Here is a 57671-nt window from a genome sequence, read left to right on the forward strand (position 1 = left end):
TACAAGCATCTAAACATGTCCCAAAATCCCTTATATCACCTTTAATAAACTCATAGTTTTCGCTATTAGTAAAGTCATCTATATTTTTTTGTGATCCTGTAGATAAATTATCAAGACCTCTTACCTTATAATCATTCTCTAAAAGATATTCAACTAAATTAGTCCCTATAAATCCTGCGGAACCAGTCACTAAAAATACTGCATTTTTTTTAATTTCCATTTTTTCTAATAACATTGATTTTCTCCCTTAACTTAAAATCTTTTATCATGATAAATATTATAATTAATAGGTAGAAAACCTTATGCCTATGCCTTAAAGCAGTTCCTGCGTTCTGAACGCCTATGCTAAATATAAAGACAGTTGTTAATAAACCTACTAATAAAATTATAATTAAAGTTTGATTTTTTTTAGGTATTTTCTTAAAATTAATAAAAATGTATACAGATGCACTTAAATAAAGAATTCCATCAAGCATAAAAGAAATAATATCGTTAAAGCCCCTCCAATCAATAGGTAAAGGAGATGAAATAAAATAAAATATATAAATCGGTCCATAAAGTATCATTTGGAAAATATTATTTATCGATAATTCAGTTAAGTAAGCAGAGGATCCTCTTACTGTAGAAATTTCATCATAAACATCTTGAATATCTTTTATTTGAAGTTTTCTGAATATTGGTAAACTACTCCAATCATAGACTCCAAAAAACCAAACTAAGAAAATAGACATTATAACAAATAATAAAACCGATCTTAATTGAAATACTAACTTTGAATTTTTATAGAATATCATTATAAAAGCATGCATAGCCAATAATCCAATGGTACCAGAATGAAATAGTGCACTTGCTAAAACCATAAGAATAGATAATAAAAAAGCATTTTTTGACTGAGTATGAAACCAATATACTATGTAGAAAATTGAACAAACTACGAAGAAAGCTGATACCATCTCTCTAAGAAATATACCTGAAAAGAAAATCGCATGTGGAAATATTAGTAAAATTAAAATGCCGATAATTTTGTTTTCCCATCTTATTTCAATCATTTTTAAGATAATATAAACAATATAAACAGTAGTGAATCCTAATAGTACATTAGAATATTGTATTATTATCCTTTCACTTTCAGTAATTGTGAAAATAAATGCTGCTAGTTTAATAAAAATCTCATAGTTCGAATCTAGTATTTTAGAACCATGGCCTGAAATATTAATAGCGTTTTGATAAAATCTTTCTGTGTCTTCTCCACTATGAGGAATAATAATTATCCCCCTCATATATATATCAATTAACATTACTGAAAATCTTGAAACGAAACCAATAAAAAATAAATTACGTAAAGTTGAATTAAACTTTCCTATAAAAAACAACACTAAAATAGCATTTGATGAAACCAAAAGTAGTAATGCCAAATCATGTTGGTTAATAAATGGTTTAATTAATGAATAGCCAAGTATTTGTAAAATAAAAAAGAACCATATAAATTTCAAAGATAATTCATCTCTTTCATTTAATTTTAGGCATCAATACTTCCTTTAAAGAATTATTTAGTCAGCTTTACAACCTCCAGTATCTATAACCCATTTCCTCTGCTTCTTTTCTATCAAACAATCCCTTAATATCAATTAAGACATAATTTTTTCTATTTACAAATACGTCAAATTCAGATGTTGCAGCAACCTCTTCCAATGTCTCCAAATTAATTAATTCTCTAGCTCCATACATCATTGTTAAGTCGCTTAAATTAATACCCTTGAACTCTTCATGTGAAACTGCAAAAATTACTGCATCAATATGCTTAATTTCTTCGGTTTTAAATAGATTAATTCCATATTCCTTCCACAAGTCTTCTTTGTCTGCTACTGGGTCTACAACTTTCACTTCAATTCCATACTCTTCAAGTTCTTTAATAATATCCACTACTTTTGTATTCCTAACATCAGGACAGTTTTCTTTAAATGTAATCCCAAAAATCGCCACTTTTGCTCCATTAATTTGTTTGTTTGCTTTAATCATTTGTTTGACAGTATTCTCTGCGACATATTTGCCCATATCATCGTTTATTTTTCGTCCAGAAAGTATAAATTGTGAATAGTAACCCATTTGTTCAGCTTTATAAGTTAAGTAATATGGATCAACCCCTATACAATGTCCTCCTACTAGGCCTGGAGAAAATTTAAGGAAATTCCATTTAGTTCCTGCAGCTTCTAAAACCGCTTTTGTATCAATATCCATCGTGTTAAAAATAATAGAAAGTTCATTCATGAAAGCGATATTTATATCACGTTGGGCATTCTCAATAACTTTAGCAGCCTCTGCTACTTTTATACTCTCTGCTTTATATACTCCTACATCTACAACTAATTCATAAACCTTTGCAACCATATCTAATGTTTCGCTATCCATTCCTGAAACCACTTTTGTAATTGTTTCTAATCTATGTTCTTTATCACCTGGATTTATTCTTTCTGGAGAATATCCTACTTTAAAATCTATTCCACACTTTAAGCCAGATTCTTTTTCTAAAATTGGTACACAAATTTCTTCTGTTACGCCTGGATAAACGGTAGATTCAAAGACCACAATTGAGCCCTTAGTTAAGTTTCTCCCTAATGTTCGACTTGCTGATTTTACCGGAGTCAAATCTGGAGTACGGTCTTCTTTTACAGGTGTCGGAACTGCTACGATATGAAATTTTGATTCTTTAAGTCTTGTTTCGTCAGAAGTAAAATCTACAGTTGTATTCTTAATTACATCATTTCCTACTTCTTTAGTTGGATCTATACCTTTTTTATAGAGCTCAATTTTTTCATCATGAATATCAAATCCAATAACATCTATCTTTTTAGCAAACGCTACAGCAATTGGCATACCAACGTAACCGAGCCCAATTAAGGATATTTTCTCTACTCTATTAACAATCTTTTCATATAAGTTCATTTTAAATCTCCCTTAATTAATCTTATTTATTTCTTCAACATATGCTTTAATGACTATATTTCTATCATATTCTTTTTCCATTTTTCTTCGGCCATTAATTCCCATATGTACTTTTTTCTCATATGGAAGATTAATGAAATTAATTATTTCACAAACTAAACTATCTACGTTTCTCACTTCAAATCCTAAACCACTAATCTGATTATCAAATGTTTCAATGCAACCCGGTACTTTTGATGCTAGTACGGGACGTCCTGACGCTGCAGTTTCGAGTAGTACGTTAGCAGTTCCTTCATGATAAGAAGGTAGTATAGTTGCATGTGAATTTTTTATAAATTCGTGTACATTTTCTTGCAACCCATGGTACTTAATAATACCCCTATCTTCATATTCGTTTAATACCTTAATGTAATTTTCTTCTATAGCTCCTACTAAATCAAAATGCACTTCTGGGTACTTCTCTTTTGTTATTTCAGCAGCATTTAGTAACTCATTTATTCCCTTCGCCATCATAATCCGGCCAATAAAAAGAAATTTTATACTTTTATATTTCTCGGGATAAACTTCAAGTTTATGCTCTTCTAAATTCACACCCGAACCAGGAATTAGTTTTGTTTCCCCTTTAACAATTTTGTTTTTAATGAAAAATTCCCTATTTGACTGGTTTTGAAAAAATGTACAAGATGCCTTTTTTAAAGCAATTTTATATAACATTAATATAATTTTTTGCATAGTACCTTTTTTTTCTAATGCTGTTCCAAGCCCCGTAATATTAGCGATACATGGGACATTTAATATTCTCGATGCAACCCCACCATAAATATTAGGTTTAATTGTATAAGTCAAAACAACTTCGGGATCTACTTCTTTTATAATTTTTTTATAATTAAATAATAGCTTTAAATCTGTTATTGGGTTAGTACCTCTTCTATTAATCTCTGTTTCAATAACTTTACATCCTATTGTACTTAACTTAGAATTATAATTTCCTTTTGGCAAACTAACATAAACTTCATTTTCCTTAATTAATTTCTCAATTAATTCTTTTCTAAATTTATATAAACCTATATCATTATTTGCAAATATTAAAATTTTCTTCATTACTTACTCTCCTCGTGAACACAAAGAATCACGTATATGCTTTATTTAATTACATTATGAAACTTAATAGGTTTGGCTGGTGACCCTACAGCTGTGCAATCTTCTGGTAAATCTTTTACCACTATTGCTCCTGCCCCAACAATCGTGTTTTTTCCAATTGAAACACCTTGTATAATTGCTGAACCTGTCCCAACACTTACACATTCTTTTGTAACAACATGCCCTGATACATTTACACTAGGTAATATTGTTGTATAATCACCTAAAGTCGCATCATGTCCTATAGTACAATCTAGGTTAATAATTACATGGTTTCCTACCTTGATATCTGTAGTTAATATACTTGAAGCACATATAACCGAGCCTGCTCCAAACAATACTCTATCAGAGTAAATAACACTTGGATGAATTAAAACAGGATAAGTATTTTTGCTATCAATTATTCTCTCAATAGTTTTCTTTTTAATGATAGGGTCTCCTATTGCACAAACAACATAAATTGCTTGCATCTTTAACCATTCAATATTTCCAACTACTTTATATCCGTTAATTTCAGTACCTTGGATATTCTCATTATCATCGACAAATCCGACAATATTCCATTCCTTATTCACTCTATTTATTTCTTCAATTAACCAGGTAACTTCTCTTCCAAATCCACCTGCTCCTATAATAGCTATATCCTTCATAATTTAATCGTCCCCCAATCTTTTACTTCCTCTAAATGGTTCCATTGTTGCTGCAGCTTCGGAGTTGATCCCTTCCCTAACAAATACCTTTTTTAACGTAAGAAAAATTAACTTCCAATCTCCTAAGAAACTAACGTTTTCTACATAATGCACGTCAAGTGTAAACTTATTTTCCCAACTGATTGCATTCCTTCCATTAACTTGAGCTAAGCCTGATAGACCCGGTCTGACTTCATGTCGTCTTTTTTGATTATTATCATATAATGAGAGATATTGAATTAATAAAGGCCTTGGCCCAATTATTGACATGTCACCTTTTAATATATTGATAAGCTCCGGAAGTTCATCTAGTGAAGTTGAACGTAAAAACATTCCAAAATTCGTTAACCTCACACTATCTGGTAATAACTCTCCATTCTCATCTCGTTCATCTGTCATTGTTCGAAACTTGTACATGTTAAAGACCTTCTCATTTAAACCAGGTCTTGCTTGTTTAAAAATTATAGGACTACCTAATTTAAGTTTTACTAGGATCGCTACAACTGGAATTACAGGTATTATAGTAAGTATAATAATCGCAAATAAAGAAAGTAGTATGTCCATGGGTCTTTTAAAGTATCTTCTATATATGCTTTCTTTAGGCTTTTTCATCTTCCAACCACAGTCCTTTAATAATCCTAGTAACTCTTCTTAAATCTTCATCAGTTATTTTCGTATCTGACGGTAAGCATACCCCATCTTCAAATAACTTTTCAGATACATCGGTACCAATAAAACTATACTCCTCAAAGAATGGTTGCATATGCATTGGTTTCCAAACAGGTCTTGATTCAATATTCTCTTTTTCCAAAGCTACAAATATATCAACTGGTCTTACTTTACCTGTTAACCTAATAGAGCTTAACCAATAGTTCGGTGCATCCCATTCATTACTAGGCATGAACTCAATACCTGCAAGCTCACTAAGTTCTCTTTTATAAAACTGATAGATATACCTCTTCTTTTCTACTCGTTGTTCTAAAACTTTTAACTGTCCTCTCCCAATTCCAGCAACTACATTACTCATACGATAATTAAATCCTAATTCGCTATGTTGGTAGTGTCTTGCCTGATCTCTAGATTGTGTTGCCCAGAATCTAGTTTTGGCAATTTTATCTTGATTGTTTGATACAAGCATTCCGCCACCTGAAGTAGTGATGATTTTATTTCCATTAAAAGAGAAAATGCCATAATCACCAAATGTTCCAGTATGCTTACCTTTATAGTAGGTTCCTAAAGATTCAGCAGCGTCTTCTATTAGTGCAACCTTATGCTTCTTGCAAAGTTCTACGATTCTATCCATATCAGCAGATAAACCATAAAGGTGGACTACAATGACTGCTTTTACTTCGGGGTACTTTTGAAAAGCTTCTTCTAGAGCGTCCGGGCACATATTCCATGTTTCATAATTACTATCTATAAATACCGGAATAGCATTTTGATAGATAATTGGATTTGCTGTTGCAGAGAATGTAAGTGTTGGACAAAACACAATATCTCCCTCTACAACTCCAGCAGCCCTTAAAGCTAAGTGAATTGCTGCTGTACCAGAAGAAAGTGCGGCAGCAGCTTTTGAACCAACCTTTTCTGCTAGTTCTCTTTCAAATCCATTGACGTTTTCTCCAAGAGGAGCGATCCAGTTCGTTTCAAATGCTTCCTTTACATATTCCATTTCATAACCCTCATCACTCATATGAGGTGATGAAAGGAAAATCCTCTCGTTAACTTTTGTTGTGGTCATTTATTCTTCTTCCTTCCCCCTATAGGTTTTTTCTTTAGTAAATAAGGACTTATTTAGAAGTCGATTTCTCTTCCAACTAACTACTAATCTACCAAAACATAAAAAACAGGGCATTTAACCCCACCTCACACCACACCATCGATAACTCCTCGTATCTAAGGTGGAGACCTCTCCCCACCCACAGTGCAACCGAGTGCCTCCATTGATAAAGGTAAGGAGACATCACCTTGTAATTACTTCTTTTAATTAAACATTGGTTTTTGCATTTTCTACTAATTGTTCCATATATTCAACAATTTGATCTCTCAAGTCTTCTCTTTCTAAAGCAAAATCTAATTGAGCTTTGATAAAATCAAATTTATCTCCAACATCATGGCGTACTCCACTGAATTCATAAGCAACCACCATTTGTTTCTCGTTTAGTTCTTTAATTGCATCTGTTAACTGGATTTCTCCGCCAGCTCCAGGTGCTTGTGTTTCTAGAATGTCGAATATTTCCGGACGAAGGATGTACCTGCCCATAATTGCATGGTTGGAAGGCGCCTCTTCCATTTTTGGTTTTTCCACCAAACTATCGATATGGTAGCAGTGCTCATCTATTTCTCCATTCTTCATAGAGATTACACCGTACTTTGAAACATCTTCTTTTGGTACTTGCTGAACGCCTAAGACCGAAGAATCAAAACGCTCGTACACTTCAATCAGTTGCTTCGTACAAGGTTTGTCAGGAGAATAGACAATGTCATCACCAAGCAACACTGCAAACGGCTCATCCCCTATAAAGCGCTTCGCACACCCAATCGCATGGCCAAGGCCAAGAGGCTCTTTTTGACGAATATAATGGATATTCGCAAGCTTCGATATCTCTGAATCTCTTCCAACTGCTCATACTTCCCCTTCTTCGCCAACGTCTCTTCCAACTCATAAGACTTATCAAAGTGATCCTCAATCGCACGCTTGCCACGACCGCTGACAATAATAATATCTTCAATCCCAGAAGCAACCGCCTCTTCAATAATGAACTGGATTGTCGGCTTATCCACAATCGGCAGCATCTCTTTCGGTTGCGCTTTCGTTGCCGGAAGGAATCGAGTCCCTAATCCTGCCGCTGGAATAATCGCTTTTCTCACCTTTTGCATGACGTCATCCCCCTCTTAAACTGAAACTTTTGTTCTATATAAGTGCTTCAACTCTTCTTCTTTATTATTCGCAACGGCTAAAAGATATGCTCTTAATTCCGCTTCACTCATCGTCTCAAAATTCCTCAAGAAGTAACCCAATACCTCTTCATCCTTCAACGGCGCCTTCCCAATATGAATCTTCGGAAACACATCTGCCTTATGAATCTCATTTTCATTCAACAACTCTTCATACATCTTCTCCCCAGGTCGAATCCCAGAATACCTAATCCCAATTTCATCAATTGAATAACCCGACAAGGTGATTAGGTTTTTCGCCAGGTCAACAATTCTAACCGGCTCTCCCATATCCAACACAAATACCTCTCCACCACGTGCCAGGGTACCTGCTTGTATCACAAGCCTAGAAGCTTCCGGTATCGTCATAAAGTACCGCGTCATATCCGGATGCGTCACTGTAACAGGTCCACCAGCCTGAATCTGCTTCTTAAATAGAGGAATAACACTCCCCCTGCTTCCAAGCACATTTCCAAATCGCACAGCAACAAACTTGGTCTTACTTTCCTGCGCAAGCTGCTGGACCACCATTTCCGCAAAACGTTTTGTAGAGCCCATAATGTTCGTAGGATTAACTGCCTTATCCGAAGATACAAGAACAAACGTATTAACCCCGAAAGTATCCGCCGCTTCTGCTACATTCTTCGACCCAAAGATATTATTCTTTACCGCTTCTTCGGGATTTCGCTCCATCAACGGTACATGTTTATGTGCCGCTGCATGGTAGACAACATCTGGCTTGTACTTTTCCATAATGGAGAAGATCTTACTTCTATCTTGTATGTCTGCAATTTCTGTAAAGATGTTAATCGTTGTATCGTATTTTGCACGCAACTCCAATTCAATGGAGTAAATACTGTTTTCCCCGTGACCAAGCAATATCAGGTTTTCAGGAGTAAAGTTAGATATCTGACGACAGATTTCGGACCCAATGGAGCCTCCAGCACCCGTTACAAGTACTGTTTTACCTGTAATAGATTCCGAGATACTTGCCATATCTAGTTTTACTGGATCTCTACCAAGCAGATCTTCCACCTCTACATCACGAAACTCATTGACAGATACTTTTCCTGACATGAGGTCTTCAAGCATCGGAATAATCTTTGTTTTTGCATCAGTTTTGACACATTCTTGATAAATCGTGTTGATCTCTTTTTTTCCAAGTGAAGGGATGGCGATAATGATATTGTCAATTTCCATCTTCATTACAACAGATTCAATATCACTAACTCCACCGTTTACCGGTACACCTAAAATTTGAAGTTTTTGTTTTTTCGGATCGTCGTCGACAAAAGCTACCGGGACTAAATCTGCGTCTCTGTTTTGTAACAGTTGTCGTGCCACCATTGTTCCGCCTGCACCTGCTCCCACAATAAGAGTGCGCTTCTTATGTATGTTCTTTTTATAATAGAAGTCTCTGTATACACGCCAAGAAAAGCGGGATCCACCAATTAGAATCATATGTAACATCCATGTGACGATTAACACACGCAGATATACATGACCATTAACAAGCAGCTGCACAAATCCGGCCACCGTAACAGAATAGGTCACAGCCTTTGTAATTCCCATTAGTTCCCCAATACTCGCATACTCCCAGGCCTTATGGTATAGCTTGTATGTATAAGCAAATAAATGATGCCAGATGATCAACGTTAAGGAGCTAAGAAATAGTGTACCTGAGCTAAGTATATTCGCATCAGGCATAAGCAGCCAAAAGCCCACATAAATAGAAGACAGGACAATTAAAGAATCAACAATGATTAAGAATGATAGTCTCTTTTTGTAAGTCATAGGTGGAATCCCTCCTTTTCTTTGAATTAATTGTAATTATTATAGTAATATAGTCATGGTACAATGCCGAAAAATAGGAGGATGATTCATCCTCTTATTTTCCACCATAATAGTAGTAATACGAACTTTCATTTTGCTTTTTCATGTTTAATACTACACCGAGTAGTTTAGCCTTGGCTGAATTTAGTAGGTCTTTTGCTTTGATAGCACTGTCTTTGTCCGTGGAACCGCTAGCTACCACCAGAATTGTACCGTCACATTGATTTGCAAGAATCTGGGCATCTGTTACCGCAAGTACAGGTGGTGTATCAAAAACCACTAAATCATAGATTCTATATGCTTCTGCAAGTAATTCTTCCATTGCACGAGAGCTTAATAGCTCTGCAGGATTCGGTGGAATTGGACCGCTTGTTAATATATCAAGATATTCAATACGTGTTGGTTGAATCGTATCCAGTAATGCAGACTGCCTGGTAAGCACCGTCGTCAAGCCACGGAAATTCTCCTGCTGGAACGTATAATGCGCTGTTGGTTTGCGAAGGTCAGAATCTACAAACAATACCTTCTTCCCTTGTTGTGCATTAACCACCGCAAGGTTACTTGCTGTCGTTGACTTTCCTTCTGATGGTCCTGAAGAAGTAATCATAATGGAACGTAGTTGTTGATCAACAGACGAGAACTGAATATTTGTACGAATGGTACGATATTGTTCTGAGATTGGAGATTTTGGTAATTTATCAGAAATTAAATGTCTGCTCGCCGTTGCTTTAGCTGTTGACTTTTGCTTTTTTCTAAGACCCAACTGTCTCACCTCTCGTTCTTGCTTTTACTTGGTGTCTTTGCATCGCTTCTCGAATGTCTTTATCTTCAATTATGGTAATGGAACCCAATACAGGCAATTCTAATAGTTTTTCCACATCTTGCTCGTTCTTTACTGTGTTATCAAGGAATTCTAACAAGAATGCTAAGCCCACTCCTGCCATAAGACCTATAACGAATGCAATGGCCATATTAAGTACAGGCTGTGGCTTGATTGGGGATGGATTTTCTCCCACCTGCGCTCCAGAAAGAATGCTAACATTATCGACATTCATGATGTCAATAACTTCTGCTTGGAAGGTTTGTGCCGTCACATTCGCAATAGTAGCAGCCAATACAGGATCAGCATGTTGGACAGTTATATCTAAAACCTGAGAGTTATTCGCACTTCCAACTGTAATCATGCCGTTCAACTGCCCCGCATTAACTTCCCCATCCAAATTCTCACTCACTTTATCCAATATTGCCGGGCTTTTAATAATTACATTATACGTATTAATTAATTGCAGGTTGGTTTGTATATCCGCAGAAGTAAATTGAGCTTGTTCAGATTTCGCCTGATTTACTAGTAGTTGTGTAGAAGATTGATAGATTGGTGTTAACAAGAAAAAGCTCACTACCCCACTGACTGTTGTTGCAAGAACGGTTAAGAGTACGATGAGCCATAGACGTTTTTTTATGGTTTGAAATAGTTCTTTTAGACTAATAGTTTCTTCCATGTCGACCTCCGATAGTTATTGGTAAAGTTTATTTTTCTTACATATTTCTTCATATTATGTCACATAGAAACTATTATAGGTGAGATTTCCTTACTTATCTATATAATAAATGTAATTTCTTTGTAATAAAAGAGAAATTTCAATGAAAACGCTGTAGCGTTCAGAGTAATTTTTGACAAATAAATCGTATTTTGTCGAATAGATAAAGAAGTTTGTCGAACTGCTAATAATTTTTCTCGTGTTGCATATATTTGGTTATAGTTTAAGGACAACATAGGGGAGATTACGATGCGGAAAAATAGAGGAAAACGTGCAATGGTTTTTGTTGTAGGGATAGGAGTGTTTTTAATATTAATTTATATAGTGTCCTCTTTATTCATGGGGGAGGAAAGAAAGGCAAAGCGCGTGGTTGTGGATTATTATAAATATGAAAGTGCACAGGACTATAGCAGATCATGGGAATTACTCCACACTGAAATGAAAGCTAAATTTGGCAGAGGCGCGTTTGCTTCTGACAGAGTACATGTTTTTAATGGGCATTTTGGGGCTGATACTTTTTCTTATGAAGTAAGTAAAGCCAAAGAAATAAAGAATTGGAAGATGGAGAAGGAGGGAGAATCTTTTGGCACTGCTTATGAATTTGAAGTCAGGCAGGATTATCGAGGGAAGTATGGGCATTTCGCGTTTGTACAATTTGTGTATGTGGTGCGTGAGGACGGGGAGTGGCGGATATTGTGGGATTATAAGGAGAGAAATTAAATATGGATTTAAAAAGGGACAGCATGCACTGTCCCCCGCTTTATGAAAGAGATTACTGCTGGTCTTCTTCCTCTTCCATTTCCATATCTTCTTCCATGTTCTCTTCGTCTTGCTCCATATCTTCTTCCATGTTGTTCTCTTCTTCCATTTCAGGATCTGCAGGTTCTTCCATTGGTGGCTCTTCTTCTGGCGGAGGAACATCCTGATTGTTTGCTGCACATCCTGTAATTAGCATCGCTGCTAAAGCAGTACCAGTTAATTTCAATAACCATTTGCTGTTCATATAAACCTTCTCCTTTCGTAAATGGAATTTCAAGACCCTTTTAGCTCATGTTGCTTGGTCCCTTTTTATATTCCCCATTTTTTGAGAAAGCTTGCATGGTTTTTGCAAATTTCTTCAAATTACTGCTTTGGCCCTAATGCAAACATCATTTCCAGTTCACAGACGAGTTGGCCATCAACTGTTGCGATCCCTTTCCCTTTACCGATGCTGCCACGTACTCTTGTCATTTCGACCTCTAGGCGAAGTTGGTCCCCAGGAACTACTTGTTTCTTGAAGCGGCAGTTATCAATGCCTGTGAAGAAAGCAAGGCGTCCTTTGTTTTCTTCTTTTTTCAGCATGGCTACTGCACCCACTTGGGCTAATGCTTCCACTATTAGAACTCCAGGCATTACCGGGAACTCTGGAAAGTGGCCGTTGAAGAACTCTTCGTTTGCTGTCACGTTTTTGATACCTATTGCACGTTGTCCTTCTTCAATTTCGACGATTCTGTCGATTAAAAGGAATGGATATCTATGTGGAATGATTGCCTTTATTTCGTTAATATCAAGCATGGTTTTAAGACCTCCTACTAATAGTTACTTACAATTATATAGGAAGGCATAAAAAATAGGAAGTCCTTTGTCGGACTTCCTTATTCTTTGTTAACCAGATCGAGAATATGTTGCCACGTTTCCTTGTTCAGCACATCCATTGGATTGCCGCCACCAAGGACGCCGTAGCCAAACATGGCACCTGCAACGATTGCTACTACCATTACAATAACTAGGATGATTAGACGTAACCATATAGGTATAAGTCGGATTCTAAACTTATATTTTTTCGGTCGTTCACCTTTTGTTGCACTTACTTCTTCTTGCTGACTTTCTTTATTTTTCTGAGCTTTGCGCAACTCTTCCCTTGATAAGCTCTTTTTGCCTGTTTCTTGCTCCATTGCGCAACCTCTCCTTTTTCTTGGATTTCCTAAACGATTATGATTTCAATCCGTTTACAAGTCCCATCATCTGGTCTGCAAACTGGACAGATTTAGCATTGAATTGATAAGAACGCTGCATTAACGTCATTTCCGTCATTTCTGAAGCAAGATCAACATTGGACTGCTCGAGCATTCCTTGCTGCATACGGATATCTTGACGTGCTCCACCTTGTAAGAATCCTACCACCGATTCTTGATTAGCAACATTTTCTTGAGGAAGTGCATATAGAGAACCTGGTCTTGTCTCAAGCATCTGCGGTCTAATCACTTCTGCAACTCCAAGCTCACGTGCAATGGCTTGTCCATCTGTCATTACGGCAGAAAGGATGCCACTTTCCTGAAGTTTGACTTCTTTCACATTTTCCGGCAGGATGATTGGCTGCTCGTCACTATCGAGCACCGGATGTCCCTCTGATGTAACAAGCATTACTTCGGCATTATTAATCGGCGATAAATAGAATACACCATTTCGTGTAAATTGTGTACTAGTTTGCCCATTTTCCGTGACTTGAACCGTAAAGAACTGATCTTCCTTTGTCAGAGCAAAGTCTAACATACGATCGGTCGCTTTCATAGGTCCTTGCGTTAAGTGAAGTTGTGTTTTACTTAATCCTGACCCTGAGCCAACTCTAATGCCCAGCTCAGATTGACGGGCCGTTTGATTATCATATTGCGCTAATGGCTGGTTATTTGATTGTTGGGCAAGCAACTCTTGAAAGGAAGCACTTCTTTGCTTATATCCGACTGTATCTACATTCGCCACATTGTGTGAGATTAAATCCAGTTGTTTTTGTAACTGATTCATTGTATTAGTAGCATTCAGCATGATTCTGTTCATTTATTTTCTCCCTCCGTTAAGGGCTTTTTAGTTAATGCGGCCAATTTCATTTGCTGCTTTTTGCATGCTCATATCATACGCTTGAATTACCTTCTGATTGGCTTCAAATGCTCTGTAGGCGGCTGTCATATCACTCATTGCTTGGGCAGTGTCCACATTTGAGCGTTCAATATGACCTTGAGAAATGGAATAGTTCACTCCAGGCTCTCCTACTGCATTTTGAAGAAGAGGAACGTTTTCTGCGGTTCGGTACAGCCCATTCCCTTCTCTCACCAACTCATCTGGGTTATTGGCAAGCGCAATTCCAAGTCGAGTATTTCGAATATCGCCTTCCAGGATTGTGCCGTCTTGTTGAACAAACATAGAGCGTGATCTTATCTGAATTCGGTTTTCATTTTCATCTAGCACATAAAGACCGCTGTTGGTCGTTAAATAACCTTCAGAATCAATGGAGAAGTTCCCGTTTCTTGTATATCGCGGTGTGCCATCCACCTGCTCCACTGTGAAATAAACCGATGCATTCTCAGGAAGGTTTTGATTTAGGATTGCAAGATCTGTATCATTTCCAGTCGGACGTAAATCCCCCTGTGTATGCTTAGGCTTTGTTTCTTGTAGGTACACACCTGTACTAAGTCGTACCGGATCATTCGGATTTGACATAGGACTAAATGTATTCGTACCGCTTGCTTGCTCCATTCGTTGTAAGAGCATATCAGGAAAAGATCTTAATGATCCTTGGTCCGCTTTATAACCAGGCGTATTTGCATTAGACAGATTGTTCGACATCATTTCCATGCGACGTTGCTGAGAAATCATCCCCGCTGTTGCAGTATAGAATCCACGTAACACTCGACTTCACCTCAAATTTTATAACGTACAGATTTTTCTAATATCTATTATAGTACAAATAAGAGTTTGTCGATATATGTAATTTTATGATTATTGGATTTTTTTAGGAATATCTTATAAACAGCAAGAAAAAAAGCCCGTTTCCATTACTGGTAGGGGCTTAATTCCTGCATTTCATTCAGTTTTTGTCTATGATAGTTGCGTTTATTAATTAAATTCTTTCGTATTGTTTCATCCAAACAATCGTCAATTAATATTTCATGATAACTCACTCTGTAAGAATGCCATTGCCTTAAAATTCTTTGGTACATGTTCAGATGCACCTCCACGGTTTTGTGATGTATTCTTTCTATACCCTTCGTGGAGGATTTCTAACATGAGTGGGTAGAATTCAGGGTAGACTGGGTAGACTCTAAATTATTTATTCAACACAGCGAAGAGTTCCTTTTTCAGGATGGGAGCCATCGTCTTAGCATATGTTGCTGTAATGTGGTGTTTATCTCTATAGACCAGTACATTTCCTTTAACCGGTTTGCAATAGTCCTCATCACACAAGTAATCCGTCAAATCCACATAGTTTACATTAGCTGGTACGGACTCTAATTTACTGAACGGACTCTCAGAAGGCAGTGCCTTTTCCCTCTCTTGCGCACATTCTAAGGAATCCTCTCCCTTTTCCTCCACACAAGACGGCACATTGAATTCAAACCAAGCATTGTCTCTTAGTGCGAAGACAGGAATGTTTGCTTCATTAAGAGTTACCCACTGCTGAACAAATCCTTCCGGCACCTCCGCCTTACGACCAACATCAGCCGTCGTAAATACTAAATCCGGTTTAGTTGATACAAGTGTCTGAATCAATTCCTTGTTCCACTCATAACAAGATTCCGATGTACTTGCATTCACTTCTTCACCAGTAAAACGACAAGCACTTTTCGTGTAATTGATGACCTTAATCTTCTCTTCTTGGGCAAATTCCTCCAGTGCAGGCAGCCATTGTGCTGAATGAGATCCACCAACAAGAGCAACTGTATATTCAGGGTTATCTGTTTCTCCATATTCACAGGCTATTACTTCCGAGTTCTCTAATGACTGATGACACTCGTCCTCATAGACCTTTGGAAGATCGTTCTGTGCCTGCAGTGGTGTTGGCAAGACAGGGACATCCTCCACGACATTATTGGAAAACGCCTCAAGAGCACCTGGGTATTCTTCATTCTCAACAAGGTTGGCAAGTTCCGCTTCTGCCTTATTAATTTGATTCGCCCAAAGTGACGCAGTCAGCACAACCGGCACCATGCAAGCAATAACTACCGACCCGCGCTTCCACTTCGGGCTTTCTTTTTTCATGGAACGAATTGGTTTTTCAATTAGGTTGGTTGTAATGTATGACAAGGTTATTGATGCAAAGATAATGATTAATCCATCTAGCAATGGAACTGTCTCTTTGCCTGAAATAATGAAATAAAAGACCAAGATTGGCCAGTGCCATAGGTAAAGGGCATAAGAAAGGTTGCCGAGTTTTGCTAATGGCTTTAGGCTTAGGAATCTGTGGACTCCAAAGGTACCTCCGTTGTTGCCGGCCAAGATGATGAAGATGGCAGCAACGGTCGGCCAAAGTGCGGCGTACCCTGGGAACACGGTAGATACTTGTAGGATGATTCCACACATAACGATTGCGACTAACCCAATCCAGCCGATGATAAAGCTGACGGACTTACGCAAAACAACCTGTGAACCAAGTACTGCGACTATACCTCCAAGTGCAAACTCCCATACACGTGTGAATGTGTGGAAGTAGGCAAATGCTTGGTTGATGGATGTTAGATAGATGGAATATGTTAGGGACGCAGTGAAAACAGTAAGTAATACTGTGATAAGTGTCGCTTTAAATTTCCAATTGAATAGTTTGCGCATGAGTAGTGCCAGTCCGAATACAACAGTTGGCCAGAGCAAATAGAATTGCCCTTGAATGGACATCGCCCAGAAATGGTGGACCGGGCTTGCTTCGTTGTTTTGCGCCAAATAATCAACTGCGTTAAAGGCCAGCTGCCAGTTTTGATAATAGAAAGCAGATGCAAAGATTTCCTGGAGCGTCTGTGCCCATTGAACTTGTGGCAGCCAGAGCATGCTTGCTACTATTACGACAAGCAGCACAAAGAAGGCTGCTGGAAACAGTCGCTTTGCAAGGCCTAAGATGAAGTCTAGGATGTCTATTTTACCCTCGCGTTGGACTCTTCCTAGTAGTGAAGTGGTGATAAGGAACCCAGAGACGACGAAGAAGACGTCTACTCCTCCTGAGACGTTGCCAAGCCATATATGGTAGATCGCGACTAGGAGGGCTGCAATTGCGCGGAGCCCTTCTAGTTCGGTGCGAAATCGTTTGTTGGTTGGTGTTAGTAATTGGTGGTTGGTGGATGGCATGGTGGTGCTCCTTTTTATGTAACGGATTGTTGTTGACCGGTTATATATCTTGGTTGGTTGTATTGTCATGGAATATGATAACGGAGATTTTTGGGGGTGTAAACTGGTAAGTACATTGATGTTTGTTTGGAACTTGGAAGAGCGTGAAAGGGTCAGTCCCCCGCAAGGAGGATTTAATGGAGGAGGAAATGTTTTGAGGGGGACAGACCCTTTAGTTTCTTCTTATATTATTTATTATTGTATAGAGAAAAGGAGCTGCCCTGGTGGGTGCTCCTTTGGTGTGTTTGTTTTGTAATTAGGCGAAGCTTTTGGATGGCAGGCGGTCGATGTGGTCGAGCATGATGCCTGTTCCGATTGCTACGCAGTCCATTGGTTGTTCTGCTACTAGTACTGGGACTTTTAGTTCTTCTGCTAGTAGTTGGTCCATTCCGTGCAGGAGTGCTCCTCCGCCTGTCAGGATGACGCCGCGGTCGATAATGTCTGCGGATAGTTCAGGTGGTGTGCGTTCTAGGACGCTTTTTGCCGCTTGAACGATTACTTGGACGGATTCGCGTAGTGCTTCTTCGATTTCAGTGGATGTGACAGTAATCGTTTGCGGAAGTCCGCTTACCATGTCGCGTCCGCGAATGTCGATGGATTCGTTGCGGCCGCCTGGGAATACGGTTGCAATTTCAATCTTGATGTTTTCCGCTGTGCGCTCACCGATTAGAAGCTTGTATTTCTTTTTGATGTGTTGAAGGATTTCTGCGTCGAACTTGTCCCCGGCCATTTTAATGGAAGAAGCAGTTACGATGTCGCCCATGGAAAGGACTGCAACGTCTGTTGTTCCGCCACCGATGTCGACTACCATGTTACCACTAGGTTGGAAGATGTCCATGCCCGCTCCGATTGCTGCTACTTTTGGCTCTTCTTCTAAGTAAATTTTCTTGCCGCCGCTCTTTTCTGCCGCTTCTCTGATTGCTTTTTGCTCAACAGACGTGATGTTTGTCGGGCAGCAAATCAGGATGCGCGGTTTAGAAAGGAAGCCTTTTACGTTTAGTTTTTTGATGAAGTGTTTGAGCATTGCTTCTGTTACTTCGAAGTCTGCGATAACACCGTCTTTTAGCGGACGCATTGCGACGATGTTTCCAGGTGTACGACCTACCATCTTACGGGCTTCTTCTCCTACTGCCAATACTTTGCCTGTGTTCGTGTCAAGTGCTACTACAGAAGGCTCGTTCAGTACGATCCCTTTTCCTTTTACGTGGATGAGTACGTTCGCCGTACCCAGGTCAATTCCGATATCTCTTGCAAACATCTTTCTGTTTTCCTCCTTGCGTCATTGCTTTATTTGTGACTTTTATCTGAATGTTCTTTGATTGTTTAGTTGCCATTGCTAATTTTGAACACTATCTTTAGTCCTAATTGTATATTCTATCACATTTTACTAAATAAAGGGTGAATTTAACAGTAGTTTGGTGTCATTTTTTTGAGTATTTTGTCGAAAGAATTTGCTTGAGGATCAATTAGAGCTTTCAGAAATACGAAATTTTAAAAGTTCGTGCCGAAATGGGGGAAGTTCGTGCGGATATGCACCGAGTTCGTGCGAAAACACGACGAGTTCGTGCCAAAAGGGCCCTAGTTGATGCCAAAACCGTTTCCATCCATTATTTTTACAAAAACCAAAAATACCAGAGCATCTCCTTCGCCCTGGTATCTCCTGTTTATTTTACGGCTTCCTCTTCCTTCTTGTACTTCATCTTGGTTGCTTCGCCGCCCCGTAAATGCCTGATGGATTTATGGTAATCAAGGATTGTTTTGACTTCGTTTGCTAAGTCTGGGTTGATCTCTGGCAGTCGTTCGGTCAAGTCCTTGTGGACAGTACTTTTGGAAACGCCAAATTCTTTCGCTATCACGCGAACTGTCTTCTTTGTCTCCACGATATACTTTCCAATCTTGATAGTTCTCTCTTTGATGTAATCGTGCACACCACTCGCCCTCCCTAAATTGTGGATGTTGAGAAGTGTGAAATGAGACCCGCTTATTTCGATGTAACGAAGTGCATATTTTTATAGTTGTATATGAAACATAAGTAGGATGGCTGGTGTAATTCTTCGAGACAATCTACGATCCCTCACCTCAAACACTCTCTTTGTATGTTTGGTTTGTATCAGTTTATTAGCTTGGTTGGTTGTTTATGCCAACAATGTCAAGAGGGACAAGGCTTTTGTTTGATTTTTTTGAAAATAACACGCCATAAAGCAATAAATGATATAATTTCCTCTGTTGTAAATTTTTAAGGGGTTATACTTTGAAACATATTACGTTGTCGCTATTGGTACTCGTGCTGTTAATGAGTGCGTGCGGCGCTGTTGAAGTAGAAAAAGAGGCTGGTAAGTTAGATAACCAAACGGTAACTGATACAGAATCAGTTGAGGCAGGAGAGGTTACGGACCAGGAAGATGCCGTGGAAGAAAAGAAAACTGATGCGGATGCAGAACCGGTTGAAGAGGAATCTGTTGATACTGAACTTGCGAATCCTTCAATGGAATGGGCTGGGAAATGGGCGATAGATGCTCCAGCAGGCGTATATGGACAATTGTCTATTTATGATGAAACAGATGAAGGTTTTTATTTTAATATCAATGTATCCACGACACATGTTGCTTCCTTGGAGGAAGTATATGCAATTAAGGATGGAAATGTTGCGCGTTCTGCTGAAGATGAGTACGGTTGTATACTGCAATTACATAGAGAAGGAAACCGCATTGAAACCGAACAAACTTCTGGTTGCTCAGCATGGCATGGTGCTGCCATTAGCTTTGAATCAAACTTTGTGATTACTGAAAAATTAACGATTGGAACAGACTTTTCTGAACTGGTTAAGCAAGGGAAACTCAGCCAGAACACTTATGCATTGGGGACCGACTACGGAACAATTGTTCAGGAGGTCGGTGAAGCAAACAAAGTTTATATGAACGCTGGAGCAAGTATGAGAATGCACGATTCACTCACTTATGGAATTGATGCGATTTCCGAAAGCGGACCTGTTTTAGCTTTAGTTGCCAGTAATACAGATCCACTGACACCTGATGAAATTAAAAGCATTATGGGTGAGCCAGAATCCGAAGAAATCAGCGAGTTTGATGGCTTTTACATCCTCTACTACTCTATTGATGACACTTACAAACTGGTCTTCCGTATGGATGCGGAAACGAAACAACTGTTAAGTGTTTCCCTCGGTAACCTTTGAGTTCAATCTTTTAATCTATAAATAAATCATCATTAAAGGTATAGCATTCATTCTGTCGAATATTTTATATAAGTATTTGTATAGGATTGGAGTGTTGTTGATGAGTTTAGAAGCCAAGTTGACCTATTCAGAAAGTGGCCCGGATTCGGTCATGTTGCATTTTGTCGTAGAAAATACGGGTGGGTCCAGTGAGAAAGTTACCTTCCGTAGCGGGCAGCGATATGATTATATCTTGTATCGAGATGGTGCTCGGGTTGAACAGTTTTCAGAAGGCAAAATGTTCACGATGATTTATGAGGAGATTATGGTGGGGGCCGGGCAAGAATTGAGTTTTGATATCCCGTTGAAGAATTTGCAGTCTGGCCATCATAAGGTGATGGTGTGGCTGGCGGATTCCGATTGGCCGGGAGTTAGGGACCGGTTGGAATTTGATATCTGAGTTTTGTGGGACCCGTTCTATGAGGACGGGTTTTTTATTTTGTTTAAGTCTTTTTTGAAACTGTTTCGTCTTAATAGGTGAGGTGATAAGGGCTGGCGGAGGAATTTGAGTTGGTCGAGGAGATCATCCGGGGCAGTGAGGCGGCGATGAAAGTGCTGACGCGCCGGTATTAGACTTTTTGACTTATTTAAGACGGTAGATTTGTTTGGAATCCCCGTGCTTTTCTCATTGGTGGAGGTAGGTGTGATGGTAGTTGTTTCGGGTGTTGCTGTTGGGGTTGGTTTGCGGTATATGAAGGGGAAGGAATTGTCGATATAGATAGGTTTATGGATTAGGGGGCGGTCCTTTTTGGAACGTCCCCCTTTTTTTATTTCATGAGATTTTTTTTGCTGGTACTGCTAGATGATGGTGCATTTTATTGCGGTTCAACAGGGAGTTCAATCGTTTGTTTAATGGTTTCTCAACAAATTGGTAAGCCAGTAGCCCGCCAATCGTGGTCAGCAGAAGGATTACTATCATGGTGAGGTCCCAACCGATGACCTCTTGTATTTTTACGTTTTCAATTAAAAGGATGATAAATAGCATGAGAAACAAGCTGTGTGTTAAGAAAATTGAGAATGATGCTTTTCCGATATAGTCGAGTAGTTTATTGACTCTAGTTTTTTGGTAGAGGTCAATGGATGCTAAGCCGGCCACAAGAAAGCATGAGCTGATGCCGTATAGAAGTGGACGAATAGTTCCTTGTTCTATATTTAGGAACCGAATGGTGTTGTTGGTCCAGAGAAACAGGAACCCCGCGATTCCTATGACGGTCAGGGCTCCTCCTATTAGGCTGTTTACTTTGACGCGTGAAGTTGATAGGAAAAATGCCACGAACGCACCGAGCCATATGGTCAGATTGCTGACATTCAGCAGGGTGGCAGCCAGCATATTTTCTGGAAAGAAGTCGATGAAGTAACTCGTGATGATAACTGTAAGATAAATTGCGATGGCCAGCCTGCCTATAGTTGGCCTGAACAATAGCAAGGTGAACATAAAATAGAAGAAAAAAATGTGAGTCAAGGACCATGCGACTGTCAGTATCGGATCATCTGATAGGAGAAACATGGATTTAATCACATATGAAATACTGAGTTGTTCGCCAAAGTATGGAAAGATGAGCAGAACGGAAAGTACTCCAAAGGTTGTGAGCCAATAATACGGGATTATCCGTGTAATGCGTTTTTGGAGAAAGATGCCAGCTTGTCCGGACTCCCCTATTTTGTGCTTGTATAAATAAGCAATCATGAACCCACTAATGACAAAAAACATGTCCACCCCGCCTGTTCTCCCCCATTCGCCCATGCCGAACCAGTCCTGGGCATATCTTTTGTAAAGAAGTCCGTTGAGATGACCTAACATGACGAAAAGGATGGCGACTGCGCGAAGTAGCTGGATAAGGTGGAGTTGTTGGGTTTTTGCCTTTGGCATGGGATTTGTGGCTCCTTTTAAGTTCAGGTTGCGAACCTCTTTTGTTCTTTATAGAGAACATTATAGCATGTTGATGGGAGCTTGGGAATTAATTTGATTTTTGTGTGAGGTTAAATTTCTTTAAAATAGGGAGACATTAAACTTAATTTTGGCTTCCTTTAATTTTCAGTAAGTCGCCCCATGTTTTTAAACCTCTATCTTGGCTTAGTTGGAGCAATTCAGTGAATAGATAGGCAGTAGTGAGTGCATCCCCGAGGGCAGAATGGCGCTGGTAAATTCTCGTGCCAAAATCTCTGGCGTACTTCTCCAGATCACGCATGTCGTAGCTAGGCGCGATATAGCCGATAAGGTCCAGTGTATCAATGGCTTTAGGGTTTTTCCATTTCAGATTGTTGCGTTTTAGTTCTGCTTGTATCGCCTGCATATCAAATGCGACATAGTGGCCGACATAGCAGACAGATGTATTGTTGGCCATGCTGGTCAGTTTGGTGATGGCTTTAAGGGCTTGTGGTGCTGTGTCTGTTTGTTCTTGTGTGATGCCAGTTAGCTCGGTAATTTCCCGAGGAATTTGTCGATTTGGGTTGATATATGTTTGGTAGGCGCTGTCGTCGATGACTTGGAGGTTCTCTATTTTCACGGCGCCAAGTTCTATTAGTCTGTCATCCCTGGCAACGTTGAAACCTGTTGTTTCGGTATCGAATACGGTGAATTCCAGCTTGTCGACAGGTGTGGAAAGTGGGATGTTTTCTGCTAAATTGCTCGGGAAATAATGCTTTTTTGCGAATGAGAACATATTTTGTACTTACCTCCTTTTGCGTTTGTTATAGCTCCTCATTTAATAGTAGGAAAGCATGTGGTTTTGGAGTTCTTTAATTAGTCTTATGCTCAGCATTAGCTCTTCCTTTTCGCGGGTGGAGAGTGTTGTCAGTGTTAAGGTTGATGTGAGCTCTTCTCCGTTTTGATGTTGCTTGTATCTGTTGCGGACGTAATAGTTTAGGATGGTACTGATTGATGCTTTGAGATCCTTTTGAAAGTTTTCTGAGAGGATCTTTTTTTCGTACAGCTGGTCTAGTTTTTCGATTGGCGTTCCATATGTGATGCCGTGCATGAGTGCGAGTATCTGCAGGCTGTGATGGTAAGGGAACAGAACTTCTTTTTTCAGATCTAGTTGTTTTTTGTTGCGGCGGAAGATGGATCTGAGTGGTTGTTCCAATGTTGGGATTGGATTTTCCCTTTCGAGCTGGGATAAGCGGTATAGGAATATTTTGGCTCGGTCTAGGGAGTTCGTTATGGTTTGTTGGAACTGTTGGTGTAGGTTTTCGTCGCCGAAGATGTGGCGATATGAGAAAAAGTTTTGGGCTAAGAGCAAGCGGTCATTGGTGGCCTTTAGGGTCCATTCATGGATGCGGGACTCCCATTGTTGGAGTGTGCCGCGCCAGATTGAATTGGATGCCATCATATCGCCTTTGCACCGTTTGTAACCGGCAAGTTCTAGGTTTGCGACGATTTTTTCTGCTAGATCTGCGAAGTATCGGGTGGCGATATGGTCGATATGATCATTGTGTTGCTCGTTCGTATCTCGATTGCCCTCGTAGACAAGGAAATGGTCCTGGTCAGTGAGGAGGAATTGTTCTTTTCTGGCCCCGCTGCCCATGAGGTAGAAACAGAATTTCGCTGGTGGTTCGGTTGGCATATCTTTTATGGAAAGCTCGATACACCGGTGAATTAGCTGGTCGTATAAGGTGTTCATGACTTCTAAGGTGTGAAGGATTGGGACTTGTTGTTGGAGCATGGTGTTGAGGGTTGCGTAGAGTTCTTTTTTGACTTGGGCAAGGTCTTCTTTGGTGATGTTTTTAAGTTTTTCTGTGTTTTGAAGAATACCGGTTGGTTGCTTGGCTTGGAGCAGGTCTGTCATGGTGACGAGTCCTGCTAGCTGGTTGTTTTCGGTGATGATTGGCAGGTGTTTGATGCCGTTTAGAAGCATGGTTGTGAGCGCTTCATAGTAATAGGCGGTTCTTGGGACGGTGATTGGTTTTTCTGTCATGATGGTTTGGACTTGGTTTTGGGTGTTTATGCCTCTAGTGATGACGCGAATGACGAAGTCGTGCATTGTGACGATGCCTTGGATTTTATTGTTGTTTAGAATGACGGCGGCGGTTTTCTTGGTATGTTGGGACAGATTTTCTGCGACGGATTGGATGGTGTCGGTTGGTTTGGCTTGAATGACTGTCGTTTTCGGTAGCATGATGTCTTGGACCCTTAGAATGGTGGGATCGCTTGTTGGATCGATGGAGGAATTCATGTTGATTTGTTCGGCAAGGGAATGGTAGACGTCGTGCAGTCTGGAACTAATCTGGTCGAGAATGTAGTCGCGAACGTCAGGCTCTAACCATCTTTCTTTTAGCGCGGTATAGGGGATGTAGAGTGCTTCTAGGTCGTCGATGGCTCGGACTTGAATGAGTGATAGTTGAGGTTGGTGCTTGGAGACCTGGTCTGGGTACAAGGGTGTTTTCGGGTCTGTTTGTTGGTTTTGCGGGAAGTGGGTAGCAAGAAAGTGATGGATGTTGGACAGGCCGATCAGTTCGTTCGGCTTGATGATTTCGAGCACTTCTTCACGTGATTTTTCGGATGGGATATAGACTTCGGCCATTCCGGAGAGCACAAGAAAGATGCCTTCACGGTTGTCTGTGGCATGAAGGATTATTTCGTCTTGATTGTAGTGATGGGTGTGGCATTGGTTTAGAAGGTTGGTGGCTTCCGTTTGTGTGAGGTTTTTTGTTAGGATGTGCTTCATGTTTGCAGCTCCTTTGTTGCAGGAAAGAGGAGCAACGTGGTTGGACGCTGCTCCTCCCTGCTATTTGGTTTATTTGTCGATCCAGACGTTTCCATCTTTATACGACATTTGTTCTGGATAGCGAAGGTCGACTACTTCGTCTTGAAGTTTTTGTGATGGTGCTTTTGTTCTAAGCGATACGACGATGATCGTGATGATCGCTGATGCTGCTCCAAAGACCCCTGCACCTGTATCGATGATTCCTAGGATGGTGAAGCCGCCGTATTTTGCCGCGAATATATAGGACAGCGTGACGGCAAGTCCTACGAGCATTCCAGCGATGACACCTGGTGCGTTGGCACGTTTCCACCATACTCCAAGAAGAAGTGCCGGGAAGAAGGTACCGGATGCGAGCGCGAATGCCCATGCAACGATCTGCGTGATGGCTCCTGGTGGATTAAGCGCTACAAGACCGGCCAGAACGGTTGCGGTTACGATGGTAACTCGGCCGACCATGAGGCGGTTTTTATCGGTTGCATTTGGTCTCATGACACGGTAGTAGATGTCATGCGCGAATGAGGACGAGATGGCGATCATCAGTCCGCCTGCTGTCGATAGTGCAGCGGCCATAGCGCCTGCCGCTACGAGTCCAATAACGAACACGCCAAGGTTGGCGATTTCCGGCGTGGCCATAACGACGATATCATTTGCGATGATAAGCTCGCTCCATTGGAGGGTTCCGTCACCGTTTGTGTCAGCAACTTGCAGTTTCCCTGTATTGACCCATGATTGTGTCCATGCCGGAAGCTGGTCGATCGGGCTTCCTGCTACTTGTTTCATTAGGATGAAGCGTGAGAAGGCTGCATATGCCGGTGCTGACAGGTATAATAGGCCGATGAAAAGTAGTGCCCAGGCGCCTGACCAGCGAGCAGCTTTCATGGTAGAAACGGTGTAGAAGCGTACGATAACGTGCGGAAGACCTGCTGTTCCGGCCATCAGAGTGAACATGAGGGCTAGGAACTGCCATTTGGTGCCGTTGGTGAATGGCGCGAAATATTCGGAAACGCCGAGTTCTCTGTCTAGTTCCCCAAGCTGGCTGACAATGTTACCGTAGGATAGCCATGGCAATGGATTGTTGGTTAGTTGCAGGGACATGAAAATAACGGGAACCAAGTATGCGATGATCAGGATGATGTACTGTGCTACTTGTGTCCAAGTGATTCCCTTCATTCCACCGAATGCGGCATAGAATGCGATCAGGACGACCCCAATCATGGTGCCGACTCTTGCGTCCACTTCTAGTAAGCGGCCGATTACGACTCCGGAGCCGGAAAGCTGTCCGATGGAGTAGGTGAAACTGATGATGATGGTACAGATTGCCGCGATGACACGTGCTGTGTGGCTGTTAAAACGGTCTCCGATGAATTCTGGTACTGTGTAGCGGCCGTATTTTCTGAGTTGTGGTGCAAGCAGGAAGGTCAGGAGCAGGTAACCGCCTGTCCAACCCATTATGTATGCAAGTCCGTCGTAGCCAAGTAGCATGATGGTTCCGGCCATCCCAATGAATGACGCTGCACTCATCCAATCTGCCCCGATGGCCATTCCGTTGAAAATTGGTGGAACGCCGCGGCCTGCTACATAGAAGTCGGAGGTTTGGCGTGCTTTGTTGTAGATGGCAATTCCGATATATAGACCGAATGTGATCAGGATTAGTGTGAGTGAGACGATAAACTGATTATCCAAACTGTGGGCCCCCTTTGGGTTTAGTATGAGTTCTTTTTATAAGTGCTTGAGTGTGTGTTTTTTGTGATATTCCTGTGGTGTGAGATTCTTGGATATGAGACTTTCGGGTATAGAATTGTTTTGGTTTATGTGGGCTTCTATGTGTGAGTTGGTATTGATTGGTCTGTCAGATTAGTGATCTAGTGTTTTGCCTGCGCTTAGAACTTCGTTGGCCTTTTCGTCGATGCCGTACTTGGCGTCAATTTTGTCGCTGACTTTGGCGTTGACGAATAATAGGATGATGAAGGTGATGACAGAACCTTGCGCTCCCATGAAGTAGTGGAATGGGAAACCTCCGAAAATGGTAAATTGCAAGGACTCGGCAAACAGGACGATGCCAAACGAAACACCAAGCCAGATAGCTAAGTAGATTAAGATAAACTTGTTCTTCTCTCTAAAATAAGCATCAGCAACAGACTTTTCGATTTTTCTCAAGGGTTAGCCTCCTTTTGTTTTTTGGGGTGTGGGGTTTCGACGTGAGTGACGAAATTCCTGCGGGGGTCTGACCCCTTTTGGGTTAAAATTTTTTAATGTACGCTAGTCTAGTTATTTTAGGCTGAAGATGAATTTGATGGTGTCGAGGAAGGGTGCCGGTACTAGGGCGATTTCCACGACGGCGTAGGTGATTAGGGTTGCTATTGGGACTGATAGTAGGACTGGTTTTTGTTTTTTGATTGCCAGAAAGATGCTGGTGACGGTGATAATTAGGAATAGATAGAATAATAGCATGATGTGCTTGTCTCCTTTTTTGTAAGCGCTTTAGTTTTTGTTGTCGAATATCCCTCCCCTTTGTTATGTGTTTTATTCTGTATTAAGACAGAATTTTATAATAATTCTAATAATTAGATTATGATATAAGGGCGGTTGCTAGTCAACTGTTTGTTTTGGAATAGAAATCTACAATTTTCGAGGTATTGTTTTCGGTGTGTATTAGTACAATGGGTTTTTAGTTTTAAAGAGGTGTATTGCTGGAGGAAAATGTTAATTTTATTAGTCTTTCGATTTAGTTAGATAGATTCTTCTGGTTATGTGGATTTCTTGTTCTTGTTGAAAGATTTTTTCTTTTCAATCAAGCGGGGATTGAGTGTATCGCCAGGCGATATGGTTTGGAGCGCTTCCGTATATCGGGCGCTCCAGACCTTTTTTTGGTGGTTTTTTAAAGGATTTCCTCTTCCCATTCGACTTCGTGTTCTTCCATTAGTTCTTCTAGTTCGTCTTGGAATTGACGGAGTTTGGTGCGTCCCTCGTCGAGGAGTTCGTTGGCTTCTAGGATTTTGTCGTAGCTTTGGAGTTCGAGTGCGATCAGGATCATTTTCATGGCGCGGAATTGGGTGTTGCTGGCGTCGATGTAGATTTCGTGGACTGCGCGAACTTCTTTCGTTTCTGGTCGGATGCTTTCTAGTTTTTCAATAAATTCGGTGTAGGCTGGGATGGTGACGGTTTCCATTGTTTCATACATGGTCCAGTCGTCGGTGTAGTTGTTGCCGGAGACGCTGGAGTAGGAGTCAACTGCTTCTGCTTCGAGTTCAAAGATGCTCATCAGGTCATCGTTTACGTAGGTCATCAGGTCCTCTTGGACGGGGTCGGGGCTGCAGGCTGAGAGTGCTAAAAGGGATAGGATTGCCAGGAAGCACAGGAGTTTTTTCATGGTTGGTTTTGTCATGGTGGGTCCTCCATGGGTGTTGGTTTTTGACACTTTAGTATGGTATTCGGGATGGACGGTTTTTAGCACTTAGAGGTTTTCCACCATTTTCATATGTGTATAGCAGTATTTTTTTTAGGAATAGTATGTAGTGAATAAAGTTCGGGTATAGACAGTATAAATCTGTAAAAGAAAGGAGCTATATATGGATAAATTCTATAAGTTACCCTTTGAAGAAGTGATGAAGTCTATTGAGGTTACAAAGGATGGCCTTACTGATTCGGAAGTGAAAAAAAGACAGGAGCAGTATGGTTTTAATGAACTTGGAGAAGAACAGCGAAAAAGCACTTTTCAGGTCTTTATGGAACAGTTTAAGGATTTTCTTGTCATTATTCTTATCGTAGCAGCTTTATTATCTGCCTTTTTAGGAAAATTTGAAAGCACCATCGTAATCGTAGTGGTGGTTATCATCAATGCCATTCTTGGAACCGTTCAGCATGTAAAGGCGGAGCAATCGCTAAAGAGCCTGAAAAGCCTGTCCTCGCCCACTGCCAAAGTTTTAAGAAATGGAGATAAAATTGAAATACCATCCAAGGAAGTCGTGGTGGGAGATATACTCTACCTTGATGCAGGAGATTACATAAGTGCGGATGGCAGAATCATCGAAACCCACAGCCTTCAGGTAAATGAAAGCTCCTTGACCGGTGAATCCATCAGTGTACTTAAGACCCTTGATCCGATTAATGAGGACGATGTTTCCATTGGCGATAAGACGAATATGGTTTTCTCCGGGAGCTTTGTTACATATGGAAGAGCAGTAATTGTGGTTACAGAAATCGGACAGAAAACGGAAATTGGTAAAATCGCTAACTTGATGGAAAGTGCTAAAGAAAAGAAAACGCCGCTTCAGATGAATCTTGATAATTTCGGAAAGAAGCTTGCCGTGGCTATTATTATCATTGCTGTTCTCATTTTTGTGATTGATATCATTCGGGGACGGACACTGATTGACTCCTTCATGTTTGCCGTTGCCTTGGCAGTCGCGGCCATACCGGAAGCTTTAAGCTCCATCGTGACAATCGTGCTTGCGTTTGGCACACAAAAGATGGCAAAGGAAAATGCCATCATTCGAAAGCTTCATGCAGTAGAAAGCCTCGGAAGCATCTCAGTCATTTGCTCAGATAAGACCGGTACCCTGACACAAAATAAAATGACCGTGCAGAAAGTGTTTCTGGATTCAGAAATCCATGAGCATGACAAATTGAGGCTGGACAAGAAGCTGCATGAAAAATTCCTTCTTATGCAGCTTTTGTGTAACGATGCAGAGACCACCAAGGATAAAGAGATTGGAGATCCCACCGAGATTGCCTTGGTGGATTTTGGGGAAGAAATTTATGAATTGGACGAAATGGAAACAAGAAGATCCTACCCTAGACTGAAGGAAGTCCCATTTGATTCTGACAGGAAGCTGATGAGTACTGTCCATACCCTAGATTCCAAACAGGTACTGATTACTAAGGGTGCCGTTGATGTTTTAATGGATAGGGTGGTAAAAATAGAAACTTCAGATGGCATATCCAATTTTTCAGAAGAGGACAGGAAGAAAATCGAGGAAGTGAATCATTCCTTTTCGGAAAGCGGACTGCGTGTGCTGGCCTTTGCTTATAAAGAGGTGGAGAATTATGAGAATATCTCGACAAAGGATGAACATGACTTAATATTTGTCGGATTGACTGCCATGATGGATCCTCCCCGTGCCGAGTCTAAGGAAGCGGTCGAACAATGCATTTCAGCAGGCATCAAACCGGTGATGATCACAGGAGACCATAAAATAACCGCTTCTGCGATAGCAAAGGAGATCGGGATTTTCAGAGATGGCGATAAAGCGGTGGAAGGATTTGAACTTGAAAAGATAAATGACGAGGACTTAAAAGGCATGGTGGAGGACATTTCCGTCTATGCACGAGTATCTCCAGAGCATAAAATACGAATTGTCCGAGCCTGGCAGGAAAAAGGGAATATCGTTGCAATGACCGGCGACGGAGTCAACGATGGTCCTGCATTGAAACAGGCGAACATTGGAATCGCCATGGGAATCACAGGAACGGAAGTGGCCAAGGATGCATCGTCAATGGTCTTGACAGATGATAACTTTTCCACCATCGTCAAGGCGATTGCCAATGGAAGAAGCATCTATGCCAACATCAAAAATTCCATTAGGTTCCTGCTTGCCGGTAACACCGCAGGAATTCTATCTGTTCTTTATGCTGCTATAGGAGGATTGCCTGTTCCATTTGCGCCAGTGCATCTGCTGTTCATCAATTTGCTGACAGATAGCATGCCGGCGATTGCAATTGGACTTGAACCTCATAATAAAAAAGTGATGGATGAAAAACCGCGGGATGTGGAAACCCCGCTTCTCAATAAAGTGTTTGCAGCCCGGCTCCTTAGTGAAGGATTCCTAATTGCCGTGGCTACCCTGATTGCTTTTCATATCGGACTAACCATGGATGACCCTTTGACAGCGAGTACCATGGCTTTTTCCACACTATGTCTTGCCCGTCTATTTCATGGCTTCAACGCACGTTCCAGACAGTCGATATTCAAAGTTGGATTGTTTTCAAACCTCTACTTGATAGGGGCAGTCTTAATAGGCATCGCGCTCTTGCAGCTTGTTCTGCTGGTTGATCCTTTAAAGGGGATATTTGAAGTTGCCACACTAACTTCTGCGCAGTTCGGCTATGTCTATGGTCTGGCACTTATGCCGCTGTTGCTGATTCAAGTGTATAAGTTGATATTTGTGAAGGATTGAAAAAGGACCTGTATTCCATATGGAGTACAGGTTTTTTTAGATGATTCGTCCCTTCACTTACATCGTTTCAATTGTCAGTTTGATGGCTGCAGTCAGGTCAGTCTGGGACCAGCTTGGTGTGTTGTTGAGCTGGGTCGCGAGCTGGTGTGAGGCTGGAATGTGAATGAAGCCTGCCGGGATATGGGCTGTGCTCGGTTCATCGGTATCAGTAGGGTTAGCCTTTCCACCTGCCCCCTGTTGCGCTAGCTTGTGCAGGGTCGCGTACATGACGTTATTACATAGGTAGGTTCCTGCTGTATTGGATATTTTTGCAGGAAAGTTATTTTCAATTAAATGGTTTACCATCGCGCGGATCGGCAAGGTGGAAAAGTAGCCGTCGGGTCCATCTGGGTTGATTGGTGCATCCTGAAGCACGACGCCATTATTATCAGGCGCACCACCAGCATCCTTACAATTGATTGCAATTCGCTCTGGTGTAATGTGCGCCCGACCCGCTGCAAGCCCGAGGGAAACCACGGCATCTGGTTGTAACTCTTCCATATACTCCAATAACAACTTTTCCGATTCGATGAAATCAACAGGCAGCACCCGGCTTATGACTTGGTATTGACCAATTATCTGTTGGTCCAGCTCCCTGACAATCTCCTCTGTGGGATTGATTTTAAAATTTAAAAACGGTTCAAAACCTGTTAAAAGTAGGGTTTTGGTCATAATGGAAGACCTCCTTATATTTTGGAAGGGGAAGGACGGGTTTGGCGCCTCGATCAGTGTTCGAAGGAGCTAGTGAACCGTCCCACCTGCTTATTCAAAGTAATATTGCTCCGTAAGTTAATGCTCCCACAATGACGTATGCGGGGTGCACTTTCCATTTTTCAAGAAGTAGGTAGCTTGCGATAATTAGAAACACTGTTTGGATGGTGCCGCTTGCTTCGTAGGATTCGGCGAAGAATCGAAAGGCCATGACACCAAGCAGGAGTGCGATGGTTGGTCGCACGTAGTTGGACATTCTTTTTACTTTAGGTGAGTCTCGGAATTTGTACAGGAGGCTCATGAGCGCGATCATCAGGATGAGTGATGGTGCAACGGTTGCGAATACGCCGACTGCTGCGCCTAGGATTCCTGCTTGTTCGTAGCCGATATAGCCTGCCATTTTGGTTGCAATCGGTCCTGGCAATGCGTTTCCAAGTGCAAGTACTTCACTGAATTCAGAGACCGACAGCCAGCCGTAGCGGTGGACGACTTCGTTTTCCACCAGCGGAATGGATGCGGGGCCTCCGCCGTACCCTAGGATGCCCGGTATAAAAAAGGCGAGGAAGATCTCCCAATATATGATCATGATTGGGTCCCTCCTTTTTCAGGTTTTGGTTTGTCTTTTTTCAGGACTGCCGCTGCAAGTAATAGTGCAATGACGATTCCTGGATGGATGCCGAGAATCTCGATGAATAGGAAACTAGCTAGGATCAGGAAGATGGCGATCGGCCAACCTAGTCCTTTTTGTGATTTTGAAAGAAAGTCCCATGTCAGGACGGCAAGTAAGACTCCGACTACAGGGAGAACTGCTTTGGTCATGCCCTGCACCCATGCTTGGTCTTTGAAGCTAGTAAGCGTGGTGAGCAAGACGATCATGAGTATGATGGTCGGGATGGTGGAGGCTAGGACGGCGTTCATCATGCCTGTGTAGCCGCCGACGCGATATCCGATGTAACCGGCCATTTTGGTGTTGATGGGTCCGGGCAGTGTGTTGGCAAGTGCGAGGATGTCAGAGAAATCATCATCTGAGAGCCATTTGTACTTGCCTACTACCTCTTTATGTACAAGTGGAATGCTGGACGGACCTCCGCCGTATCCGAGCATCCCAACACGGAAGAATGCGATAAATAAGTCCCATTGCTTCATGGTGTGGTGGTTTCCTCCTTTGTGAGGAGGGGCTGACTGACTCTACGTTGCTTTGGTGCTTTAGTGGAGTGAGGGTCAGACCCCTCTTTAGTTCTTTATTGCTTTAACGGAGAGCGGGTCAGACCCCTCTTTAATTGTTTATCTCTTTACCTCTTTATCCCTCTACCACGCTGCGATGGAGCCGTCGGTTCTTGGTTCGGTTCCTCCTGTGAGGGTGCCGGTTTTTGGGTCGCGCCAGATGATTTGGCCGCGGCCGAAGCTGCCTCCGTCGAGTGTGATTTGGATGTTGTGGCCTTTGCGTTGGAGTGCTTGGGCCAAGTGTTGCGGGAAGTGGTGCTCGACGTGAACGGTTTTGCCTTCCATCCACTGCCATCTAGGTGCGTCCAGGGCAGCCTGCGGGTTGAGGTGGAAGTCGACGGTGTTCATGACGACTTGCATGTGTCCTTGTGGCTGCATGTAGCCTCCCATGACGCCGAACGGTCCGACTGCTTCGTTATTTTTTGTCAGGAAGCCAGGGATGATGGTGTGGTATGTTTTCTTCCCTGGTGCCAGGGCGTTTTCGTGTTCTGGGTCAAGGGAGAAATCATGTCCTCTGTTTTGCAGGCCGATTCCGGTTCCTGGGACGACGACGCCTGATCCGAAGCCCATGTAGTTGCTCTGGATAAAGGATACCATATTCCCTTCCCCATCGGCAGTTGCCAAATAGACGGTTCCTCCTTTTGGCGGGGTTCCCGGTTCTGGCGTTAGGGCTGTGTCGGTGATGAGGCCCCTTCTTTCTTTTGCAAAGGAATCGGACAGCAAATCTTCTGCTGTGTGGTTCATGGTCGTTGTATCTGAAACGTATTTCTTGGCGTCAGCAAATGCAAGTTTCATTGCTTCAATTTGTTTGTGATAGGTTTCGAGACTGTCGCGTTCAGTGAAGGTGTCCTCTTTTAGCATATTGAGTGCCATAAGGGCGACGATTCCTTGGCCGTTCGGCGGGATCTCCCAGACGTCATAGCCTCGGTAGTTGACCTTGATGGGCTGCACCCATTCCGGTTGGTAGGCTGCTAGGTCTTCGTATGTAAGGAAGCCATTGTGCTGCTTGGAGAAGTCAGCGATCTTGTGGGCTAACTCGCCGCGGTAGAAAGCTTCTCCGTTTGTTTCGCCGATTTGTCTTAAGGTGTCAGCGTGGCCTTTTGAAGACCAGATTTCTCCGATTTCAGGCGCACGTCCGTCTGGTGCGAATGTTTCAAACCAGTGCGTGAATTCTTCGGTTGTGCAGAGTTTTTTATAGGCATTGTAGGCGCCTTTCCAGTACTTGCCGAGTGTCGGCGAGATTGGGTAGCCTTTTTCCGCGTAGTCGATGGCAGGTTGCAGCACTTCTGAGAGTGGTAGTTTGCCAAATTTCTTCGATAGCTCTGCCCAGGCGGAAGGTGCGCCGGGAACGGTTACTGGGATGAGGCCCATTTTCGGCATCGTGTCGTGGCCTCTTTCTTTAACCGCTTCGATCGAGATGGATTGTGGTGCTGGGCCGCTTGCGTTTAGGCCGTGAAGCTCTCCTTTTGTCCAGACGAGGGCGAATGCGTCGCCGCCGATTCCATTGGAGGTTGGTTCCACGACGGTCAGGCATGCTGCGGTGGCGATGGCTGCGTCGATGGCGTTTCCTCCTTTTTTCAGGATATTGAGTCCCGCTTGTGCAGCTAATGGCTGTGATGTGGCAACCATGCCGTTTTGAGCGAATACAGTGTTACGGTTGGATGGATATGGGTTGTTCAGATAGTCGAGTTTGAGTGTCATTTGTGTTCCCCCTATTATTTCGTTATGCGAATTAATTTCTATTATACGTAATTTTCTTTATTTTTTCAAAATAAGAAATTTTGCTTTGTTGTTGGGGGTGAAATGGATTCGGGTGTTTGGGGTGTTGACGTATTGTGGGTAGGAGCCTTCGTGGTGGGTGGTGGAAAAGTATTTAAGGATGTCTTTAGTGGTGACGAGCGGGTCGTGTTGGTTGTTGTAGAAGTATTGCTTGTAGCTGCTGAATGGGTAGTCCTCCGGGTTGTGGACCATTTGGGCGGCGACAGGGTTCTGGTGGATGTATTTGCTGACGTCAATCTGGTAATCGATGTCTTGGATGATGCTGGATTTGAATCTTCCTTCTAGGAGGTGGCCGGTGAGTTTGTATTTGCGGTTGATGTATTGGGCGTATTTGGTGTTGATTTTTTGCATGATGAGACTGATGTTGGTGTTTTCGGTTTCGATGAGCAGGTGTGTGTGGTTGGTCATAAGGCAGTAGGCGTGCAGTTTGAACGGGTATTTGTGTTTGATTTCGAGGAGGATGCGCTTGTAGGTGTGATAGTCTTTAGGTTCAAAGAAGATGATGCTGCGGCGGTTTCCTCGTGTGGTGACGTGGTACATGGCTCCGGGGAACCACATTCTTGGGTTTCTGGGCATGGCGGATGGTGCTCCTTTCGGGGGTGGGATTTGGATTGTTGGCTTTGTTTGTGTGTGTAAAACGCGGAGGTCATGGTGTGGGCGAATGGCACGCAATGGGCCAACTTATATAGTATTCGACAAGAAATGCAAAACACCTTTAGGGGTCTGACCCCTAAAGGTGTTTTTTTTTATCTTTTTTTCATTTTTTCATTTTTATTTCTTTTCTATCGTATGCTGGTCGATGGTACGTCCGTCTCTGGTTTTGGCTGTGATGGTGATGCCGTTTTTGGTGACGGAGATGTTGGAGTAAACTTGGGTTTTTTCTTCAAATATTACGTCCATGTAAGGTTGCGGGACGGCTGCGTAGAATTTGCCGCCTGCAGATCCTGCGATGACGTAGGTGGTGCCGTCGTCTTGTGCTTCTCCATTTTTCATCGGTTGTGTTCTTACGTATGCATGGTCATGTCCGGATATTGCAAGGTCTACTCCGATTTCATCAAATGCTTTCGGGAAGACTTCCTGTACGTTTCCGCTTCCGCCTTGTGGATTCGAGAAGTATGGAGAGCGGTGGTACATGACGATTTTCCATTTCTTATCGGTGTCTTCCATGTCTTCTTTCAACCATTCTGTTTGTTTGATTAATCCATCTTTATCCGTTTCTGTATTCAGGACCGCGATGTGTGCGTCACCGTAATCGAAGGAGTAGACAGTTCCTTTAAATTCTTCTGGTCCATTTTGCGGCATGCGGAAGAATTGTTTGAATGTATCTACGCCGTTTCCGATATTTTCATGATTCCCAACTGCTGTCACGATTGGTGTGGAAGCAGATAGAGACGGGTCTTCCATAGATTTAAAGAATTCGGACCAATGGTTGTATAGGTTCCCGTCATCTATCAAGTCCCCTACCTGCATCATGAAGCTTGCGTCAGGGAAGTCGGCTTTTGCTTTTTTATAAACGTCTGTGAATGGGCCGAACCCTGTTTCTGACTGGTTTGGTGCTGCCTGGATGTCACCCATGAGAATGAAATTGAAATCCTCAGAACGTTTTCCAGGTGCAGGTAAGGAAATGGTTGCTGTTTCACTCCAACCTTCTTCTGTCCCATCACCGACTCGGTACGCATATAAGGTACCTGGCTTCAGGCCTTTCGCTGTAACGGAGTGAACCTGCAGTTCGCCTTCGTTCATTGGATGGGGATTGCTTTCGCCTTTAATTGTTCTAGGCTTGCTTCCTTCCCATCCGTTCTTTCCAAACTTAGAGTACTCCACCATTTCCAGAACGGACTCTGTGACCAGTGGTGATGTAGTCCAGTTCACGTTGCGTTGGTTTTTGTTGCCGTTGAACGTGACGTTTACTTTTTTAGGGATCGTGCCGCCTAAATGATTTAACACATTCACTTCTTTTACAAAGCTGTATTGAGTCTCTTTTTCGGCTTGAATGTGACGAATACCTGCTGCTGTTGTGAGATCTTCTGTTTTCAATTTACCTTCGTTGTTTGTCTTACCAAGTGATACTTCTGCATTCATTTCGGAGTCCCATGCTATTACATCTGCTCCTCCGACGGGTTGGCCATCTTGGTCTTTGACTTGGATGACAGCCGGGAAGCCTACAGAAGCGCGGTCGACAGAAATTGTAAGAGCAGCTTTGAGCGCCTGCTTTACAGTAGGGAGAAATAGCGGCGTCGCAGCCTCTTCTCCTTTTAATGTCACTGACCCTTCGTGATAGTTCACCTCTAAGTTTCCATTTGCATTTGTTGGAATGGAGAACGTAATTTTTCCAATTTCCGTGACGGAAGTTGTTAGATCTTTTAATTCTATTAAAATTTCTCCATTTTCATTTATTTCTTTTTTTACAATCTGGTCTTCTGTGATGGATGGATCCAGCACGATTTCTTTTACAGGAATGTTTGCGGATAGTTTAAGGCTCATACCGCTGATTTCTTCTGTTTTTGTTGCCTGAATGGTAATTGGGTGATCTTTTCCAATTAAAGCATTGTCTTCATAGTCAAGAGTAACTCCTGGCTGCCCTGCATGTTGCTCGTATTGCCATATTTCCGTCGTTTCGTTGCCAAAATTGTCTTGTGCCGTTATTTTCACTTGATGTGTTCCATCTAATAATGGTTTGTCCGGTGAAAATAGAATTTCGCCTGTTTCTTCCTTGTAACTTGCGTCCACTTCTACTCCGTCAACGTGCATCCATACGCGCTCGGGGTTGATGCCTGTTTGCTCATCTGTGAGGCTAGCGCTGATGGAGTAATTGGTAGAATCTATCATACTGTCAGGTACAGGGGTAAATTCTGAGATAATTGGATTCTCTAAATCATCGTTCGTTTCCCCATACACTGCCCGAATATTGTCCACATAGATGGTACCCGCGTTTTTATTATTATTGTCTGTTTCCATGAGGCGCACTGGCAGATCCATTTTCAAAGGGAGGGCTCTGCCTGAAGGAACTGCTGCTTCCACGTATTTCCAACCTGTCCAGTCCATATTTCTGGCAAAGTCGAGTGCGATGGGGCTGTTGTTGCCGTCCCTTAATTGTGCTCTCAACCAGTGTCCTTTTCCATCGCCATACACCCACATTCCGATCGCTTCCGGGTAGTCTTCCAGCTCGATTGGCGTTCTAGCATGCGCATAGGCTCCGGATGTTCCGATGGTGCCGGTAAAATCGTAATTCAGCTCAAGGGCATGATTACCGAAACGAGCTGGTTCTGGATAAGTTGTCTGATTAATAGAGATAGAGTTATAGCGCGCTCCGCTGAATGTCCAATGGTCGATGCCATCCTCGAATGTTTCCAAGATTGTTGGCAGTTTGCCTACTTGAACGTCCATCGTGTCTGATACATTTTTATAGCTTACCGTGATTTTCCCTTGGGCAGATTCCTCCGATGCATGGAATACTCCCTGATCATCAATATGCCCGATGTTTCCTTCAATTTCCCATGATAGATTCGCAGGATCATGGTGGACGTGACGACCGCCAGATAACGCATTTACCTCAAGCTTGGCAGTATCTCCTTTTTTAACAGTCAATGCCTTTTGTTTAAAAGTGAGGCTTGATAACGTGTGGACCACGGTTACTTCCGCTTCCCCTGTAGCCTGACTGGTAGAGGCTGTACCGATTACTTGTCCTGTAGCAGCTGTATCCCCTGCCATGAAGACTCCTTCTTCATTGATGGATCCTAAACTGTTTTCCGAAATCTTCCATTCCATCTTTTCTTCTAATGGGACCGGATTATAAGAAGCGTCCATCCCTTTTGCGTTAAAAAGGAACTTAGAGCCGGCTAGCATTAAAAGCGAGCTTGGATTAATGGCAAGTTGATCTAGGGGGCCGGTTTCTGTTGAGGATACAACTAGTAAACTATTTGCAACGCCTCGTTCAAACCCATCCGAAGGGACATTAACAACAGATAATTCTTCCTCTCCCTGTTGTCTTGCCACAAAAGTGGACGAACCACCGCCATCAAAGTTAAGTGCTTCTACCGCTCCAAGTTCATACATCATATCTTGCAATTCAAAAACCGTAATTCCTTCCGCATAGCCTGGTTGTCTACCGTCCAAGACAACAAAAAATACAGATCCGTCTTCTTTAATCCCCACAGCGGTCCTCGGTGCTGTCGCTGTTGTAAAGGCATTGCTTACAAGGTCTGTCTTTTGGCCATCTTTTACCAACACGTATTGCCCACCAATTGCCTCTTTTACTGACTGCCATTCTTCTGAAATTGTGGTGGTTATCGTGATTTTCTGCCCTGGTTGCAAGTCATTTAGGAAATCCGCCATGGTGCCGTGACCTGAAAGAACAAGCTTGTCCTTTTCTATCTTTTCGTTGCCAACATTTTCAATTAATTTTTCCACGGTAGCCGTTGCAGTTCCAGCTTGATGGACATTTCCTTCTATCTGAGTGAGCACCACCTCGGTGCCAAATTCATTTGTTCGTGTTTCCTTAGCTTCTGGTGAATAAAGTGCCAGCTGGTTTGTCTGGCGTACATCGTTTAAGTGGTGGATAGGTTGTTCTACATCCCCAACCTGTAAGGTAAAGCTTGGATTAGGGTAACCTATTAACGCTTGTCCATCCTCAGTAATTCCAAATGTTTCTCGCTTAGCGGATTTCAGAATTTCTCCGTTGTTTATCACATTTCCTATTGGTACTCCGGTGGAGGTGTTAAAAAAGTCCCCATTAATTGCTCCAATCACTTGATTTCCATTTTCCGTGGCTGCCATTGCCTGCTCACGGACAGTGGTCATGCCTGCAACATTTCCATTTGCCAGTCCACTCTGAATACGTGTAGACGGGTCTTGCAGGTGGATATCCATGATGAATGCCTCCTGTCGACCTCTGTCACTAAGAATCGTCATCTTTTCCTGAGTGACACCGGTGGAAAGCTGTTGGACTTCCTGCTCGATTATTTGTCCAAGTGAGATCTCCTTTGAGATGATATCCTGTTGACTGGTTTCTTTCTGCTCCGCTGCAAAAATTGGAGCTGCTGTTTGGAATGTGCCAACCGGCGCAAGTAAAGCCTGAAGTGCTAGAATCCATGCGAAAAATACAAATAAAGGCCTTCTTCTGTTTTTCCTCACTTTTTGTTTCCCCCCATGTAGAAATTTTGACGCGTTTCTCGCTTTCTAGCTAAAAAACGCCTTCAAACAAACTCTACATGGCGAAAATTAAAAAATTATGTAAAAACCATTAAAAAAATGTAAACCGAGGAAAAATGAACCTAACGACTCATCCCACCACTACCAACGTCCCTCATGTTAGACGTCTAGGTGGAGGGGGAAATTCCTGCTGGGGTCTGACCCCTTTTTTAAATTTTTTTGCATTCATTTTTCAGGGCAAAAAAATACCGCCAAACGGTACCTGCGTTTGGCGGTTTTGACATTCTCTTGTTTTTGCGCTGTTGTGTTGTTTGTGTATCGGTATTGTTAGTATACCCAGGTGGGCTTGGTTTTATTCCTGGTTTGGGTGGAAGGAGATAAAAATTCGCATAGAAAAAGAGCAGCTTTCCGGAGTTATGTTTCCCGTTTGTAAGCTGCTCTTTGGCTCAATAGAGTTTATCGTTCTAGCATTAATTTTATTAACAAGACTTTAGATTATGTTAGATAGCTAACGGATTCTTCTTCTTCGTCAGGAGATCCTTCGTCGCCGTCTTTGTCTTCTCCGTCTTCAGGCTTGTCTTCGCCCTCTGCTGGAGTTTCTTCTTTTTCTTGTTCACCAGCTGGCTCGCTTCCTTCTTCAGAAGCTTGTCCTTCTTCCTCTAGTAGGGAAGTGACTGGTTTGTTAAAAAAGCTGCTCGGATTCACTGCTACATTGTCCTTGCGGATTTCAAAATGAACGTGTACTGCGTCTTTGTTCAGTTGGTTTGTGTGTGCTTTGGCGATTGTTTCACCTTGATCTACAAAATCGTTGACTTTGACTTGTACGTCTGTCAGTGATTGATAGATTGTTTTTACACCATCCAAATGCTCAATTTCTACGACGTTTCCTAGTAATGGATCATTTTCAACATGCGTTACAGTTCCACTTAAAGAAGCGACTACTTCGAATGTTTCGCCGTCTTTCATTGCAATGTCGATACCTGTGTTTGGTTGGTAAATGCCATTGTACTCAATGAAAGCTGCTTCTTGGTCTTCCTTAGATGCATTTGCATCCCAGAAAGGTCTGTGGATAACAGAAGAGTTAACATCTGTTACCGGCATTACAAAGTTTTCTACCGGGCTGTTTACTTCCATGGAATCTTGATCACCATAAGAAATGCTAGTTCCTTGCCCATCTGTGTTTCCTGGGTTACTTTCTGTTTCATTACCTGTTTGGGATACTAAAACCGCTGTCAAAATGATTGCCGCGCACCCAAGATAGATTGCTGGGAACACCCAACGCTTTTTCATTAAGCGTTGCCAATTTGAATTTTGAGAAGTCCGTTTCTTTTCTTCCTCTCTCATTGTATCATCACCTCAGCAATCATTCTGAACAGATTCACAGAATAATATACATCCACGGTGAAAATTTTTTTGAAATGCTTATTTTCCTTCAATGGAGGGGGAATTATGCATGGATTTCGAAAAAAAGTTTGAAAAGGGGTCAGACCCCGGCAGGAGCCGGGGTCTGACGGTTGAACTTTTATTCGACACGAAGAGCGAAAATCCTTTGGGGGTCTGACCCCCAAAGGTTATTTTTTTCAATTTTTATAGTCCTCCTACCTCTCACACTCTATCTTTTTGCTGTGACTTTGTTGAGGTATTGGTCGGCGCTGGCGATTTGGACGTCTTTGTAGTAGTGGGAGATGATTTGGGTGTAGTTTTTGCCTTCTAGGGCCATTCCATTGGCTCCGTATTGGCTCATTCCTACTCCGTGTCCAAAGCCTTTGGTGGTGATGACGATGTTGTCTCCTTTACGCTCCCAGGTAAAGTCGCTGGAGCGCAGCTTTAGGATGTCACGCACTTCTCTGCCGCTCAGTTTCTTCCCATTAATATCTACCGCCTCCACACGGTTACCCGTTGTACGTGAGATGATTTTACCAACCGACCCGTCACTTCCCAATGTCACTCCGAGCTTGGATTGAAAGTCTTGTACTGGTAAAGAAACTTGACTTAAGTATTTTTCAGAATCTATATCCCATGGGCTTTCTACACTTCGCAAATAAGGGATTTCGTTTGGCCAATATTCCTCTGAGTTTTCGGTATATCCGTTACTGGTAGAAAAATAGCTTGCATCAATCGGTGCATTATTATAGGTAAGGACGGATCCCGCTGTTTCCGCGACCGCCTGTTTTATTTTTTCCATCTTCCAATTAAAGTCTTCCGCTGCCCAAGCTGCTTTCAGTTCTTCTGGGCTTTTATACACCTGGTGCTGTTCGGTGTCTGTGACATCCGCGCCTTCTGGTGTGCCAAGCTTTTCTTCTGCCATCAGTTGCCTTAAAATATACGTCCGTGCTGCTAGTGCCTGTGCCTTCAGCGCCTCTAGTTCAAAGTCGGCCGGCATCTCTGAAGCGACCACGCCAACAATGTAGTCTTCTAGAGGAATCTTTTCGATCATCTCTTGCTTGTGACGATAAACCGCTACATCAATCGGAGAATCGATTGGTTCCACTTGGTTTTGGATTTGCTGATTCGGTTGGAGTTCCTCTGCTAATTGGCCGCTTTCCTTATCGACAAACGGCATGACTAATAACGTTGGTACCATTAATACCATGACAAATAGAATAGAAGTGAGTACGATGATTGGTTTCAAGTTTCTCATAGCGCCGAGCCTCCGATAACAATAAAGTAGTAGTTGTTTGTTGATGATTAATGGTTGGATACCTTTACTCTTCATTCTTATGGAAGTGGACAAGCAATTATGACTAAAATATGGGCAGGTTTAAAGACTTCATTCACAAGCCTCTAACCCTAAAAAAACTCCTAAAAACTTCTATATTATATACACATAACCCACAACTATCAGAAAACAATTCCATATCACACCGAAAAAATGGTCTGTAAGAAAAAAAGTTGGAATATTAATAAGTAGTGAAAAAAATGCTGTGCTGGGGTCAGACCCCAGCAGGAATTTCGCACCTCACGTCGAAGGCCTGAAAAAAAAGTTCGAAAAAGGGTCAGACCCCTAAAGGAGTCTGACCCTTGATGTAGAATATAAATATATAATTGGCTATTTTGGTGTGTTTAGGCTTCTTTGATTTGCTCTAGGATAATTGTTTGTTCTTGTTCCATGGAGCTTATTCGTTCGATGTCTGCGCCTAGTGCTGCTAGTTTGTTGTGGAAGTTTACGTATCCACGGTCTAAGTGTTTTAGCTCGGTTACACGAGTGTAGCCGTCTGCGATTAATCCTGCTAGGGTTAATGCTGCTGCTGCACGAAGATCTGTTGCTGCCACTTCTGCACCTTGTAATTTCGAAGGTCCATTGATGACAACGGAACGTCCTTCGATCTTGATGTCGCCGTTCATACGACGGAACTCTTCTACATGCATGAAGCGATTTTCGAATACCGTTTCTGTAATCATGCTCGTGCCTTCTGCCGCCAATAATAAGGACATCATTTGGGATTGCATATCTGTTGGGAATCCTGGGTGAGGCATTGTTTTGATGTCAATTGACTTCAGTTTTTCAGGTCCGATAACGCGTAATCCGTTTTCGACTTCTTCAAACTTAACGCCCATTTCTTCCATTTTGGCGATTAAAGAGCTGGAATGTTCCGGCACTGCGCCTTCAACGATAACGTCTCCGCCTGTAATTGCAGCTGCTACCATGAATGTACCTGCTTCAATGCGGTCAGGGATGATGTTGTGTTGGCATCCGTGTAATTCGGAAACCCCTTCGATTCTGAGCGTACCAGTACCTGCTCCACGAACTTTTGCTCCCATAGAGTTCAAGAAGTTCGCCAAGTCCACGATTTCCGGTTCTTTTGCAACGTTTTCCATGATAGTTGTACCTTCAGCAAGAGTTGCAGCCATCATGATGTTTTCTGTTGCTCCCACACTTGGGAAATCAAGATATATTTTCGCGCCTTGTAATCTTCCGTCAACTTCGGCATCGATATAACCATTTCCAACTTTCACTTTCGCGCCCATTGCTTCGAATCCTTTTAAATGCTGATCAATTGGTCTAGAACCGATTGCACAGCCTCCAGGTAGGGCAATTTGTGCTTTTCCGTTACGTGCAAGCAATGATCCCATTACTAGGACAGATGCGCGCATTTTTCGTACATATTCAAACGGTGCTTCTGTGTGAAGCTCTCTTGTTGCATCGACAATTATACGATTATTTTCAAACTCAACATCGGCATTCAAATAACGCAAAACCTCGTTAATCGTATAAACGTCGGAGAGCTCAGGTACATCTAAGATTTCGCATTTGCCTTTGCTAGCTAATAAAGTTGCGGCGATGACAGGTAGTACTGCGTTTTTTGCTCCCTCTACTTTAACAGTACCCTTTAACCTTTGTCCGCCGCGGACGATGATTTTTTCCAAAACGTTCCCCTCCGCGTCTTTTATTCTATATATTAATATTCAACAGTAATAATTGGCGTGCCTACAATCACGGTAGTCTTATCGCCCATTCCTTGTGTTCGTAACCCAATTTGTAAGTTCATCTTTCCCTGATGTGTCGGAAGAACATTATTCCATGCATCAGTATATGCTGAAACTGATACAAAGGTATCTTCCTGAATCTCTTCAACTATTTGTGCTGAAAATGCGTCTAGCAAAATATTTGTCGTATTTTGCAAACCACCTTCAATTTTAGCACTGAAATCGCCAGTCATACAACTAAATATTTCAAAGTCTTCATGAGAAATATTGGTAAGATTCGAATGGAAATTGTTTATTATCTCTGTTGCTACAGGCTTTTCCCAACCATATCCAGTTACTTCATATAATAAGTACGAAGATTGGGATGAGTTTGTGTGGGTGGTGATGAGCTGAAGAGTCTCTTCTTGTTTCAATAAGTCATTATAATGAGTCCCAACTGCCTTCCATCGATCCTCTTCTTCCATCACATTCCAACTAAGATGGCCCATACTCTGTTTTAAACGATTTACCTCTTTTTGAAAAGTGACTAAATCCCTAATTTTATAGACGTTCTTCCGTCCATAAAGTTTCCATTCCTGAACATTAATTTTCTCCTTTTGAAAAACTTCTGCGATTTCAAGTATCTCAGTACTGATATCGTTTGGTAATTGAGCTCTGCTTCTTTCATTCCCAAGAATTACCCCCGTAAAACATATTACGAAAATAAAAAATAGTCCTAGCAATCTATTAATATAAACTTTCCACGTTTTATCTGTATATTTAGTATTAGTTTTTAAGCCCTTATCCATATTCTCCATCTTTAACATATCCCCCACACCCCTTTGTTTGTTACTACTCATTTTCGCCAAAGTGAGCACAAGAGATACATAGGATTATTCGTCAAAATTTTTGTGGTTTTAATTTTTTTGTGTTTTGGGGTCAGACCCCCGCAGGATTTTCTGCTCTTATGTAGAAGGCGGTAAAAGTTTTGAGGTTGGGGGATGGCTTGGGTGGTTGCGGTTTTTGAGGGGGTTTGTCGAATGGCTTGTATTTGGTGTGTTTTGGACTGTATTCTAGCTTCGTTGGACAGTATTTTCGATTTTCCGCTTGTATTTGGTTCATTTTGGACAGTATTTAGTGGATTTCCGCTTGTATTTTAAATTCTGCTGTATTATTAGCGGTTTGAAGCTTTCTAAATTCGAGAGATTGCTATATTTCAACTCCAATTCCCTAAAAAACCAGAGGATTTTCTCCCCTGGCATGCAGAATTACACTTATTTTCACCAAATCATCGGCAGTCTTTGTGATAAGAACAGGTAGTCCAGGAAGAAGTTGCTGACGGAGGATCCGATGGCGATGGTGATTAGGATCAGCAGCAGTCTGATTTGGACGACTTTGTTTGGTTTCATCCATTTTTCGTATTGGATGGCTTGTAGTGCCCACCAGGTGATGCTGATGAATAGTAGGTGGGAGATGATGCTGATGAGTGCTTGTACTCCAATATCGATCATTGTGAAAGCAGCCTCCTCTTTATTTTAAAATTAAAGCTCTGGGTATAATCCGCTGTTGATTTTCGCTCCAGGCTTCGCTTTCCGCGGGACGGTGCTTGAGCCTCCTCGGCAAGCCTGCGGAGCCTCAACCTACCGTTATTCCCCCGCTGGAGTCTCAGCCTTTCGCTCCAATCACCAGCTCTATATACCTTGCTCCATTAGTTTCTTCCTATAGTATTCCATCAAAAAAGAAGGAGCGTGTGAACTCCTTCTTTCTTATTAAATCATATACCACTTTACCGTGACAATCGGTTAGTTGCCTGGTACTAAGATATCTTTTAAAATATCAAAATTGCTTCCGAACAGGTTTAGGGCAAGGCCCGGCAGGATTCCCAAGACCAGTGTTCCGATCGCGCAAACAAAGACGGTGATCCAGATTCCAACAGGAACATGGATTCTTTCTTGGCTTGCTGCTGGGCGGAAGAACATTTGTGTCATGATTCCGAAATAGTAAAAGTATGAGACAACGGTGGTCAGGATCAAGACCGATGCCAAGACATAAGCGTTACTCGGTTCAGAAATGGCACCGACAAAAATGGACAACTTACCAATGAATCCGGCTGTACCCGGGATACCTGCCAATGAAAGTAAGAACACTGACATCAATACTGCAAGCAATGGTGCGCGCTGGTACAGTCCTGCGAATCGGCTCAGATCCTCGGAGTCATCACGTGCGGTGACGACTTGCAATACTGCAAGTGCCCCGATGTTCATGAACAGGTAGGCGGCCAGGTAGAACCACATGGCTTCAAAAATGAAGATGAAGTTAACGGTGGCCAGTGGCACCAATAAATATCCGGCGTGTGCGACTCCTGAGTAGGCGAACATCCGCTTGACGTTGCGCTGGCGCAGAGCAACGAAGTTACCGATGATCATGGAGGCCACGGCCAAGACTGCGATGAATTCTCCCATGGAAAACAGCATGGATGCGCCTTCTGCTGCACGGGTCGGGAAGAACAGTGTCACGAATAGGCGCAGGACGATGATGAAGCCTGCTGTTTTGGATACAACTGCAAGGAATGCCGTTACTGGTGTCGGCGCGCCTTGGTAGACGTCCGGTGCCCACATGTGGAATGGTGCAGTCGCGAGCTTGAAGGACAAGCCGACGAACATCATCATGAAGGCGATGACCAGTAAGTATTGCATGTCGTGTGCGTTGATTTGGGATAGTGACACCCACATTTCCTGCAGGTTGGTTGTGCCTGTCAGGCCGTACACGTAGCTCATTCCGAACAGGGTGATGGCGGTCGCGATTCCGCCGTTGATGACGTATTTCATGGCGGCTTCGTTGGATTGCAGGTTCTTTTTGCGCAGTCCTGCTAATACATAGGAAGCCAATGATAACAGTTCAAGTCCGACAAACAATGTGATCAGGTCGCCGCTTGAGGACATGATCATGGCCCCGAGGACGCCTAGCAGCAAGAGGTAGAAGAACTCCCCTCTGTACTCCCTCAAGCCTTCTTTTGGCTCGTAGCTGATGGCCATGAGCATCACAAAGGCTGCTCCGACTAGAATCAACGTTTTGAAGGCCATGGCGAAGCTGTCAAGTCGGTATGTTTCGTATAGGATAGCGGTGACTTCTTCCGGGCCCTTGTCGTACATCCCCACCAAGAATCCGAGGGCCACCAGGATGCTGGCGAATCCAAGCCAGCCGAGCAGTCTCCGGTCTATTTTTTTCGGTAAAAATAAGTCCAGTAGTGAGAGAAGGGTTGCTACACCAAGGATGATGAATTCCGGTGCCATGACACTCCAATCAAAGCTGAGTAAGGTTTCTAAATCCATCTCCTGTTCACCCCCCTATCCCTAAAATGATGGCGTTGATGGTTTCTTGCAGCGGTTGTGCGAGAATGCTAGGGTATACTCCGATCAGGATGATGAAGAGTAGCATGGCAAACACGGGTACAAATTCCACACCGCGCAGGTCCACCACTTTCTCGCTATAACCTGCCGCTTTCGTTCCAAAAGTCATGCCAAGCACCGCACGCAATAAATACGCCGCTGTTAAAATGATTCCGAGTGTTCCGACTGCAGCGACAACAGGCATTTCATTGAAAAGTCCCATGAAGGCAAGGAATTCGCTGACAAATCCGGACATGCCAGGCAGGCCGATTGAGGCCATGGCACCGACAAGGAAGAATCCGGCTGTGAGTGGCATTGCTTTTGCAAGTCCGCCAAGCTTTCCGATGTCGGTCGTTCCGGTGCGTTCGTACATCACTCCAATTAAAAAGAACAAGAGTGCTGCGATAAATCCGTGGGAGACCACTTGGAAGATCGCGCCTTGGACTCCGGCTTCGTTCAGGGCTGCAAGTCCGATCAGGACAATTCCCATATGCGAGATACTGGAATAGGCCAGCACCATTTTGAAATCTGTTTGAATGAGTGCGAGGAATGCTCCGTAAAGGAGATTCACGACTCCTAAGATTGCTAGAATGAAAGCGAGCTGGTCGAATTGTTCCGGAAAGATTCCAACCCCGAAACGGATAAGTCCGAATGCTCCTATTTTCAAAAGTACGCCGGCATGCAGCATGACGATGGATGGCGGTGCTTGCACGTGGACTTTCAGCATCCAGCTATGCAGCGGCACGATCGGCAGCTTGATTCCGAATGCGACAAGCAATGCAATCAACAGCCCCATTCTCAGATCGTCTGACACTTCCCCAAGGAACATGGCGTCGCTGTTGCCGGTGAACATGGCGGTGATTTCGGCGATATTCATCGTTCCTGTTTTGGTGAAAAGGACCACAAACACGATTAATAGAATGGCCGAACCGAGACCATTGTAAATAAGGAAACGGTATGCCGCACTTTCTTTTTCAAAATAACCCCATTTTCCGATGAGAAAGAACATCGGGATCAAGGTGAGCTCAAAGAAAAAAAAGAATAAGAGCAGGTTTTCCGCTGCAAAGACGCCGAGCATTCCGATTTGTAAAAGAAGGAAGAGAATGAAGTAGCCTTTCCATTCTTTTTTTACATGGATGCTTGCGATGGCTGCAAGGGTGGAAAGCACTGCTGTCAGTAGAATCATGACGAGCGAGAAGCCGTTGATGCCAAGCTCGAAGGAGATCGGCTGGTATACTTGTGAGCCGTAAATTTCACCGGTCAAATCTTTGTTGCCGAATGTGATCCATTCACGGTTAACCGCATACTGCTCAAGACCCGCTCCTGCTTTGTATTGCCAGAATGCGATGAGCGCGAGTATCAAGGACGGCAAGGTTGCCAGGAAACCAACGATTTTGATGGCTTCCACGTTTGTTTTTGGTGTAAAAAGAAGTACTAAAATTCCTAAAAGAGGGGCGAAGATCAACGCTGTCAAAAATATACTGTTCATCCGATGTACCCCCCTGTGAAGACGAAAATGATGATGAGAATGGCGAGTCCGACAAACGCGACTGCTCCGTAAGTCTGGGTTTGGCCGTTCTGTACTTTGGCTCCTAGTCTGCCGATTTGTTGGGATACCGCGGCAATGCCCTTCATCGTTCCTTGGACAAGGAACTCATCGATGTATTTCAGGAACAGGCTGATCACGCGGGTTCCATAGACGAATGTCATATTGTAAATTTCATCGACAAAGTATTTGTTGCGTAAAATTCCATACAAATGCGGTGCGCCTTGACTGAATGTTTCGCGCGCGATGGAGCGGCGGAAATAAATCAGGTAGGCAAATCCGATTCCAGCTAAAGAAACTATTATAGCAGCTGCCATAATCCATTTTGGCCCCTCGATATGGGACGGTCCGTAAAGGATAGTCCCTTCTGCTAGCCAGTCTCCGAGAAAATGGCCGAACCATGGGGTGTTCATGTAACCAGCCACAACTGCCAGAACACCAAGCACGATCATCGGAATGGTCATGACAGAAGGCGATTCGTGCACGTGGCGCTGGTCTCCGCGCGCTTCCCCTGTGAAAACAAGGAAAAACAGGCGGAACATATAGAATGCCGTGAAGAATGCGGCAATCAGTGCCAGTAAGAAAAGAAAAGGATTTCCATTTACCCAGGCGGCAAGGAGGATTTCCTCTTTACTGAAGAAGCCTGAGAATAGCGGAACACCAGTGATGGCAAGGGTTCCGATTAAAAATAAGATGCCTGTGGTGCGCATTTTTTTCCAAAGACCGCCCATCTCGTCGATGTTTTGCGTGTGGACGGCATGGATGACGCTTCCTGCTGCAAGAAATAACAAGGCTTTAAAGAATGCGTGTGTGGTAAGGTGGAAAACCCCTGCCACATAGCCTGCCGAACCAAGTGCAAGCATCATGAAGCCGAGCTGGCTGACGGTGGAGTAGGCTAGCACTCTCTTAATATCTTTTTGTACAAGCCCGATGGATGCTGCGAAAATCGCAGTGAATGCACCGACGATTGCGACCGTCATTAGCGCCGTTTCACTTGCATTGAACAGCGGAAACAGGCTTGCGACCAAATACACTCCTGCTGCAACCATCGTTGCGGCGTGGATGAGGGCTGAAACCGGTGTCGGACCTTCCATCGCATCTGGTAACCAGGAATGCAGAGGGAATTGACCTGATTTCCCCATTGCTCCGATGAAAATAAGAATGGCAATGAGGGTTAGCATTCCCGCTGAGATTGCGCCTGCATTGACTGCTTCAAATATCACATCGTATTCGAAGCTGCCGACTTGCCAGAATAATAGGATGATCCCGATGAATAACCCGACATCCCCGATACGCGTCATGATGAACGCTTTTTTGGCAGCGGCTTTTGCTTCATTTTTATAAAAATAGAACCCGATGAGTAAGAATGATCCCACTCCGACAAGCTCCCAGAAAATATAGAGCTGAAGCAGGTTCGGTGACATGACAAGTGCCAGCATGGCAAAGGTAAACAGGCCCAGGTAGGCGTAAAATACATGGAAACGGTCGTCTCCGTGCATGTATCCTTTGGAATAAATATGTACGAGTAAGCTGACAAGTGATACTACGACAAGCATCAAGGCGTTTAATTGGTTGACTTCATATCCCGCCGTCAATACGACGTCTCCGATTTGGAGCCAGTCGAATGTGGCTTTGAAGGTTGGTGCTGAAAACCGCTCCCATAGTGCTGTGAGGGAAAAGATGAGTGATAGAGCGATGAGTGCGATTCCGAGGAATGCACTCGATTCTTTCAATCTTTTGCCGACAAGCAATAACAGGATAAAGGAGATCAGCGGAAAAAGCGGGATGATCCAGGCATTTTCCATCATCGTATCAAGTCCCCTTTTTTTTAGTTCTTCAGTGTATTCATTTCGTCGATGTTAACGGTGCGGCGGTTGCGGTAGAGGGCTATGAGGATAGCCAGGCCTACTGCGGCTTCTGCTGCTGCGACGGTAATGGTGAACAGGGAGAATACTTGCCCTGTGATGGATGGTGCGATGCCGAATTTGCTGAATGCGACAAGGTTGATGTTGACTGCGTTCAGCATGAGCTCGATACAGATCAGGACTATGACGGTGTTGCGTTTTGTCAGGGCCCCGTAAAGTCCGATACAGAATAAAATAAGTGCTAGTACCAGGTAGGCTGATAATGGAACTCCGCTCATTCCTTGGTCGCCTCCTCTTTTACAACGTCCGTGTCTTCGTCATCTCGTCTTGCCAGGATAATCGCTCCGACAAGTGCGACAAGCAGGATCACGGAGGTCAGTTCAAATGGAATGACGTATTTTGCATAAATGGCTACACCGATCTGTTCGGTGTTGTTCACATGCAAGTCGGCTGATTCTTGGGAACCAAGGTCAAGGCTGTACAGTCCAAAGTACATGACTGCTGCAAAGCCGAGAACGCCGGCGCCGACGAGTATTTTTCGCCCAAGTCCGGATGTTTCGGATTCGTCATTGTGACGTGTCAGCATGATTCCGAAAAGCATGATGATGGTGATAGCTCCGGAATAGATGAGAATCTGGACAGCCGCTACAAATTCAGCGGAGAGCATGACATAAATGCCGGCGATGCTGATGAAGGTAAACACTAGGGCTACCACCATGTGGACGACCTTTGTCAGGTTCAACATTACCACTCCACCGGCGATCGCAGCGATTGCTAGGAAAAGAAATGCGATGAATTCACCGGATATTGTCATGCTTTATTCTCCCTTCTGATGTTCGTATCGTTTTCATCGAGCCATTGCAGGTCTTTGAAAAGTCGATCACGGCTGTATTCAGCAAGCTCAAAGTTGTTGGTCATGATGATGGCCTCTGTCGGGCAGACTTCTGTGCAGAGGTCACAGAGGATACAGATTTCAAAATTGATATCGTATGTGTCGATGATTTTCCCTTTTTTCGTTGGATCCGGATGTTTTTTCCCGGTAAGCTGGATGCAGTCTGTCGGGCAGATGTTGGAGCACTGGTTGCAGACGATGCATTTTTCCGGGTAAAATTTCTGGATGCCTCGGAACCGGTCCGGTAGTGGAAGCGGTTCGTTTGGGTAATCATAGGTTACTTTTTTCTTCGTTAAGTTTTGTAGGGTATATTTTAAACCTTTTGCAAGACCGAGCATTTCGCTTCACCCCTATTCTTCCGTTACCCCTTTAGTAATGAAAGTGAGTTTTTTATTTGAAAAATAATTCCTTCATGATCGCTGAGAAAAAGATGTTTGCCAGTGCAACTGGTAGCAGTACCTTCCAGCCGAATTCCATCAGCTGGTCTGCGCGCAGACGCGGGAAGGTGACACGGATCCAGATGAGCACGAATACGACGACGCTGAATTTCAGTGCGAACCAGACGGCACCCGGGATAAATCCTAGAAACTCGAATGGTGGCAGCCATCCACCAAGGAACAGGACGGTGGTCAAGGATGCCATCGCGAACAGGTATACATATTCTGCTAGCATGAAGAATGCCCAGCGGAAGCCGGAGTATTCCACATGATACCCTGCGACAAGCTCGGATTCTGCTTCTGGCAAGTCAAATGGTGTACGGTTCAACTCTGCGACAGATGCAATGACGAAAATAAGGAATCCGACCGGTTGCAAAATGATGAACCAGAAGGTTTCGCCTTGAGCGGCAACGATTTCGTTTAAGTTGAGGCTTCCTGCCAAGAGGACAACCCCGATAACGGACATAACTAGCGGCACTTCATAGGAAATCATCTGGGCCGCAGCACGCATGCCTCCAAGTAACGAGTACTTGTTGTTTGATGCCCAGCCTGCCGCAACAACGCCGACCGTTGTGATGCCGGAAATAGCGATGTAGTAAAGCAAGCCGACCCCGATGTCCGCAAATTGAAAGCGGTCGGTGAACGGGATGGTGGCAAGCACCATAAACGCCGGTGTGAAGGCGATAACTGGTGCGATGATGTATAACGGGCGATCCGCAAGTTTCGGGATCGTGTCTTCTTTTAAAAGAAGCTTTAATACGTCGGCTACGGTTTGTAGCAAGCCCCATGAGCCACCGACCTGGTTAGGTCCCATACGCCCTTGCATGAAGCCCATTACTTTACGCTCGGCAAGGATTCCGTATGTTACGAAGCCCAGGACGGCAAGCAGCAAGGCCGTTGCCAATCCGAAAAAGATGAAAAAGTTCGTCCAGGATGGTGATGAATGCAACAAGCTTTCCATCATTAGCCATCCACCTCCCCAAGGACAATGTCAATTGCCCCTAAAATGGCGATCAGGTTTGCCATGTTTTCGCCTTCTAAAAGTTTTGGTAAGATCTGCAGATTGTAAAAGGACGGACGACGGAATTTAAGTCTGTACGGTTCTTTTTTCCCGTCACTTGCAATGTAGCAGCCGATCTCACCACGTGGGGATTCGATGCGTACATATGCCTCTCCTTTTGGCGCTTTGATGATCTTCGGCACTTTTGCCATGATCGCGCCTTCTTTCGGGAATTGTTCGACGGCTTGTTCGATGATCTTCAGGGATTCCTCGATTTCCTCCATGCGGCAGTGGTAACGCGCCCATGCGTCCCCGCCTTCCCGTGTTGGAACGTCAAAATCAAAGCGATCATAGATGGAGTATGGCTCATCTTTACGAAGATCCCACTTCACTCCGGTACATCTAAGGTTCGCACCACTCAGGGAGTACGCAAAGGCATCCTCCTTCGTGTAACGGCCAACCCCCTTCACACGGCTCATGAAAATTTCATTGCCTGTTACAAGGTCATGGTAGCCCTTTAGCTGCTCCCTCATATATGGAACAAATTCTTCTACTTTTTCAATCCATCCCTCAGGCGCATCCCACTTCACGCCTCCAACACGCATATAGTTGAAGGTAAGACGGGCACCTGACAGCTCATTTAGTAGATTGATAATCATTTCGCGCTCACGGAAAGCATATAGGAACGGACTGACCGCCCCGATATCAAGTAAATATGTACCATACCAAACTAGGTGACTCGCAACACGACCAAGTTCCATCGCAAGCACGCGAAGGTATTCTGCCCGATCTGGAATTTCAATGCCCATCATCGTTTCCACCGCGTGACATAGCACATAGTTATTCGTCATGGCGGATAGATAGTCCATCCGGTCGGTGTATGGAATGATTTGTGTATATTGGAGATTCTCCGCGAGCTTTTCGGTTCCGCGGTGAAGGTATCCAATAACCGGTGTCGCTTCTTTGATGATTTCCCCATCAATTTTTATGACAAGTCGGAACACCCCGTGGGTACTCGGATGCTGTGGCCCGACATTCAGTAGCATTTCCTCTGTGCGAATCATCTGCTACACCTCCACATCGTACGGCTCATAATCTTTGCGCAGCGGATAACCAACCCAATCATCCGGCATCATGATGCGCGTCAAATTCGGGTGTCCTGTAAACTGGATTCCAAGCAGATCATATGTCTCACGCTCCGGCCAGTTCGCCCCTTCCCAAATTGGCTGAATGGATGGGATGACAGGATTCTCTCGATCTATTTTTACCTTTAGGGCAACAGACTGCTTGTTTTTATATGAATATAGGTGATTATAGATCTCCATATGCGTCTCAAAGTCTGTGCCGTGCATTTCTGATAGAAATTCAAACGTCAGCTGCTCATTGTATCGCAGAAATGATGCCACTTTAAAATAGTTCTCCGGTTTTGCAACAAGCGTCGGGACATCTTTGGAAAGCGGATTGATGTACGCATCTTCCAAGGTGTTTTCCCCGAGGTTGTCGTTGATTACTTTTACGTATTTATCTAGGTATTTTTGGTTTGGTGATGGTGGTGCTGGTTCTTCTTGGGCTGTTGCGTCGGCGGTTGTGCCGGATGCTGCTTTTGCCTTGGCGGCGGCAGCGGCTTTCGCTTTTGCTGCTGCTTTTGCTTTGGCTTTTGCAGCGGCGATGGCTTTTGCTTTTTCGTCTTGAAGGTCGCCGGAGTCAGTTGTTGTGTCAGCGGATTCCGTTGATGCAGTTCCTCCGTCACGTTGTTGTTTTGCGAGTGCGGCGGCTTTTGCCTTGGCTGCAGCAGCTGCTTTGGCTTTTGCGGCTGCGATGGCTTTCGCTTTGGCGTCATCTGTGTCGGTTGCAGGTGCAGGTGTTTCGCCTGCATCCCGTTTTTGTTTTGCGAGTGCGGCAGCCTTTGCTTTGGCAGCTGCTGCGGCTTTCTTTTTGGCTAGTTCTTTGGCGTCGTCTTTGTCGGTAGAAGCCGCTGTGTCAGGTGCAGCTTCCTCGGTTGCTTTGGACTTTTGTTTCGCCAGTGCGGCAGCCTTCGCTTTTGCCGCGGCGGCTGCTTTCTTTTTCGCCAATTCTTTCGCGTCGTCACCAACCGGTGGTTCAGGTGTTGGTTCTTCTATATTTTCAGAAGCCTTTGCTTCCATTTTCTTTTTCGCTTCTAATTTTGCAAGTGCTGCAGCTTTTGCTTTGGCTGCGGCCTCTTTCTTTTTTTCTTCCAGGCTTTTCTCATCGCTCACTGCTAGATCACCTGCTTCCCTGTCTTGGCTTCATAACGAATTTTCTCGCGGAGCTTGTTGATTCCATAAATAAGAGCCGCTGGATTTGGTGGGCATCCCGGTATGTACACATCTACAGGTACAATTTGGTCCACACCTTTTACAACGGCATAGGATTTAATATATGGACCGCCTGCAGTCGCACAGGAACCCATTGCAATGACCCATTTCGGCTCAGGCATTTGATCATACAGGCGCTTTAGGACTGGTGCCATTTTTTTCGTCACGGTACCAGACACGATCATACAGTCAGACTGACGCGGTGATGTACGAAAGAAGGACCCAAAACGGTCGAGGTCATAGTGGGACGAGCCAACTCCCATCATTTCGATGGCACAGCAAGCTAGACCGAATGTCATCGGCCACATGGAATTACTGCGGGCCCACGCTTTCAGCTCCTCCAATGTTGTCAGGAAGACTGTCTGTTTCAGCTCTTCCATTTCCTCTGGTGAGATACTCTCTAGATTTAGATCCATTTCAACACCTTCTTCTTCCATGCGTATATTAATCCGATCAGTAATAAAACTACGAAAATAAGCATTTCAATCAGTGCAAAAATCCCCAATTTCTCGTATGCCACCGCCCATGGATACAGGAAAACCGTCTCCACATCGAAAATGACAAATAACAGGGCAAATATGTAATAACGAACATTAAACTGAACACGTGAATCATGAAAGGGATCAATTCCACTTTCATAGGTCGTCTGCTTGGCTGCTGATGGCTTATTCGGACGCAAAACACGTCCAATAGCAAGCGCCACGACCGGAAGTAATACCCCTAGAGCCAAGAATACAACCACTATCAAATAGTTATTTTGATATAAGTTAAGTAGATTCATGCCCGCCCCCTCCGAAGTCTCTCTTCATTTTCAGACTGCTCACAATATTTAAAAATGTAACCGATAACAATTATATCAAATACCCATATCGGTGTCGACAGGAGATATCCTTATTATGGCTATTGTTTTTAGGGAGGCGAAGGGATTTGTTATGGGTGGAGGGTGGATTTTGTTTTTCGAATGAAAATGTGAAGCGGCATGATCAAAGTTGGAGGGAAAATTACCTTGTTTTGAAAAGAGCGGGCTTGGTTACTGCTGGAACCAATGAAGTATGTGGTTACTTGGAGGGGTTTTAGTTGGAAGTAGGTAATTGTGGGTTAGTTTTTGGGCCCGTGATACACATAACCGTTTCAAATTGGATTAACAAGCGGGCATTTCGGCCGAAATCAATTTAGTAAAACCACTATATCCATTGTTAAAGTGGTTTTATCCATTGTAAAAAATTTATATCCATTGTAAATTCGGTTTATCCATTGTTAACAGACTTATATCCATTGTAAAAACAATATATCCATTATAGGCGTTTCACTGCTTAAATCCTTTAGCACATCACCGCACAGCGGGTCAGACCCCTCTTTACCTCTATAATGCAACAACACAAAAAACAACACAAAAAACCCCCTCCCTCCAAAGCACGTCTGCTCCGGAAAGAGGGGGTTTTAACATTCTTATATGCACAGGGTATTGTTACCCTCTTTTGGCTACGTTGATGCGGTTGATTGCGCGTTGAAGGGCAAGTTCGGCGCGGCGGTAGTCGACGTCGTCTTGTTTGGACTGCAGTCGTTGCTCGGCGCGTT

General features: G+C 43.3%; 51 protein-coding genes and 1 pseudogene (2 of these 52 running past the window's edge). 4 read left to right on the forward strand and 48 right to left on the reverse strand.

The features are described from left to right. The 11 genes and pseudogenes from B4U37_RS20110 to B4U37_RS20160 all read right to left on the reverse strand — a co-directional run. A protein-coding gene (locus B4U37_RS20110; RefSeq protein ID WP_088019684.1) for an SDR family oxidoreductase crosses the window boundary here: on the reverse strand, positions 1-235 show its beginning. The gene continues 755 nt to the left of window position 1, outside the view; 235 of the gene's 990 nt are visible here — the first part of the coding sequence; its start codon is at positions 233-235; the stop codon falls past the left edge of the window. Next, the gene (locus B4U37_RS20115) at positions 210-1493 is read right to left on the reverse strand and encodes a hypothetical protein (RefSeq protein ID WP_088019685.1); all 1284 of its coding nucleotides are present in this window, start codon (positions 1491-1493) and stop codon (positions 210-212) included. The genes B4U37_RS20110 and B4U37_RS20115 overlap by 26 nt, the downstream gene beginning before the upstream one ends. A gap of 67 nt (positions 1494-1560) precedes the next feature. Beyond that, the gene (locus B4U37_RS20120) at positions 1561-2943 is read right to left on the reverse strand and encodes a nucleotide sugar dehydrogenase (RefSeq protein WP_088019686.1); all 1383 of its coding nucleotides are present in this window, start codon (positions 2941-2943) and stop codon (positions 1561-1563) included. A 12-nt stretch (positions 2944-2955) separates the two neighbouring features. Further along, positions 2956-4044: a glycosyltransferase family 4 protein gene (locus B4U37_RS20125; RefSeq protein WP_088019687.1), complete on the reverse strand. Its 1089-nt coding sequence runs from the start codon at positions 4042-4044 to the stop codon at positions 2956-2958. A gap of 41 nt (positions 4045-4085) precedes the next feature. After that, the gene (locus B4U37_RS20130; RefSeq protein ID WP_088019688.1) at positions 4086-4733 is read right to left on the reverse strand and encodes an acetyltransferase; all 648 of its coding nucleotides are present in this window, start codon (positions 4731-4733) and stop codon (positions 4086-4088) included. Between the two features lie 3 nt (positions 4734-4736). Then, positions 4737-5384, reverse strand: a complete 648-nt coding sequence (locus B4U37_RS20135) for a sugar transferase (RefSeq protein ID WP_088019689.1) — start codon at positions 5382-5384, stop codon at positions 4737-4739. Then, entirely contained in the window at positions 5371-6513 is a 1143-nt protein-coding gene (locus B4U37_RS20140) for a DegT/DnrJ/EryC1/StrS family aminotransferase (RefSeq protein WP_088019690.1), read from the reverse strand. The genes B4U37_RS20135 and B4U37_RS20140 overlap by 14 nt, the downstream gene beginning before the upstream one ends. 246 nt (positions 6514-6759) lie before the next feature. Further along, positions 6760-7652 (reverse strand): annotated as a pseudogene (gene galU / locus B4U37_RS20145) (UTP--glucose-1-phosphate uridylyltransferase GalU). Positions 7653-7667: 15 nt separating this feature from the next. Next, positions 7668-9503, reverse strand: coding sequence for a polysaccharide biosynthesis protein (locus tag B4U37_RS20150; RefSeq protein ID WP_088019691.1), 1836 nt, complete (start codon positions 9501-9503; stop codon positions 7668-7670). Between the two features lie 94 nt (positions 9504-9597). After that, a complete protein-coding gene (locus B4U37_RS20155; protein WP_088019692.1) occupies positions 9598-10305 on the reverse strand; it encodes a CpsD/CapB family tyrosine-protein kinase in 708 nt (235 codons plus the stop codon). Next, positions 10295-11041: a YveK family protein gene (locus B4U37_RS20160; RefSeq protein WP_088019693.1), complete on the reverse strand. Its 747-nt coding sequence runs from the start codon at positions 11039-11041 to the stop codon at positions 10295-10297. Before B4U37_RS20160 ends, B4U37_RS20155 begins: the two co-directional genes overlap by 11 nt. Before the next feature lie 288 nt (positions 11042-11329). Between B4U37_RS20160 and B4U37_RS20165 the strand changes: the two genes are divergently transcribed. Further along, positions 11330-11800: a hypothetical protein gene (locus tag B4U37_RS20165; RefSeq protein ID WP_088019694.1), complete on the forward strand. Its 471-nt coding sequence runs from the start codon at positions 11330-11332 to the stop codon at positions 11798-11800. 52 nt (positions 11801-11852) lie between these two features. Here the strand turns inward: B4U37_RS20165 and B4U37_RS20170 are convergent, their stop codons facing one another. The 8 genes from B4U37_RS20170 to spoIIID form a co-directional block, all read right to left on the reverse strand. Continuing rightward, positions 11853-12083, reverse strand: a complete 231-nt coding sequence (locus B4U37_RS20170; protein WP_010200288.1) for a hypothetical protein — start codon at positions 12081-12083, stop codon at positions 11853-11855. Between the two features lie 119 nt (positions 12084-12202). Next, complete coding sequence (gene fabZ / locus B4U37_RS20175; protein ID WP_088019695.1) at positions 12203-12634, reverse strand: 3-hydroxyacyl-ACP dehydratase FabZ; 432 nt, start codon at positions 12632-12634, stop codon at positions 12203-12205. An 80-nt stretch (positions 12635-12714) separates the two neighbouring features. After that, positions 12715-13014 (reverse strand): DNA-directed RNA polymerase subunit beta, encoded by a 300-nt coding sequence (locus tag B4U37_RS20180; RefSeq protein ID WP_010200292.1) that lies wholly within the window; start codon positions 13012-13014, stop codon positions 12715-12717. 37 nt (positions 13015-13051) lie between these two features. Beyond that, complete coding sequence (locus B4U37_RS20185; protein WP_088019696.1) at positions 13052-13894, reverse strand: flagellar hook-basal body protein; 843 nt, start codon at positions 13892-13894, stop codon at positions 13052-13054. Positions 13895-13921: 27 nt separating this feature from the next. Beyond that, on the reverse strand, positions 13922-14743 hold the full coding sequence (locus B4U37_RS20190) for a flagellar hook-basal body protein (protein WP_088019697.1): 822 nt from the start codon (positions 14741-14743) through the stop codon (positions 13922-13924). 417 nt (positions 14744-15160) lie between these two features. Beyond that, positions 15161-17167 carry an acyltransferase family protein gene (locus B4U37_RS20195; protein ID WP_088019698.1) on the reverse strand — a complete coding sequence of 669 codons (2007 nt, stop codon included), beginning with the start codon at positions 17165-17167 and terminating at the stop codon, positions 15161-15163. 295 nt (positions 17168-17462) lie between these two features. Further along, positions 17463-18464 carry a rod shape-determining protein gene (gene mreB / locus B4U37_RS20205; protein WP_010200303.1) on the reverse strand — a complete coding sequence of 334 codons (1002 nt, stop codon included), beginning with the start codon at positions 18462-18464 and terminating at the stop codon, positions 17463-17465. A 406-nt stretch (positions 18465-18870) separates the two neighbouring features. Then, positions 18871-19134: a sporulation transcriptional regulator SpoIIID gene (spoIIID, locus tag B4U37_RS20210; RefSeq protein ID WP_010200304.1), complete on the reverse strand. Its 264-nt coding sequence runs from the start codon at positions 19132-19134 to the stop codon at positions 18871-18873. A 323-nt stretch (positions 19135-19457) separates the two neighbouring features. On the opposite strand from spoIIID, the gene B4U37_RS20215 reads away from it, so the two are divergent. After that, the gene (locus B4U37_RS20215) at positions 19458-20399 is read left to right on the forward strand and encodes a DUF4309 domain-containing protein (protein WP_088019700.1); all 942 of its coding nucleotides are present in this window, start codon (positions 19458-19460) and stop codon (positions 20397-20399) included. Between the two features lie 76 nt (positions 20400-20475). Further along, entirely contained in the window at positions 20476-20838 is a 363-nt protein-coding gene (locus B4U37_RS20220; RefSeq protein WP_157663862.1) for a BsuPI-related putative proteinase inhibitor, read from the forward strand. Positions 20839-21210: 372 nt separating this feature from the next. Here the strand turns inward: B4U37_RS20220 and B4U37_RS20225 are convergent, their stop codons facing one another. The 6 genes from B4U37_RS20225 to B4U37_RS20255 all read right to left on the reverse strand — a co-directional run bounded on the left by B4U37_RS20225 (position 21211) and on the right by B4U37_RS20255 (position 28526). Next, a complete protein-coding gene (locus B4U37_RS20225; RefSeq protein WP_088019702.1) occupies positions 21211-22308 on the reverse strand; it encodes an acyltransferase family protein in 1098 nt (365 codons plus the stop codon). 142 nt (positions 22309-22450) lie between these two features. Then, entirely contained in the window at positions 22451-23101 is a 651-nt protein-coding gene (locus B4U37_RS20230) for a 3'-5' exonuclease (RefSeq protein WP_088019703.1), read from the reverse strand. Positions 23102-23143: 42 nt separating this feature from the next. Further along, positions 23144-25102: a DUF294 nucleotidyltransferase-like domain-containing protein gene (locus tag B4U37_RS20235; RefSeq protein WP_088019704.1), complete on the reverse strand. Its 1959-nt coding sequence runs from the start codon at positions 25100-25102 to the stop codon at positions 23144-23146. Positions 25103-25171: 69 nt separating this feature from the next. Further along, positions 25172-26824: a sodium:solute symporter family protein gene (locus B4U37_RS20240; RefSeq protein WP_088019705.1), complete on the reverse strand. Its 1653-nt coding sequence runs from the start codon at positions 26822-26824 to the stop codon at positions 25172-25174. Between the two features lie 171 nt (positions 26825-26995). Then, positions 26996-27298, reverse strand: a complete 303-nt coding sequence (locus tag B4U37_RS20245; protein ID WP_088019706.1) for a DUF4212 domain-containing protein — start codon at positions 27296-27298, stop codon at positions 26996-26998. A gap of 721 nt (positions 27299-28019) precedes the next feature. Then, positions 28020-28526 (reverse strand): hypothetical protein, encoded by a 507-nt coding sequence (locus B4U37_RS20255; protein WP_088019708.1) that lies wholly within the window; start codon positions 28524-28526, stop codon positions 28020-28022. A 184-nt stretch (positions 28527-28710) separates the two neighbouring features. On the opposite strand from B4U37_RS20255, the gene B4U37_RS20260 reads away from it, so the two are divergent. Further along, positions 28711-31317, forward strand: a complete 2607-nt coding sequence (locus B4U37_RS20260) for a calcium-translocating P-type ATPase, PMCA-type (RefSeq protein WP_088019709.1) — start codon at positions 28711-28713, stop codon at positions 31315-31317. A 57-nt stretch (positions 31318-31374) separates the two neighbouring features. On the opposite strand, the gene B4U37_RS20265 is transcribed toward B4U37_RS20260, so the two are convergent. The 23 genes from B4U37_RS20265 to B4U37_RS20375 form a co-directional block, all read right to left on the reverse strand. Then, positions 31375-32028 (reverse strand): pyroglutamyl-peptidase I, encoded by a 654-nt coding sequence (locus B4U37_RS20265; RefSeq protein ID WP_088019710.1) that lies wholly within the window; start codon positions 32026-32028, stop codon positions 31375-31377. 94 nt (positions 32029-32122) lie between these two features. Beyond that, positions 32123-32650, reverse strand: a complete 528-nt coding sequence (locus tag B4U37_RS20270) for a chromate transporter (protein WP_029326646.1) — start codon at positions 32648-32650, stop codon at positions 32123-32125. Then, positions 32650-33213 (reverse strand): chromate transporter, encoded by a 564-nt coding sequence (locus B4U37_RS20275; RefSeq protein ID WP_088019712.1) that lies wholly within the window; start codon positions 33211-33213, stop codon positions 32650-32652. Before B4U37_RS20275 ends, B4U37_RS20270 begins: the two co-directional genes overlap by 1 nt. A 162-nt stretch (positions 33214-33375) precedes the next feature. Beyond that, complete coding sequence (locus B4U37_RS20280) at positions 33376-34992, reverse strand: gamma-glutamyltransferase family protein (protein WP_088019713.1); 1617 nt, start codon at positions 34990-34992, stop codon at positions 33376-33378. A gap of 57 nt (positions 34993-35049) precedes the next feature. After that, positions 35050-35646, reverse strand: coding sequence for a transposase (locus B4U37_RS20285; RefSeq protein WP_088019714.1), 597 nt, complete (start codon positions 35644-35646; stop codon positions 35050-35052). Between the two features lie 195 nt (positions 35647-35841). Then, positions 35842-40203: a phosphodiester glycosidase family protein gene (locus tag B4U37_RS20290; protein ID WP_088019715.1), complete on the reverse strand. Its 4362-nt coding sequence runs from the start codon at positions 40201-40203 to the stop codon at positions 35842-35844. A gap of 513 nt (positions 40204-40716) precedes the next feature. Next, the gene (gene spoIIQ, locus B4U37_RS20295) at positions 40717-41511 is read right to left on the reverse strand and encodes a stage II sporulation protein SpoIIQ (RefSeq protein WP_245840019.1); all 795 of its coding nucleotides are present in this window, start codon (positions 41509-41511) and stop codon (positions 40717-40719) included. Between the two features lie 322 nt (positions 41512-41833). Next, a complete protein-coding gene (spoIID, locus tag B4U37_RS20300; protein ID WP_088019717.1) occupies positions 41834-42862 on the reverse strand; it encodes a stage II sporulation protein D in 1029 nt (342 codons plus the stop codon). A gap of 422 nt (positions 42863-43284) precedes the next feature. After that, complete coding sequence (murA, locus tag B4U37_RS20305; RefSeq protein WP_088019718.1) at positions 43285-44589, reverse strand: UDP-N-acetylglucosamine 1-carboxyvinyltransferase; 1305 nt, start codon at positions 44587-44589, stop codon at positions 43285-43287. Between the two features lie 32 nt (positions 44590-44621). Further along, positions 44622-45455: a YwmB family TATA-box binding protein gene (locus tag B4U37_RS20310; protein ID WP_157663863.1), complete on the reverse strand. Its 834-nt coding sequence runs from the start codon at positions 45453-45455 to the stop codon at positions 44622-44624. Between the two features lie 453 nt (positions 45456-45908). Then, positions 45909-46139 carry a DUF1146 family protein gene (locus B4U37_RS20315; RefSeq protein ID WP_088019720.1) on the reverse strand — a complete coding sequence of 77 codons (231 nt, stop codon included), beginning with the start codon at positions 46137-46139 and terminating at the stop codon, positions 45909-45911. A 291-nt stretch (positions 46140-46430) separates the two neighbouring features. Then, on the reverse strand, positions 46431-47960 hold the full coding sequence (nuoN, locus tag B4U37_RS20320; RefSeq protein ID WP_088019721.1) for an NADH-quinone oxidoreductase subunit NuoN: 1530 nt from the start codon (positions 47958-47960) through the stop codon (positions 46431-46433). 7 nt (positions 47961-47967) lie between these two features. Then, positions 47968-49506 carry a complex I subunit 4 family protein gene (locus B4U37_RS20325; protein ID WP_088019722.1) on the reverse strand — a complete coding sequence of 513 codons (1539 nt, stop codon included), beginning with the start codon at positions 49504-49506 and terminating at the stop codon, positions 47968-47970. Further along, positions 49503-51371 carry an NADH-quinone oxidoreductase subunit L gene (gene nuoL, locus B4U37_RS20330; RefSeq protein ID WP_088019723.1) on the reverse strand — a complete coding sequence of 623 codons (1869 nt, stop codon included), beginning with the start codon at positions 51369-51371 and terminating at the stop codon, positions 49503-49505. Before nuoL ends, B4U37_RS20325 begins: the two co-directional genes overlap by 4 nt. A 20-nt stretch (positions 51372-51391) precedes the next feature. Beyond that, on the reverse strand, positions 51392-51706 hold the full coding sequence (gene nuoK, locus B4U37_RS20335) for an NADH-quinone oxidoreductase subunit NuoK (protein WP_010200357.1): 315 nt from the start codon (positions 51704-51706) through the stop codon (positions 51392-51394). Beyond that, positions 51703-52242 (reverse strand): NADH-quinone oxidoreductase subunit J, encoded by a 540-nt coding sequence (locus tag B4U37_RS20340; protein ID WP_088019724.1) that lies wholly within the window; start codon positions 52240-52242, stop codon positions 51703-51705. The genes nuoK and B4U37_RS20340 overlap by 4 nt, the downstream gene beginning before the upstream one ends. Further along, entirely contained in the window at positions 52239-52658 is a 420-nt protein-coding gene (gene nuoI, locus B4U37_RS20345) for an NADH-quinone oxidoreductase subunit NuoI (RefSeq protein ID WP_010200360.1), read from the reverse strand. Before nuoI ends, B4U37_RS20340 begins: the two co-directional genes overlap by 4 nt. 52 nt (positions 52659-52710) lie before the next feature. Continuing rightward, the gene (nuoH, locus tag B4U37_RS20350) at positions 52711-53721 is read right to left on the reverse strand and encodes an NADH-quinone oxidoreductase subunit NuoH (RefSeq protein WP_088019725.1); all 1011 of its coding nucleotides are present in this window, start codon (positions 53719-53721) and stop codon (positions 52711-52713) included. After that, on the reverse strand, positions 53721-54821 hold the full coding sequence (locus tag B4U37_RS20355; protein ID WP_088019726.1) for an NADH-quinone oxidoreductase subunit D: 1101 nt from the start codon (positions 54819-54821) through the stop codon (positions 53721-53723). Before B4U37_RS20355 ends, nuoH begins: the two co-directional genes overlap by 1 nt. A gap of 3 nt (positions 54822-54824) precedes the next feature. Further along, positions 54825-55994: an NADH-quinone oxidoreductase subunit C gene (locus B4U37_RS20360; protein ID WP_088019727.1), complete on the reverse strand. Its 1170-nt coding sequence runs from the start codon at positions 55992-55994 to the stop codon at positions 54825-54827. A 2-nt stretch (positions 55995-55996) separates the two neighbouring features. Continuing rightward, positions 55997-56509, reverse strand: coding sequence for a NuoB/complex I 20 kDa subunit family protein (locus B4U37_RS20365; protein ID WP_010200368.1), 513 nt, complete (start codon positions 56507-56509; stop codon positions 55997-55999). Then, the gene (locus tag B4U37_RS20370) at positions 56500-56874 is read right to left on the reverse strand and encodes an NADH-quinone oxidoreductase subunit A (RefSeq protein WP_010200369.1); all 375 of its coding nucleotides are present in this window, start codon (positions 56872-56874) and stop codon (positions 56500-56502) included. The genes B4U37_RS20365 and B4U37_RS20370 overlap by 10 nt, the downstream gene beginning before the upstream one ends. A gap of 687 nt (positions 56875-57561) precedes the next feature. Then, on the reverse strand, positions 57562-57671 hold the 3' portion of the coding sequence (locus tag B4U37_RS20375) for a F0F1 ATP synthase subunit epsilon (protein ID WP_088019729.1). It continues 292 nt past the right edge of the window; only the last 110 of its 402 coding nucleotides appear in the window; its start codon lies off the right edge, out of view; it ends in the stop codon at positions 57562-57564.

It is taken from the genome of Sutcliffiella horikoshii, assembly GCF_002157855.1.
Taxonomy (GTDB): Bacteria; Bacillota; Bacilli; order Bacillales; family Bacillaceae_I; genus Sutcliffiella_A; species Sutcliffiella_A horikoshii_C.

What these genes read in the sequence shown, in the direction of transcription:
- spoIIQ (WP_245840019.1), bottom strand. Translation starts at nt 41,511, where the DNA reads ATGAAAAAGCGTTGGGTGTTCCCAGCAATCTATCTTGGGTGCGCGGCA.
- B4U37_RS20180 (WP_010200292.1), bottom strand. Translation starts at nt 13,014, where the DNA reads ATGGAGCAAGAAACAGGCAAAAAGAGCTTATCAAGGGAAGAGTTGCGC.
- nuoK (WP_010200357.1), bottom strand. Translation starts at nt 51,706, where the DNA reads ATGAGCGGAGTTCCATTATCAGCCTACCTGGTACTAGCACTTATTTTA.
- B4U37_RS20260 (WP_088019709.1), top strand. Translation starts at nt 28,711, where the DNA reads ATGGATAAATTCTATAAGTTACCCTTTGAAGAAGTGATGAAGTCTATT.
- B4U37_RS20195 (WP_088019698.1), bottom strand. Translation starts at nt 17,167, where the DNA reads ATGCCATCCACCAACCACCAATTACTAACACCAACCAACAAACGATTT.
- B4U37_RS20355 (WP_088019726.1), bottom strand. Translation starts at nt 54,821, where the DNA reads ATGATTCGCACAGAGGAAATGCTACTGAATGTCGGGCCACAGCATCCG.
- B4U37_RS20150 (WP_088019691.1), bottom strand. Translation starts at nt 9,503, where the DNA reads ATGACTTACAAAAAGAGACTATCATTCTTAATCATTGTTGATTCTTTA.
- B4U37_RS20280 (WP_088019713.1), bottom strand. Translation starts at nt 34,992, where the DNA reads ATGACACTCAAACTCGACTATCTGAACAACCCATATCCATCCAACCGT.
- B4U37_RS20120 (WP_088019686.1), bottom strand. Translation starts at nt 2,943, where the DNA reads ATGAACTTATATGAAAAGATTGTTAATAGAGTAGAGAAAATATCCTTA.
- B4U37_RS20275 (WP_088019712.1), bottom strand. Translation starts at nt 33,213, where the DNA reads ATGAAGCAATGGGACTTATTTATCGCATTCTTCCGTGTTGGGATGCTC.
- spoIID (WP_088019717.1), bottom strand. Translation starts at nt 42,862, where the DNA reads ATGAGAAACTTGAAACCAATCATCGTACTCACTTCTATTCTATTTGTC.
- B4U37_RS20135 (WP_088019689.1), bottom strand. Translation starts at nt 5,384, where the DNA reads ATGAAAAAGCCTAAAGAAAGCATATATAGAAGATACTTTAAAAGACCC.
- B4U37_RS20265 (WP_088019710.1), bottom strand. Translation starts at nt 32,028, where the DNA reads ATGACCAAAACCCTACTTTTAACAGGTTTTGAACCGTTTTTAAATTTT.
- B4U37_RS20130 (WP_088019688.1), bottom strand. Translation starts at nt 4,733, where the DNA reads ATGAAGGATATAGCTATTATAGGAGCAGGTGGATTTGGAAGAGAAGTT.
- nuoN (WP_088019721.1), bottom strand. Translation starts at nt 47,960, where the DNA reads ATGGATTTAGAAACCTTACTCAGCTTTGATTGGAGTGTCATGGCACCG.
- B4U37_RS20165 (WP_088019694.1), top strand. Translation starts at nt 11,330, where the DNA reads ATGCGGAAAAATAGAGGAAAACGTGCAATGGTTTTTGTTGTAGGGATA.
- B4U37_RS20230 (WP_088019703.1), bottom strand. Translation starts at nt 23,101, where the DNA reads ATGTTCTCATTCGCAAAAAAGCATTATTTCCCGAGCAATTTAGCAGAA.
- B4U37_RS20185 (WP_088019696.1), bottom strand. Translation starts at nt 13,894, where the DNA reads ATGAACAGAATCATGCTGAATGCTACTAATACAATGAATCAGTTACAA.
- nuoL (WP_088019723.1), bottom strand. Translation starts at nt 51,371, where the DNA reads ATGATGGAAAATGCCTGGATCATCCCGCTTTTTCCGCTGATCTCCTTT.
- B4U37_RS20255 (WP_088019708.1), bottom strand. Translation starts at nt 28,526, where the DNA reads ATGACAAAACCAACCATGAAAAAACTCCTGTGCTTCCTGGCAATCCTA.
- B4U37_RS20225 (WP_088019702.1), bottom strand. Translation starts at nt 22,308, where the DNA reads ATGCCAAAGGCAAAAACCCAACAACTCCACCTTATCCAGCTACTTCGC.
- B4U37_RS20140 (WP_088019690.1), bottom strand. Translation starts at nt 6,513, where the DNA reads ATGACCACAACAAAAGTTAACGAGAGGATTTTCCTTTCATCACCTCAT.
- B4U37_RS20125 (WP_088019687.1), bottom strand. Translation starts at nt 4,044, where the DNA reads ATGAAGAAAATTTTAATATTTGCAAATAATGATATAGGTTTATATAAA.
- B4U37_RS20285 (WP_088019714.1), bottom strand. Translation starts at nt 35,646, where the DNA reads ATGCCCAGAAACCCAAGAATGTGGTTCCCCGGAGCCATGTACCACGTC.
- B4U37_RS20365 (WP_010200368.1), bottom strand. Translation starts at nt 56,509, where the DNA reads ATGGATCTAAATCTAGAGAGTATCTCACCAGAGGAAATGGAAGAGCTG.
- B4U37_RS20340 (WP_088019724.1), bottom strand. Translation starts at nt 52,242, where the DNA reads ATGACAATATCCGGTGAATTCATCGCATTTCTTTTCCTAGCAATCGCT.
- fabZ (WP_088019695.1), bottom strand. Translation starts at nt 12,634, where the DNA reads ATGCTTGATATTAACGAAATAAAGGCAATCATTCCACATAGATATCCA.
- B4U37_RS20160 (WP_088019693.1), bottom strand. Translation starts at nt 11,041, where the DNA reads ATGGAAGAAACTATTAGTCTAAAAGAACTATTTCAAACCATAAAAAAA.
- B4U37_RS20325 (WP_088019722.1), bottom strand. Translation starts at nt 49,506, where the DNA reads ATGAACAGTATATTTTTGACAGCGTTGATCTTCGCCCCTCTTTTAGGA.
- nuoH (WP_088019725.1), bottom strand. Translation starts at nt 53,721, where the DNA reads ATGATGGAAAGCTTGTTGCATTCATCACCATCCTGGACGAACTTTTTC.
- nuoI (WP_010200360.1), bottom strand. Translation starts at nt 52,658, where the DNA reads ATGCTCGGTCTTGCAAAAGGTTTAAAATATACCCTACAAAACTTAACG.
- B4U37_RS20370 (WP_010200369.1), bottom strand. Translation starts at nt 56,874, where the DNA reads ATGAATCTACTTAACTTATATCAAAATAACTATTTGATAGTGGTTGTA.
- B4U37_RS20170 (WP_010200288.1), bottom strand. Translation starts at nt 12,083, where the DNA reads ATGAACAGCAAATGGTTATTGAAATTAACTGGTACTGCTTTAGCAGCG.
- mreB (WP_010200303.1), bottom strand. Translation starts at nt 18,464, where the DNA reads ATGTTTGCAAGAGATATCGGAATTGACCTGGGTACGGCGAACGTACTC.
- B4U37_RS20315 (WP_088019720.1), bottom strand. Translation starts at nt 46,139, where the DNA reads ATGATCGATATTGGAGTACAAGCACTCATCAGCATCATCTCCCACCTA.
- B4U37_RS20235 (WP_088019704.1), bottom strand. Translation starts at nt 25,102, where the DNA reads ATGAAGCACATCCTAACAAAAAACCTCACACAAACGGAAGCCACCAAC.
- B4U37_RS20310 (WP_157663863.1), bottom strand. Translation starts at nt 45,455, where the DNA reads ATGTTAAAGATGGAGAATATGGATAAGGGCTTAAAAACTAATACTAAA.